At 44.8% G+C, this 57,671-nt stretch carries 54 protein-coding genes (1 of these 54 running past the window's edge); 29 read left to right on the forward strand and 25 right to left on the reverse strand.

Annotated features, from left to right (window positions below; translation table 11 throughout):
* Positions 1–378: 378 nt before the first annotated feature.
* Entirely contained in the window at positions 379–1,806 is a 1,428-nt protein-coding gene (gene glgA, locus QUA97_RS14200; RefSeq protein WP_333194968.1) for a glycogen synthase GlgA, read from the forward strand.
* A gap of 319 nt (positions 1,807–2,125) precedes the next feature.
* Here the strand turns inward: glgA and QUA97_RS14205 are convergent, their stop codons facing one another.
* A complete protein-coding gene (locus QUA97_RS14205; protein ID WP_333194969.1) occupies positions 2,126–2,554 on the reverse strand; it encodes a DUF1824 family protein in 429 nt (142 codons plus the stop codon).
* 269 nt (positions 2,555–2,823) lie between these two features.
* Between QUA97_RS14205 and QUA97_RS14210 the strand changes: the two genes are divergently transcribed.
* A complete protein-coding gene (locus QUA97_RS14210) occupies positions 2,824–3,753 on the forward strand; it encodes a polysaccharide deacetylase family protein (RefSeq protein ID WP_333194970.1) in 930 nt (309 codons plus the stop codon).
* Between the two features lie 124 nt (positions 3,754–3,877).
* Here the strand turns inward: QUA97_RS14210 and rnc are convergent, their stop codons facing one another.
* The 3 genes from rnc to QUA97_RS14225 all read right to left on the reverse strand — a co-directional run bounded on the left by rnc (position 3,878) and on the right by QUA97_RS14225 (position 6,211).
* On the reverse strand, positions 3,878–4,648 hold the full coding sequence (gene rnc, locus QUA97_RS14215) for a ribonuclease III (protein ID WP_333194971.1): 771 nt from the start codon (positions 4,646–4,648) through the stop codon (positions 3,878–3,880).
* Positions 4,649–4,920: 272 nt separating this feature from the next.
* Positions 4,921–5,472 carry an NYN domain-containing protein gene (locus tag QUA97_RS14220; protein WP_333194972.1) on the reverse strand — a complete coding sequence of 184 codons (552 nt, stop codon included), beginning with the start codon at positions 5,470–5,472 and terminating at the stop codon, positions 4,921–4,923.
* A gap of 550 nt (positions 5,473–6,022) precedes the next feature.
* Positions 6,023–6,211 carry a hypothetical protein gene (locus QUA97_RS14225; protein ID WP_333194974.1) on the reverse strand — a complete coding sequence of 63 codons (189 nt, stop codon included), beginning with the start codon at positions 6,209–6,211 and terminating at the stop codon, positions 6,023–6,025.
* A 131-nt stretch (positions 6,212–6,342) separates the two neighbouring features.
* Between QUA97_RS14225 and QUA97_RS14230 the strand changes: the two genes are divergently transcribed.
* Complete coding sequence (locus QUA97_RS14230) at positions 6,343–6,486, forward strand: chlorophyll a/b-binding protein (RefSeq protein WP_194070669.1); 144 nt, start codon at positions 6,343–6,345, stop codon at positions 6,484–6,486.
* 174 nt (positions 6,487–6,660) lie between these two features.
* Here the strand turns inward: QUA97_RS14230 and QUA97_RS14235 are convergent, their stop codons facing one another.
* The 5 genes from QUA97_RS14235 to QUA97_RS14255 all read right to left on the reverse strand — a co-directional run bounded on the left by QUA97_RS14235 (position 6,661) and on the right by QUA97_RS14255 (position 13,405).
* Entirely contained in the window at positions 6,661–6,873 is a 213-nt protein-coding gene (locus QUA97_RS14235; protein ID WP_194070668.1) for a hypothetical protein, read from the reverse strand.
* 101 nt (positions 6,874–6,974) lie between these two features.
* Positions 6,975–7,193 carry a hypothetical protein gene (locus tag QUA97_RS14240; RefSeq protein ID WP_194070667.1) on the reverse strand — a complete coding sequence of 73 codons (219 nt, stop codon included), beginning with the start codon at positions 7,191–7,193 and terminating at the stop codon, positions 6,975–6,977.
* A 201-nt stretch (positions 7,194–7,394) separates the two neighbouring features.
* Positions 7,395–7,787: a response regulator gene (locus QUA97_RS14245; RefSeq protein ID WP_194070666.1), complete on the reverse strand. Its 393-nt coding sequence runs from the start codon at positions 7,785–7,787 to the stop codon at positions 7,395–7,397.
* A gap of 470 nt (positions 7,788–8,257) precedes the next feature.
* Positions 8,258–10,795, reverse strand: coding sequence for a PAS domain S-box protein (locus tag QUA97_RS14250; protein ID WP_194070665.1), 2,538 nt, complete (start codon positions 10,793–10,795; stop codon positions 8,258–8,260).
* Positions 10,796–11,158: 363 nt separating this feature from the next.
* Complete coding sequence (locus QUA97_RS14255; RefSeq protein ID WP_333194975.1) at positions 11,159–13,405, reverse strand: glycoside hydrolase; 2,247 nt, start codon at positions 13,403–13,405, stop codon at positions 11,159–11,161.
* Positions 13,406–14,121: 716 nt separating this feature from the next.
* On the opposite strand from QUA97_RS14255, the gene QUA97_RS14260 reads away from it, so the two are divergent.
* Positions 14,122–14,376, forward strand: a complete 255-nt coding sequence (locus tag QUA97_RS14260) for a hypothetical protein (protein ID WP_333194976.1) — start codon at positions 14,122–14,124, stop codon at positions 14,374–14,376.
* Positions 14,377–14,384: 8 nt separating this feature from the next.
* Positions 14,385–15,035 carry an RNA-guided endonuclease InsQ/TnpB family protein gene (locus tag QUA97_RS14265; protein ID WP_228050318.1) on the forward strand — a complete coding sequence of 217 codons (651 nt, stop codon included), beginning with the start codon at positions 14,385–14,387 and terminating at the stop codon, positions 15,033–15,035.
* A gap of 67 nt (positions 15,036–15,102) precedes the next feature.
* On the opposite strand, the gene QUA97_RS14270 is transcribed toward QUA97_RS14265, so the two are convergent.
* Together QUA97_RS14270 and QUA97_RS14275 are read right to left on the reverse strand one after the other, a co-directional pair.
* On the reverse strand, positions 15,103–15,342 hold the full coding sequence (locus QUA97_RS14270; RefSeq protein WP_194012902.1) for a NifU family protein: 240 nt from the start codon (positions 15,340–15,342) through the stop codon (positions 15,103–15,105).
* Between the two features lie 135 nt (positions 15,343–15,477).
* Complete coding sequence (locus QUA97_RS14275) at positions 15,478–16,128, reverse strand: DUF3386 domain-containing protein (protein WP_194012901.1); 651 nt, start codon at positions 16,126–16,128, stop codon at positions 15,478–15,480.
* Positions 16,129–16,444: 316 nt separating this feature from the next.
* Between QUA97_RS14275 and QUA97_RS14280 the strand changes: the two genes are divergently transcribed.
* Complete coding sequence (locus QUA97_RS14280) at positions 16,445–17,983, forward strand: PAS domain-containing protein (RefSeq protein WP_333194977.1); 1,539 nt, start codon at positions 16,445–16,447, stop codon at positions 17,981–17,983.
* A 376-nt stretch (positions 17,984–18,359) separates the two neighbouring features.
* On the opposite strand, the gene QUA97_RS14285 is transcribed toward QUA97_RS14280, so the two are convergent.
* Positions 18,360–19,172 (reverse strand): GAF domain-containing sensor histidine kinase, encoded by an 813-nt coding sequence (locus QUA97_RS14285; protein ID WP_333194978.1) that lies wholly within the window; start codon positions 19,170–19,172, stop codon positions 18,360–18,362.
* A 1,015-nt stretch (positions 19,173–20,187) separates the two neighbouring features.
* Positions 20,188–22,083, reverse strand: coding sequence for an ATP-binding protein (locus tag QUA97_RS14290; protein ID WP_333194979.1), 1,896 nt, complete (start codon positions 22,081–22,083; stop codon positions 20,188–20,190).
* A gap of 286 nt (positions 22,084–22,369) precedes the next feature.
* On the opposite strand from QUA97_RS14290, the gene QUA97_RS14295 reads away from it, so the two are divergent.
* Entirely contained in the window at positions 22,370–22,627 is a 258-nt protein-coding gene (locus tag QUA97_RS14295) for a hypothetical protein (protein ID WP_333194981.1), read from the forward strand.
* Positions 22,628–23,088: 461 nt separating this feature from the next.
* Here the strand turns inward: QUA97_RS14295 and QUA97_RS14300 are convergent, their stop codons facing one another.
* Together QUA97_RS14300 and QUA97_RS14305 are read right to left on the reverse strand one after the other, a co-directional pair.
* The gene (locus tag QUA97_RS14300) at positions 23,089–23,316 is read right to left on the reverse strand and encodes a hypothetical protein (protein WP_194011332.1); all 228 of its coding nucleotides are present in this window, start codon (positions 23,314–23,316) and stop codon (positions 23,089–23,091) included.
* A 25-nt stretch (positions 23,317–23,341) separates the two neighbouring features.
* A complete protein-coding gene (locus QUA97_RS14305) occupies positions 23,342–23,659 on the reverse strand; it encodes a hypothetical protein (RefSeq protein ID WP_333194983.1) in 318 nt (105 codons plus the stop codon).
* Between the two features lie 19 nt (positions 23,660–23,678).
* Here QUA97_RS14305 and lepA point away from each other — a divergent pair, with 19 nt between their 5' ends.
* The 3 genes from lepA (at position 23,679) to QUA97_RS14320 (ending at position 26,694) form a co-directional block, all read left to right on the forward strand.
* A complete protein-coding gene (gene lepA, locus QUA97_RS14310) occupies positions 23,679–25,493 on the forward strand; it encodes a translation elongation factor 4 (protein ID WP_333194984.1) in 1,815 nt (604 codons plus the stop codon).
* A 154-nt stretch (positions 25,494–25,647) separates the two neighbouring features.
* Positions 25,648–26,271, forward strand: coding sequence for a hypothetical protein (locus tag QUA97_RS14315; RefSeq protein WP_333194986.1), 624 nt, complete (start codon positions 25,648–25,650; stop codon positions 26,269–26,271).
* Positions 26,272–26,289: 18 nt separating this feature from the next.
* The gene (locus QUA97_RS14320; protein WP_333194987.1) at positions 26,290–26,694 is read left to right on the forward strand and encodes a helix-turn-helix domain-containing protein; all 405 of its coding nucleotides are present in this window, start codon (positions 26,290–26,292) and stop codon (positions 26,692–26,694) included.
* Positions 26,695–26,785: 91 nt separating this feature from the next.
* On the opposite strand, the gene QUA97_RS14325 is transcribed toward QUA97_RS14320, so the two are convergent.
* On the reverse strand, positions 26,786–29,278 hold the full coding sequence (locus tag QUA97_RS14325) for a tetratricopeptide repeat protein (protein ID WP_333194989.1): 2,493 nt from the start codon (positions 29,276–29,278) through the stop codon (positions 26,786–26,788).
* Positions 29,279–29,779: 501 nt separating this feature from the next.
* On the opposite strand from QUA97_RS14325, the gene QUA97_RS14330 reads away from it, so the two are divergent.
* The 5 genes from QUA97_RS14330 to QUA97_RS14350 all read left to right on the forward strand — a co-directional run bounded on the left by QUA97_RS14330 (position 29,780) and on the right by QUA97_RS14350 (position 33,647).
* A complete protein-coding gene (locus QUA97_RS14330; protein ID WP_333194990.1) occupies positions 29,780–30,268 on the forward strand; it encodes a helix-turn-helix domain-containing protein in 489 nt (162 codons plus the stop codon).
* A 30-nt stretch (positions 30,269–30,298) separates the two neighbouring features.
* Positions 30,299–30,487: a hypothetical protein gene (locus tag QUA97_RS14335; RefSeq protein ID WP_333194992.1), complete on the forward strand. Its 189-nt coding sequence runs from the start codon at positions 30,299–30,301 to the stop codon at positions 30,485–30,487.
* A gap of 75 nt (positions 30,488–30,562) precedes the next feature.
* Positions 30,563–30,739 (forward strand): hypothetical protein, encoded by a 177-nt coding sequence (locus QUA97_RS14340; RefSeq protein ID WP_333194993.1) that lies wholly within the window; start codon positions 30,563–30,565, stop codon positions 30,737–30,739.
* A gap of 403 nt (positions 30,740–31,142) precedes the next feature.
* Entirely contained in the window at positions 31,143–32,093 is a 951-nt protein-coding gene (locus QUA97_RS14345; RefSeq protein WP_333194994.1) for a UDP-glucuronic acid decarboxylase family protein, read from the forward strand.
* Positions 32,094–32,258: 165 nt separating this feature from the next.
* Positions 32,259–33,647 (forward strand): UDP-glucose dehydrogenase family protein, encoded by a 1,389-nt coding sequence (locus tag QUA97_RS14350; RefSeq protein ID WP_194070914.1) that lies wholly within the window; start codon positions 32,259–32,261, stop codon positions 33,645–33,647.
* 166 nt (positions 33,648–33,813) lie between these two features.
* Here QUA97_RS14350 and QUA97_RS14355 read toward each other — a convergent pair whose 3' ends face one another.
* Positions 33,814–34,284, reverse strand: a complete 471-nt coding sequence (locus QUA97_RS14355) for a hypothetical protein (RefSeq protein ID WP_194011320.1) — start codon at positions 34,282–34,284, stop codon at positions 33,814–33,816.
* Between the two features lie 281 nt (positions 34,285–34,565).
* On the opposite strand from QUA97_RS14355, the gene QUA97_RS14360 reads away from it, so the two are divergent.
* Together QUA97_RS14360 and QUA97_RS14365 are read left to right on the forward strand one after the other, a co-directional pair.
* Complete coding sequence (locus QUA97_RS14360) at positions 34,566–34,784, forward strand: helix-turn-helix domain-containing protein (protein ID WP_194070913.1); 219 nt, start codon at positions 34,566–34,568, stop codon at positions 34,782–34,784.
* A 479-nt stretch (positions 34,785–35,263) separates the two neighbouring features.
* Positions 35,264–39,619 (forward strand): HEAT repeat domain-containing protein, encoded by a 4,356-nt coding sequence (locus QUA97_RS14365; RefSeq protein ID WP_333194996.1) that lies wholly within the window; start codon positions 35,264–35,266, stop codon positions 39,617–39,619.
* Positions 39,620–40,461: 842 nt separating this feature from the next.
* Here the strand turns inward: QUA97_RS14365 and QUA97_RS14370 are convergent.
* Entirely contained in the window at positions 40,462–43,233 is a 2,772-nt protein-coding gene (locus tag QUA97_RS14370; RefSeq protein ID WP_333194997.1) for a diguanylate cyclase domain-containing protein, read from the reverse strand.
* Positions 43,234–43,731: 498 nt separating this feature from the next.
* Between QUA97_RS14370 and QUA97_RS14375 the strand changes: the two genes are divergently transcribed.
* From QUA97_RS14375 to QUA97_RS14385, 3 genes are all read left to right on the forward strand, one after another.
* Entirely contained in the window at positions 43,732–44,415 is a 684-nt protein-coding gene (locus QUA97_RS14375; RefSeq protein WP_333194999.1) for a class I SAM-dependent methyltransferase, read from the forward strand.
* A 339-nt stretch (positions 44,416–44,754) separates the two neighbouring features.
* The gene (locus QUA97_RS14380) at positions 44,755–45,963 is read left to right on the forward strand and encodes an AAA family ATPase (RefSeq protein ID WP_333195000.1); all 1,209 of its coding nucleotides are present in this window, start codon (positions 44,755–44,757) and stop codon (positions 45,961–45,963) included.
* A gap of 396 nt (positions 45,964–46,359) precedes the next feature.
* Entirely contained in the window at positions 46,360–48,570 is a 2,211-nt protein-coding gene (locus tag QUA97_RS14385; protein WP_333195001.1) for a PAS domain-containing sensor histidine kinase, read from the forward strand.
* 186 nt (positions 48,571–48,756) lie between these two features.
* Here QUA97_RS14385 and QUA97_RS14390 read toward each other — a convergent pair whose 3' ends face one another.
* Positions 48,757–48,909, reverse strand: coding sequence for a hypothetical protein (locus tag QUA97_RS14390; RefSeq protein ID WP_194068740.1), 153 nt, complete (start codon positions 48,907–48,909; stop codon positions 48,757–48,759).
* A 48-nt stretch (positions 48,910–48,957) separates the two neighbouring features.
* Here QUA97_RS14390 and QUA97_RS14395 point away from each other — a divergent pair, with 48 nt between their 5' ends.
* The gene (locus QUA97_RS14395) at positions 48,958–49,251 is read left to right on the forward strand and encodes a TIGR03792 family protein (RefSeq protein WP_333195002.1); all 294 of its coding nucleotides are present in this window, start codon (positions 48,958–48,960) and stop codon (positions 49,249–49,251) included.
* A 349-nt stretch (positions 49,252–49,600) separates the two neighbouring features.
* Here QUA97_RS14395 and QUA97_RS14400 read toward each other — a convergent pair whose 3' ends face one another.
* Complete coding sequence (locus QUA97_RS14400) at positions 49,601–49,813, reverse strand: hypothetical protein (protein ID WP_106147613.1); 213 nt, start codon at positions 49,811–49,813, stop codon at positions 49,601–49,603.
* Positions 49,797–50,036, reverse strand: coding sequence for a BrnT family toxin (locus QUA97_RS14405; protein ID WP_228050134.1), 240 nt, complete (start codon positions 50,034–50,036; stop codon positions 49,797–49,799). The genes QUA97_RS14400 and QUA97_RS14405 overlap by 17 nt, the downstream gene beginning before the upstream one ends.
* Positions 50,037–50,831: 795 nt before the next feature.
* Between QUA97_RS14405 and QUA97_RS14410 the strand changes: the two genes are divergently transcribed.
* Complete coding sequence (locus QUA97_RS14410) at positions 50,832–51,095, forward strand: hypothetical protein (RefSeq protein ID WP_194068744.1); 264 nt, start codon at positions 50,832–50,834, stop codon at positions 51,093–51,095.
* A 139-nt stretch (positions 51,096–51,234) separates the two neighbouring features.
* Here QUA97_RS14410 and QUA97_RS14415 read toward each other — a convergent pair whose 3' ends face one another.
* Together QUA97_RS14415 and vapB are read right to left on the reverse strand one after the other, a co-directional pair.
* Complete coding sequence (locus tag QUA97_RS14415; protein WP_228050135.1) at positions 51,235–51,540, reverse strand: type II toxin-antitoxin system VapC family toxin; 306 nt, start codon at positions 51,538–51,540, stop codon at positions 51,235–51,237.
* Between the two features lies 1 nt (position 51,541).
* Positions 51,542–51,763, reverse strand: coding sequence for a type II toxin-antitoxin system VapB family antitoxin (vapB, locus tag QUA97_RS14420; protein WP_194060845.1), 222 nt, complete (start codon positions 51,761–51,763; stop codon positions 51,542–51,544).
* 214 nt (positions 51,764–51,977) lie between these two features.
* Here vapB and QUA97_RS14425 point away from each other — a divergent pair, with 214 nt between their 5' ends.
* From QUA97_RS14425 to QUA97_RS14440, 4 genes are read left to right on the forward strand one after another with little or no spacing between them, the layout of a single operon-like run.
* Positions 51,978–52,334 (forward strand): hypothetical protein, encoded by a 357-nt coding sequence (locus QUA97_RS14425; RefSeq protein WP_333195005.1) that lies wholly within the window; start codon positions 51,978–51,980, stop codon positions 52,332–52,334.
* A complete protein-coding gene (locus tag QUA97_RS14430; RefSeq protein WP_333195007.1) occupies positions 52,334–52,774 on the forward strand; it encodes a type II toxin-antitoxin system VapC family toxin in 441 nt (146 codons plus the stop codon). Before QUA97_RS14425 ends, QUA97_RS14430 begins: the two co-directional genes overlap by 1 nt.
* Complete coding sequence (locus tag QUA97_RS14435; protein ID WP_333195008.1) at positions 52,774–53,007, forward strand: hypothetical protein; 234 nt, start codon at positions 52,774–52,776, stop codon at positions 53,005–53,007. Before QUA97_RS14430 ends, QUA97_RS14435 begins: the two co-directional genes overlap by 1 nt.
* Entirely contained in the window at positions 53,004–53,141 is a 138-nt protein-coding gene (locus QUA97_RS14440) for a hypothetical protein (RefSeq protein WP_333195009.1), read from the forward strand. The genes QUA97_RS14435 and QUA97_RS14440 overlap by 4 nt, the downstream gene beginning before the upstream one ends.
* A gap of 136 nt (positions 53,142–53,277) precedes the next feature.
* Here the strand turns inward: QUA97_RS14440 and QUA97_RS14445 are convergent, their stop codons facing one another.
* Positions 53,278–53,826 carry a hypothetical protein gene (locus QUA97_RS14445; protein ID WP_333195010.1) on the reverse strand — a complete coding sequence of 183 codons (549 nt, stop codon included), beginning with the start codon at positions 53,824–53,826 and terminating at the stop codon, positions 53,278–53,280.
* Positions 53,827–54,022: 196 nt separating this feature from the next.
* Between QUA97_RS14445 and QUA97_RS14450 the strand changes: the two genes are divergently transcribed.
* Both QUA97_RS14450 and QUA97_RS14455 read left to right on the forward strand, forming a co-directional pair.
* On the forward strand, positions 54,023–55,399 hold the full coding sequence (locus tag QUA97_RS14450) for an NB-ARC domain-containing protein (RefSeq protein ID WP_333195012.1): 1,377 nt from the start codon (positions 54,023–54,025) through the stop codon (positions 55,397–55,399).
* Positions 55,400–55,651: 252 nt separating this feature from the next.
* Complete coding sequence (locus QUA97_RS14455; RefSeq protein ID WP_228050136.1) at positions 55,652–55,912, forward strand: Panacea domain-containing protein; 261 nt, start codon at positions 55,652–55,654, stop codon at positions 55,910–55,912.
* 541 nt (positions 55,913–56,453) lie between these two features.
* Here QUA97_RS14455 and QUA97_RS14460 read toward each other — a convergent pair.
* A complete protein-coding gene (locus QUA97_RS14460) occupies positions 56,454–56,588 on the reverse strand; it encodes a hypothetical protein (RefSeq protein ID WP_255512998.1) in 135 nt (44 codons plus the stop codon).
* Between the two features lie 376 nt (positions 56,589–56,964).
* Between QUA97_RS14460 and QUA97_RS14465 the strand changes: the two genes are divergently transcribed.
* Positions 56,965–57,671: the 5' portion of a hypothetical protein gene (locus tag QUA97_RS14465; protein WP_333195014.1), read on the forward strand. The gene runs 175 nt beyond the window's last position; only the first 707 of its 882 coding nucleotides appear in the window; the start codon lies at positions 56,965–56,967; its stop codon lies beyond the right edge, outside the window.

The raw sequence follows: 57,671 nt of genomic DNA on the forward strand, positions 1-57,671 counted from the left end.
AGAATGAAACAGGAAGTAAGGTTCAAAGTCCAGCTTTGTATAAAGCTGGGTAGCTTTGGGTAAGTCTTATGTAACGGAAAAAACAGACCGCTGGTTGGCAAGGTAACGCCCTACCGTAAAATATAAACCATGTTTGTTGTACGAAAACAGTTTTTGGTCTTGGGAAACAGGACTTCTGCGTGGGTTCCCTACGAAGGGATAAAGGCTGCAAAGCTAGAGATGCAGTGTCAGACTCGGATCGTCTTCAGTGACGAATCTCAGTAATGAGATACCCAACGCCGTGCAACGGCAGATGATACACGAAGCCTACACGCTCACCGAAGGTCAGTGCTAGGTATTTCACTCTAGACTAACTATTCCAAGGAACACACAAAAATAATGCGAATTTTATTTGTATCCGCCGAAGCAGCACCCCTCGCCAAAGTTGGCGGCATGGGCGATGTCGTCGGCGCTTTGCCTAAGTTTTTGCGGCGCATGGGACACGATGTCCGCATCTTCATGCCCTACTACGGCTTCGTTCCCGACAAAATGGACGTTCCCAAAAAACCTGTTTGGAATGGGGCGGCGATGTTCCAAAATTTCTCAGTCTTTGAAAGTGTTTTGGCGGGAACCGATGTACCTTTATACTTATTGCAACATCCATCTTTCTTGCCGCGCCGCGTTTACGGCGGCGTAGATGAAGATTGGAGGTTCACTTTTTTTGCTAATGCTGCCGCTGAATTTGCCTGGAATTACTGGAAACCCCAAATTATCCACTGTCACGACTGGCACACGGGGATGATACCTGTTTGGATGAAGCCTGACCCCGATATCAGCACGGTTTTTACTATTCACAATTTAGCTTATCAAGGGCCGTGGCGCTGGCGTTTGGAACAGATGACTTGGTGCCCCTGGTATATGCAAGGTCACAATACAATGGCTGCTGCAGTACAGTTTGCCGATCGCGTAAATACAGTTTCGCCAACCTACGCCGAGCAAATAAAAACCCCAGCTTACGGCGAAACTTTGGAAGGTTTGCTGTCTTACATTGGCGGTAAAGTATCGGGAATTTTGAACGGAATTGATACAGAATCTTACAACCCAGCAACTGACAAGTACCTCCATCAACAATTCAGTGTTGATACGCTAGAAAAGCGCCCAGCTAACAAAATTGCGCTGCAAGAAGAAGTCGGTTTGGAAGTGAATAAAGGTGCCTTTTTAATGGGCATGGTGACGCGGCTGGTAGAACAGAAGGGATTGGATTTGATCATTCAAATGCTCGATCGCTTCATGGCCTATACCGACGCTCAGTTTATTGTACTCGGAACGGGCGATCGCTACTACGAAACCCAACTCTGGCAAATGACAGCCCGCTATCCCGGTCGGATGTCCACCCAATTACTCTACAACGACGCGCTCTCCCGGCGCATTTACGCAGGCTGCGACACCTTCCTGATGCCCAGCCGTTTCGAGCCCTGCGGCATCAGTCAAATGCTCGCCCTCCGCTACGGCTGCGTCCCAATGGTGCGCCGCACCGGCGGTTTAGTCGATACCGTTTCCCACAACGACCCAATTAATGATACCGGTACAGGTTACTGCTTCGATCGCTACGAGCCCCTCGACTTGTTCACCTGCATGATCCGAACATGGGAAGGTTTCCGCTACAAAGATAAGTGGAAAGAACTTCAACAGCGCGGCATGAGAGAAGATTTTGGCTGGGATATTTCTGCCAAGAAATATGTCAATTTGTACAGCGATATTTTGGGGATATCGCCCGAAGAAAATGCACCGGAACCAGAACCCGAATTGAGCGGTGGTAAGGGTTAATCTTAGTAAGTCATATCAATTCCGGCTGCACCGGAATGACAAGCGAGGACACGGCAGTGCCGTTTCCCTACAATTGATCGCGGTAGGGAAACGGCACTGCCGTGTCCTCCATTTATATCATTCCGATGCTAACGGAATTGATATCAGTCGGTGTTTGATTCAACTGAATCGAAGGGCGATCGGCTGACGCACCCTACAGCTTAGTGCGTCAGTCGCTGTTTGATTCAATTTAGTCGATCGACTGACTACTGACTACTGACTGCTGACTAATGACTGCTGACTAATGACTGCTGACTGCTGACTACTGACTACTGACAAATTAATCAACAAATAAATCGAGAGGTAAATGACCGTAAGTCCCGCTAACTCCATCTTCCGAAGAAGATTGACACGACACTAAAACTCCTCGGTAAGTTCCCGGATAACCATCAACATAATAGGAACCCTTCAAAGTATTGAACTTAATATAAACCGAACCGGTAAAGGTCGAACCAGTATTTGGATCTAAAACAGCTTGATATCCGAAAGCTTTCAAATAAGTTTCTAAAGCTAAAAAACCCTCATCCGTCGAAGCAGCGCAAACTCCCAGCATTTGATAATCCGACAAACTTGCTACCAGCAAAATCGCTTGACGCAACGCCTGTTTTTCCAGCGGCGACGCTACAGATTGCATATCCAGACAAGTAAAATCTTTGAGGATTTGCTGTGCTGCTTCAACAGTCAGGGTAGTCGGGTTTTGAGTAGACATGAATTGCTCTGATATTTACCAAAAGTACGATCGACACTCGGGCACTCGTCAACGGATTTCTGCCATTGCAACCCTCGATCGACGGCGGTAACACTCGCGCCAGCCCCGATTATAGCCTAATTGTGGATCGGGAAATCATTTTGGGCGATCGACCTACTGCCTCGCACAATCTACCTAGATTCCCAAAAAATATCACAAAAATGTCAACTTAGCTGAATTTGCCTCTATTAAAAGTATAGACAAAAAGCACACAAATGAGTAAATAAATTATGAAGTTAGAGCAATTATCGAAAGACCTAAAACTTGTGAGGAAATTTATTGTTAGGTTGCTAAAGAAAGCCAAACCCCTCTACTTATTCCTAATATTTAGCATCTGTATAGGTATTTCTGGCTGGACAGTAGAATCTAATTTCATCAAAATTCCTTTAATCGGCTTTCACGACATTGTAGACACTCGCAATCCCGCCCAAGTGCCACCAAAGCGCCTTGCTTTTTCCATAGACTACACCAAACAAGATTTTTCAGTATTTTTAGAATATATAATGAAAGAAAACTATTGGTTATTATCATCTCAAGACCTGTACATATACTTTATCAAAAAGTCCCAGCCAATACCACCTCAAAGATTGGGTCAAAAACCGATTATGATCTCCTTTGATGACGGGTATAAAGGCGTTCATGTAAATGCACTTCCCGTCTTAGAAAAACTTTCAGCAGTCCACCAGAAAAAAGGCAAATTTGTGTTATTTGTCAATCCTCAGTTCTTAGGTGTGGATATGGGTAAGAAATTCATAGCCCACGCTAGTTGCAATGATTTAAGATACGGATATAAACAAGGTTTTTATGACGTTCAATCTCACGGTTTTTCTCACAAAAACTTCACTCAAATTAGCGCAAAAGAATTAGAATTTGAAATTGCCCAATCTAAGTCTGAATTGATAAAATGTATGGGAGATTTGGACAAAAATAAGATTATTGGCGCTCACATAGCTTATCCCTACGGCGCATCAAACAGACAAGTGGAAAAGATTTTGCCTAAATATCATTTAACTGGTTTTTTGTACAATGACAATTTCTTCAGAGCAAACAGACTCAAAAATAACTACCGCATTTCTCGCATCACTGTGGATAAATATATGTCGCAGCAAGGTTTAATTCAGATTGCTAAAAAAGCTTCTACTCTCAGAAAGAAAGAGTAGCTTTAAGTAGCATTTTATTGTGGTTTATTTCCTTAATTTTGCTCGTTTATCCGCAAGTTGGGGAGGCGCGCGCCATTGTGCGATCGTGCAAAAAAGCTAGTAGCTGTTACTGATATTTGCACGTTTAGATCAGTCCGCGTTTTTTGAGCTTTGCTAGCGCATCTTCTGCCGCATTTTTCTCAGCATCTTTCTTGCTTTTGCCTTTCCCTTCTCCATAGCATTTCTCTGCAACATAAACCTTAGCGAGAAATTTGGGCTGGTGGGGCGTACCTCCTTCTTGGACTGTGACGTATTTGGGCGGAGTCGCTTCACCGTTGGCTTGTACCCACTCCTGAAATCGGTTTTTCGAGTCTACAGTCGATCGCGTTTCCACAACATTTTCGGGAACAGAATCAAACATTTGCCACACAAACTCGCGAACTTTGTCCATATCTTCCGTGTCCAGATAGTAAGCGCCAATGAATGCTTCAAAGGTGCTGCTGAGCAAATTTGGATTAGTAATCCCACCTTCTCGATAAGCTCCTTTGCCGAGTCGCATTTTTAAGTCTAAACTGATTTCAGTAGCAAATCTGGCTAATTGTCTTTCATCTACTAATGCAGAACGCCGGCGAGTCATTTCGTCTTCTCCCATTTCAGGGTGGCGCTGATAGAGATATTCGCCACTGAGAAAAGTCAGCAAAGCATCGCCGAGAAATTCTAAGCGTTCGTTGTCTTCTTCGCGGAATGTGGGGTTTTCGTTGACGTAGGAACGGTGGGTTAGGGCTTGGCGCAGCAGTTTTTCATTGTTGAATTCGGGAATGGTTATTTCGAGTTCTTGTGTTTGATTAATCGGGCGCATGGGAGTTTGGTAATTGTTATTGCTTTTGGAGTTGGGTGTTGTTATGTTGGCAGACATGAAGGAGCCGCAAATAGCGGTTGCTTTGGAGCATCTAGTTTATCAAATAAACTGGATTTTTGCTATCTGCGGCCGGGTTGATTTTAACAGATATTGGGCAGTTTTAGTATTACCCGGTTAGTCCGTCAGTCCGCCAGGGGTTAAAACCCCTGGCTCATAGCTAAAGTCCTCTTAAGAGGACTGAAGATTGTGTTTTTTAACTGTCTGTCAGTCGGTTTTAACCGACTTTAGCTATTAGACAGGGAATTCATTCCCTGGCGGACTGTGCAACTTTATGCAGATAATTGATCTGCTTTTCTTGATAACTCTTTTTGATTTTTAAGTTGTGGCTTCAATCCTGCACACAAATGAGACAATTCGTCTACATAATGAAAGTTATCCTCACCAACGAGGTTAATCAGTTTTTGGCTGGCACTTTTACGCCGTGCAAAAACGATGACTGTTATACCCAAAGCCTTCAAAACGGTGATTAAACCTGCAAAGTCCCTATCTCCTAAGACTAGGATAATTATGTCCAGAGAAGGCTTCATTGCCACTCGTTTGATACAGTCAAACACCAATTGTTTATCTGCACTGTTTTTACCATCGGGGACATCAACGCCTTTAAAACCCTGCTTTTCTAGCCGAGTATTGTGGGTATCTTGATTTTCTTTCTGCGAATTGTAGTAACTTTTAGGCGGTTCTAAACGTCCTTGTGATTTGGCAAAAGCCAGCAGTAATTCAGCTTGATTTGGCTTTAAGTAGACGTTCTGAGAATCCAAAAACATGGCAACTCGCTGAGACTTGCTTTTTTGTTTGCCTGCGGTTCGATGATTGTCCGTCATTTGATTGTGTCCTACAAAGAGGTTGACTGGACAGCCTCGACGTATCGCGCATCTAGCATTAATGGAAAGTTGCTTGTGGATTTGCTCAAAAATGAGCATCTCAGCACAGGACAATCTGTTACCACAAAACACTGTAATTTTGTTGGGATTTGATTAGCGTCTTAGCTACAGGGCTTACAGAACTCAAAGGAGTTTAGTAGCACACCGTTGAAGGGAAATCTAACTCAATGATGTTTCGATTTTGTCAAGCTTGTATCAAACTTGTTAAAACGACATTAGACGTTCTTTCCGCTCAACGGGGTGCTAGAAACTCCTTTGAGTTCTATAAACCCTGTAGCTAAGACGACTCAATCAACATTCCTTAATTTTGAATGCGATATTTTGTTTTAGCTGTGCTTTGAGCATGGCATTTTAATTATGGGATGTCAAGTATTCGGTAAAAATTATTTTTCTGACATCTTTATATATATCTGAATGGGGTTTCCGCCCACCTGATATCGCCAGTTACGCACCCTCAGAAACCGGGTTTCTACCAGTTTTTGGCGACGAGTCACGATAAATATCCCAAGAAACCCGGTTTCTCGCCCCCCATGTGCGATCGCCCTTTGAGATTTTCACCCACCTGATACCGCCAGTTACGCACCCTCAGAAACCCGGTTTCTACCAGTTTTTGGCGGCGAGTCACGAGAAATATCCCAAGAAACCCGGTTTCTCGCCCCCCATCTGCGATTGCCCACAAGCCCCTCTCCCCGTGGGCCCGTCCCGCTTATCGCCAGCATTTGAAAACTAAATGTAAAAATATGTTGCAATGTTTCTACTGTTGTGTTAAGTTTAGTTACATAAGGTTGAAATTAAACGAGGTATCCGATCGTGCAAAACAAAGACGCAAAAGTAGGCTTCACTGAGTTCGCTGAAACCTGGAACGGTCGTTTGGCAATGCTAGGTTTTGCGATCGGCTTAGCTACCGAACTCCTCACCGGTCAAGGCATTCTCTCTCAAATCGGTTTGATGTAATCAGCTTAACTCCATAAAATAGCTGTAATTTGTGGGGATCGACCCCCTTGACAAGTGCGATCGCCCCGCCCGCTAATAAGTCCCCTTCATTGATAACGAAGGGGATTTTGCATTTTTTATCAAAAATTAAAACCGATGGTACTATCATTTTTTTCGTCTGAATATTTATCCTCACTAAGCAATTCCTACCGAACCCAACATCCTCGATTTAGGAGTAAAAGCCGGAAGCTTCACTAAACCCTCCCGTTGGCGAGACCGCAGACTGTTATTTAAAATCATCTCCGACAGATCCGGCATTTCTTGCCAGCAGTGGGAGCAGAACCAGTAAATGCGATTGTGGCGAGCGTGGCGGAGCAGTGTAGAAGAACAACAAGGGCAACTATTCATGATATTTTAAACCTTATTTAAGACGTGGAGCGATCGGCAATTCATTGCAGAGATTCACGAATGGAGGCGGATATTAATTTCAGACACAACAAATTTTTTTTTCACTCACAACTTTGAGTGTCTCGTAAGTACCACTTTTGAAGACTCAGCAGTAACATCACAATCAGAAGCTGAACCATCCAAGGCGCGACAGAAAAACCCCAAAGAAAACAACCTAGTCCGGCCACAGCCACAAGTACAAAAATATCTTGAGAGGTTTGCCAGTAAATCCAGACGGCTGCCAGAGAAACTATCAGTAGTAAAATGTAAGCTGAGGGCATAGTCGTCTTCTCCAAAGGTGTCTGCCAACTGTCAGGAGCGATCCCCGACCATGTACTAAAACTAAAACTAAAAACTGAAGAACTTATGAAGATGAGCAAATTGTTACAAAAAGCAAAATACTCCTGCTAATTATTATTTATCCGATCGCTCAGCAGGAGTAATTATTTTAAAGGCTAAAGAATTCAATAGGGGCGATCGACCTATGCTTCCTCCCAGCCCAAAGCTTGAGCCACCATAGCAGCCAAAACCATCGGTTCAAAAGGCTTAGCAATCACACTGACAACGCCTAAATCTGCGAACATTCGCCTGTCGCTAGCGAGAGCCTTAGCCGTCAATAAAATTACTGGAATGTGCCGCGTAGCATCATTAGCTTGTAACTGTTTAAAAGTAGTAGGCCCGTCTTGATCCGGCATCATCACGTCCAAGAGAATAGCATCAGGCTGTTCTGCAAGAGCCTTAGCCACGCCCTCGCGGCCAGAACTCGCCGTCAGGACTTCCCAGCCGCCTACTACCTCAAGACTCACTTGAGCCACTTCCCGAATATCTTCCGCATCGTCAATTACCAAGATGCGCTTGGCATTCAAAATTAACATTTTTTTTAACAATCAGAACTTATTCTCAGATTAAAGGCGAAATGTGAATGTTTGGTAAAGCAAAGTGTTTTGCCAGATCGAACTTTACACTAAATTTTTAAAACAGTAAAATCTTTCCACCCTAAAAATCGGCTTTTTGACCTCAAATCCCGATTTTAGGCCGTTCCGGCGCATCTATCCTAGCAAAAATAACAATCTTGGACCCACTGCAATTACCAAATAAACCTGGTTTTTTTAATATAACTTTGCCGGCCTTAGCTGTAATATCCTATCCGGTCAATTGACAGCACTAAGATTGGTTCGATCGTTCGGACTTTAGTCCGAAAAAGCTGCGGACTTTAGTTCACACTACGAACCTTGCTGCAAGTAAATCTAAAATCAAAAACTTGTACGCTCGCGACTTGTCCGCTGGCGTAGCCTAAGCAAGCCGAAGTATCTAAAATCTAAAATCGAATACCTTCTGCCTTCCCTTAACTTTGCCCTTCTCCGAGAATTGGCAGACTTAAGAAAAAAGTGCTGCCCTCATCCAAAACACTCTCTACCCAAATCCTGCCCCCGTGCTGCTGTACGATACTGCGACAAATAGCCAGCCCCAAACCAGTACCTCCTTTCTGGCGAGAATCAGAACCATCCACCTGTTGAAAGCGTTCAAAGATGATCTCTAGCTTGTCTGCCGGAATGCCCCGCCCTCGGTCTTTGACAGCAATCACGATAGACGAACTCACGGACGACAAGTGCGGATTGGTGGCGACAGCATGAGGAGAGGATAGCGACTTCAAGTCCGATCGGGCTGTCAAATCCCGATCGTGCATCAACTCCCCGCTCAGCCAAACCGTAGCCCCTGACGGAGAAAATTTAATAGCATTGCTGAGCAAATTTGTCAAGGCTTGAATTAGCCGATCGGGCACAGCCCGCAACAGAGCTTCCACAGGCCTGACGGACAAAATAACTCCCGCCTGTAGCGCCATGCCCTGCATCTCGTCAGTCGCCTGCAACATCAGCTCAGCAACATTGCAAGTTTGTTTGACGGCAGTGCTGTAACTCGACTCCATGCGCTCTAAATCGAGAATGTCGTTGATCAAGCGCACCAAGCGGTCAGTATTAGTGACAGCAATTTCCAGCATCCGCTTGGCTTTGTGAGGGTGAACGTCAAGCAAACCGCTGTTGAGGAGGCCTAGAGCGCCGTGAATCGAAGTCATCGGTGTCCGCAGTTCGTGGCTGACAACGGAGATGAATTCATCTTTCATGCGCTCGACGGCAAGCCGATCGGTGATATCTTTAAAAGTCACCACGGCTCCAATAATTTGGCCTTGTTCTCGCATCGGAGCGACAACGTACTCCACCGGAAAAGTGCTGCCGTCAACCCGCCAAAAAACTTCATCATTAACGCGCCGAACCTCTCCGTCTGCTAAGGTGTCTAAAATTTGAGAACTTACCCGCAAGGGCAGTTTTCCCGTTGGCGCGGCGGCGCAGTCGGCGACAAGTTCAGAAGTAGAATTGATGACAGTTGCAGGCGACAAAAGCTCGATCGCCCGCGAGCATTCTTCGTGAGAACGGTTTATGGTTTCATAGAGCGGTCGATCGATCCATTCCTTCGAGTCGCAGCCGGCCATTCTCACCGCCGCCGGATTGACAAAAGTTACTTTTCCCTGTTTGTTCAACCCGCAAATGCCTTCCCCGGCGGAGAACAAAATCATTTCTGTTTGGTGGCGGAGTTGTTCTAGGGCTTTTTCAACTCGCTTGCTGTCGCTGATGTCGCGAGCGATTGTCGAAACCCCCGTCACCATTCCTTTAGCGTCTTTAATCGGAGAAATCGTCAGGGACACATCTATCTGTTCGCCGTTTTTGTGTAAGTGTACGGTTTCGTAATGGTCGATAGTGGTTCCAGCCCGAATATTTTCCAGAATTTGGGGCATTTCCTTGGGGCGTTCGGGTATTGCTAAAATTTCGATCGACTTCCCCTTGACTTCCGCCGCACAGTAGCCGTAAATCTTCTGGGCTCCTGCATTCCAGCTCTGAATTGTCCCGGCGAGGGTTTTGCCGACGATCCCGTCGTCAGAGGACTCGACAATGGACGCTAAGCGGACGAGTTCATCTCTAGCTTGCTTGTATTCGGTGATGTCGCGACCCAAAATCACGATACTTTTGCGTCTGCCGTCAGGGTGAAATAGGGGTACTTTAATCACGTCGTAGATTTTCACAGTACCGTTCGATTGGGGAATCACTTCTTCACCCCTAGAAAGCATACCTTTTTCCCACGCGGCTCGATCGCTCACCTCGCACGCCTGTAGCGCCTCCAGATAAAAAGGGCTGAGTTTTCCTAGCTGAGAATCTGTCAGGCCACGGTATTCATCTGCTGATAGCTCGAACAATTCCAGTATTGCTTGATTTGCCTCCTGCCATCTGCTTTCGCCATCTTTGAAGCAGACAATATCTGGCATGGCATTCATCAGCAAGTCGAGATAGAGGTTTTCTCGCAGTGCAGCTTCTGCCTCGGCCCGCTTAGCGATTTCCTGTTGCAGGTTTTTGTTGGCCGTTTGCAGCGAATCAATTAACAAACTTTCGCTAACAGTGCGTTGTTTAATTATTTCTTGGAGTCTGTGGACTTCTAGCGACAGCTTCCTGCGGGCCAACAAATTCTCTACCCGCAAGTGCAGTTGGGCGGCCTCTACGGGAGTTACGATTAAATCGTCAATTCGGCGATCGAGTTTTTGTGTTTGCTGCCCAAAAGGCGGCTCGGTGAGGGCGGGGGTTTGGGATGTGCCCAGGAGCAAAAACGGTAAAAATATCGGCTCGGCGGCTGTTTTTAATGCTTCTATCAGCGGCCCGAGGCGATCGAAATTTGCCTCGTCGAGAATGCACAAGTCAAAAGCAATTTTAGGAATGTGAACTTCTGAGTTTGGTTCGCAAGTGCGATCGGGTACGATCACCTCATGTTGGGTGTTGAGGTGTGCGATCGGCAAATTAGGTTGTTGGTGGCGATCGACCAAGAGCAAAATGCGGTTCATTAATTTGATTTATTTCCTCATAAATAATGATTTAATTTCATGTGAATTCACTTACTATCTGGTTTGTGGTGAGGACTGAAGTCCTCGGAAAATGCAGGACTAAAGTCCGAACGATCGAACCTCTTTTCTAGCTGGTTTGTGGTGAGGACTGAAGTCCTCGGAAAATACAGGACTAAAGTCCGAACGATCGAACCTCTTTTTTAGCGATCGACCTACCGGACACAATCAAACATAATCTGACTACTGACTACTGACTACTGACTACTGGCTACTGACTACTGACTACTGGCTACTGACTACTGACTACTGACTACTGACTACTGACTACTGACTACTGACTACTGACTACTAACTAATGACTCTTTACGGCATTCCGATCGCAATCAAAGAATCGAACGGCATACAACTAGAATAACGCTCCCCTTCCGATAAAACCGCAATCAGCTTCATTTGCCAGTCTGGCATAATTTGCAAATCCGCCCAGGGCACTGCTATCTCCAAACATTTATCCAGTCCCACTTGGGTTCTGCTGATGCGGGGATGCCACTCATCGCCCTCTCCTGCTTCTTGAAACCAAATCGATTTCGTCAGCAAATTAATCTCTAACTGATGGTGGAACCGATAGTTGAGCGGTGCTTCGTCGGGCCAACCCGACAGTGGGATCGGACTGTTGTGCATCGTGCGATCGGGATAATACCAGAACAAGTTTAACTGCGGCGGGCAATCAATACCCGGCCGCACCCCAGCATTGAAGTCGGCGCGCAGGTAAAAATTCAAGTGATCGACTCCGTACCAAAGCCGCTGAATTGCCGAACTCCGATGCATTGTACCCCTTGCTCCCCCAATTTCAATGCGGCCGGCTTTGTCCCAATCCTGTTCGTTGCCGATACCGTCGATAATCGGGTGAATAAAGCTCAGCGGCTCGCGATCGCCAGCCGCGTGATGCGCCTCTACTTGCCGCCGCACTTCCGGGGGTACAGCCTCGCCGAGAGCTTCGTAAATTGCTGCTACGTGTTCGCGGAATAACTGATCGAACATAGCATCTTGATTTGACGTGTGGCCTTCGCCAAACCACCAAAACCAGTCGGAACCTTCGGCCGCATAAAGCGCTTCCCAAGCTTCGGGATTGCTTTCTTCCGTGGCTTCTGGATGGTTGGCCAGTATTTGTCTCGCGGCCCCTAACAAGTCCCAAGCGCGATTTTTCGCGGGATCGCCGATCCAAGTTGTCAGGGAACCGTCTACCCAGGAACCTGTGTGCAGTTGGGCTGCGGGTATTGTTTCGGTGGCTGGGAATTTGTCGAGAAATTCCGAAACTGTGACTAATTTGATATCTGGATTGTCGCTGAGAGTTTGATAAAGTGATTCTAAGAACGGTTTGCCGTCTTCGGGATAGAATTCCCAGCAATTTTCGCCGTCTAGGGCGATCGTCACCAACCACGGATTTTCTAAAGCTGTTTCGCCACTTGACTGTCGGTGTTTGAGAGTTCTGCCGATCGCCTCCAAGTGTCCCACCAAATCTGACGCTGCTTTTTCCGGTTCCATAGAACCGTAGGTAAACCCAATCAAATCAGACAATCTGTGGTCTCGAAATACGATCGCCAAATCACCATCAGGAGTTTCTAAACGATAAGGGCGATACAACAATTCTGGCTCGTAAACATTCCCCGCCCCATCCCGGTTAAAAAACTGTTTAATTGTCCACCCCAATACTGCCTCATCCGAGACAATCCATTTAAAACCTTGTTTAGCAATGTAGGGCAAAATTTCCGGGCTAACCGCCTGTTCCGACGGCCACAAACCGCGCGGTTGGCAATCAAACCTTTCTTGATACATTTCCCAGGATTTTCTCAAGTGTCTGGGAATATCTTCTGCCCACTGGAACCGATGTTTTGGCAGCGTCATGTTAGGAATAGCTACGCGGCCGCTGTTGGTGTCGGCAAGCAGCGGTAAAATCGGGTGCGTGTAGGGGGTTGTGGAGACTTCCAATTGTCCCTGGGCTTGCATTTTACGGTGCTGGGGAATGATTTTTGACAGTATTTCTTTTTGTTTTGCGTAGATGTTTTTTCTGTCTGCCAAGCGAAAACCTTGTCCTTGTTTCAGCCACCCGGCAATCTCGGGGTCATCCCAAAACAGCGGATCGATCCAAGCTAAATTGTGCCACGCCAGCAAGTCGCCAAAATCCTGGACAGTCCAGTTTTCCAAGCACCACTGAATGCCTTTTTCCTGTCGCTGAGTGTAGAGTTGAGCGTACCGGGGATGGGGCTGAATCAGGGTGTGGTAGTTGGCATCAAAGAAGTGTTCTAAAACAAACTCTTTTTCTTCGATGTTTAAATCATTGGCTCGCTTGAGAGTTACCGCCAAGTAAGGGTCTAATGCTTTGTCTGCGATGCAGTCTTCTATCTGCAAAATTAAGGACGGAACCAGGTTTACTGTTTGATGCAGTTTGGGATATTTTGCCAGAATTAGCACTAAATCCAAATAGTCTTTGACTCCGTGCAGGCGCACCCAAGGCAGTCGGTATTGAGCCTCTTTTGCTGTAGCGGATACTCGGGATTTATACAGCGGTTGGTGTTGGTGCCAAATGAAGGCTACGTAAAGGGGGTGAGACATCGAATTTGGTAATGGGTAGTTGGCGATCGATCATTAGTAATTAATAATTATAATTTGTAATTTTAATTTTGGTGTTGCAGATCCAAGGTTGAAGGCAAAAATAGCGATCGGCTTGTCGGTCAATAACGGATAGCAAATCCAGACAATTAGTAATTTGTCATTGGTCATTAGTTAGTAGGTCAATTTTACACCAATGGCACTCCATCGCAGACTAGATTAAAAGCATCTGCGTCCATCAGTGTTTATCCGCTGGCAATCTGCGGTTAACAGAGCGATCGAAGATTTATGCAAGAGATCTTTTCTAAGGACTAATGACTAAGGACTAAGGACTAATGACTAATGACCGGAAATTTGGGTACAAGCCCCTTCTTCAGTGGACGGCTTTAATTATATTTTTTGAAAAAGCATCTGGACGTTTGCTCATGGCTATGGTGTAATAATCAGGTAGGAGGACAGAGCAAATGTTTCATTTAACCTAGGAATTTAAACTTAAACCAACAACAGGACAGATAGCAATCTTTCAGGATTGGCTAGAGCAATGCCGTCGTGTGTATAACTACGCATTGGCAGAGCGCAAGCATTGGTTTGAGTCTCGTAGCTGTCGAATTCACGCTTGCTCTATCCGATCTGAGTTCATCATTCCAGCCGAAACGAAACGACCAACTTATGCAAGCCCGTGCAAAAGTTTAACTACGGTAAGAGCAAACATACCCGCTTTGGCTGCCGTTACCGTACAGGTTCTACAACAGACACTAAAAAGACTTGAAAAAGCTTTCGTAATTATGTGGGAACAAAAGCACGGTTTCCCTCATTTCAAGAAAAAAAGAAAAATGCGATCGTTTGTGTTCCCAAAATTGGGGATTAATCCCGTTCCAAATCAAGCGGTGAATCTGCCTAAAATTGGTTTAGTTAAGCTTGCATCAATCACGTCCTATCCCTTGATGGTACAACGATTAAGCAAGCAAGGATAATTCGTAGGCTGAGCGGTTGGTGCGCGCTCTTAACCCTACAATGGGACGTTTCAATGCCCGATATAATGCCTCACGGTGAAGGGGTCGGGATTGATGTTGGACTCACTAATTTTTTAGGAAATTCTAACGGTCTTCTAGTTAAGCGCCCAAGATTTTTTAAAGATGCAGAATGCCAGCTTAAATTGCTGCAACAACGTCTCATTAGGACAAAACTAGGCTCGAACAATTGGCGTAAAGCTATGAAAAAAGTGGGACAATTGCACGAGTATGTTGCTAACGTCAGAAAAGATTGGCATCGAAAATTATCGCATCAAATCTGCAAAGACCTGGGGATGATTTTCGTCAAGAATCTAAATCTGATTTGGCTGTCTAGGGCGATGCTAGGGAAACATTGCTTAGACGCAGGTTGGGGTCAGTTCTTCACTATCCCAGAGCAAACTTGCTTGAAATATGGCGTTTACTTTCAGAAGGTAAACGCCAATAAAACTAGCCAGATTTGTCCAGATTGCGGTGTTGAAACAGGCAAAAAAGAGCTTGATGAGCGTACTCATAATTGCTCAAATTGCGGTTATACAACCGACAGAAATGTCGCAGTCGCTCAAGTAGTTCTAGTCATAGGACTTGCAGCCCTAGGGTATACCGCCTGTGATGCTTGCTGAGGGTAAATTCATTGGAATCCCTGCGAATCAAGAATCCCCACGCCTGATAGCTGGGGAGTGTCAATAATTACATTACCTGTTCGACTTCGGCGATTTCTGGAATTGCTTCGCGCAGGCGGCGTTCAATACCCATTCTCAGAGTCATTGTGGAACTCGGACAAGAGCCGCAAGCTCCTTGCAGTCTCAAGTGTACTACCGGGCCGTCGATTTCTACGAGTTCGACGTTGCCGCCGTCGGAAATCAGGTAGGGACGCAGTTCATCGAGAACTGTTTCCACGTTATCTCTGGTTAGTGCTAGTGTCGTCATAGTTTGCCTCTGAAATAATTTCTTGATATTGGGTTTATTCGATCGTAGCCTGAGTTGCTGCCAAATCCAGCCGTCTTGGACGCGCAACTTCGATTTTTAGGGTGGGCGACGGGCCGCGCACCCCAGTCTGTAAGATTAAACTACTGCTGGTTGCAGCAGTTTGATGTTGGAATAGTTAAATTCGGTTGTTGTCAGTTGACCTTTTTCTTTCGATCGCACTACTTGCTTCGTCATGACATAATAGTCACCTATTTTGTCAAAGGTATCTTCAAATTCCAGTTCTTTGATGATTTCGTTGGTTTCGGGGTTGCGGAAAACCGCATCGTAGTGGCTAGCCAAAGAACCTTCGGGAGTTTCCAAGCTTTTGTGCGTGTCAATGACGAAAGCCATGCGGCCCATCACCCGGCTGACTTGACAAATTGACAGACCTCGGATTTTATAATTCGAGCCCATTGAGTCGCCTTTCACTAGAATATCCACAGCCTCGCTGCTGTCCTTCTCGCCGAGGGTGAAGCTATTTTTGCCGTGAGATTGTTCAAATGATGAGCGCTTGCGGTGGGTAACAATGTCCCGCATTTGGGTGTAAACGCTCTGCTTCACTTCCTCGTCTGCAATACCGCTGACTTCCACGCTCATGTCTGGTTTGATGGAAACATGACCCGTATATACTTCGTCGCCTTGTTTGAGTTCAATATCGGCACTGTAACCGGGAAAATTGGCATCCCAGGTGTAGCGGTGTTCGTAAGCAGCGCGAAACAAATCGCGAGCGTTGGCTTGCTCTGACATAAATTCCTCTTTGTGTTGACACCCATCTAGTTTAGCTTAACGGCTGGCTGGCCCCACCTTCAGCGCATAGGCGGTTTCCCGACTCTCGCACTAGCACTTCTTGAGGTTGCTGCTGCGATCTTAATTTGAGCGCAACAAAAATTTACTTTTTTTGTCGGTTGCTACGATCGAAAATAAACTTAAAACATAGCTGGTTGTTGAGATCGCGATCGATCGCGATACACTAATCTTAGTTATGGGTGATCTTGAAAAAAACTTTAGTCTGCTTGATAGAAGTTACACCTGTGGCAACTATTAGATTCTCCCCATTAATAAAATGCTAGAAACAGTTTACAAATACTTAAAAAAGTTGCAGGAACAAGCTAGCGAATTGCCGCCCCCACAACAGGCTATTTTCACAAAAACCGTAGAAAATCTATCCAATTGTTTGCAGGAAGTGGCAGCCAGCAGCCAGTTAGAAAACGCGAGCGATCACGAGAAAAAGTTGGTTGAACTAGAAAAAAACAATCGCCTATTGGAACGCACAGTCGCGCAGCAAGCAACGCAAATTAGACAGCTAAAGGAGCAGTTAGACAAAGAAATTAGCCAGCACCGCAGGGACAATCAAGCATTAACTAAAAGCGAAGCCAAAGTGCAAGCTATCCTGCGGAATTCTCCCGATATCATTAGTATTATCGGCTCCGACGGGGGAGTGCGATACCACAGCGGAGCTCTGCAGCGGGTTTTGGGTTACAACTCAGAAGAAAGAATTGGTAAGTTTCACGGCGAGTTAATCCATCCAGACGATTTGCTGGCTTGGCAGGCCTATTTTGGCAAATTGCTAGAAAAGCCGGGAATTGCTGGGCCGATCGAATATCGGAAACGCCACGCTGACGGTTCTTGGATCTGCATGGAGGCGACAGGTAATAGTTTGGTTCACGATTCTAGCGTGCAGGGAATTATAATTAACTCGCGGGAAATCGGAGAGCGCAAGCAAGCAGAAATCGCACTCCGAGAGTCGGAATCGCACTACATAGTTATGTCGAAAATCACTTCGGATTTTGCCTATTCTTTTAAGTCACTCCCAGACGGCAAGTTTGTGGGCGAGTGGGCTACAGAAGCTTTTGAGCGCTTCACGGGCGTGCTTCCTGAAGAATTAGAATCGTTTGGTTGGTGGAATTCCCAACTCGTTCATCCCGATGACAAGGAAAGGTTAATTAAACAGTTAGAAGGTTGTCGTTTCAGCCGCACGGGAGCAAACGAGTACCGAATTGTTAATAAAAAAGGCGAGGTGCACTGGGTGCGCGATTGCTGGCAAGCGGTTTGGGACAAAGCTGAAGGGCGGGTTGTCCGTTTGTGGGGTGCTTGTCAGGAAATTACCGATCGCAAGCAAGTAGAATTAAAACTACAACTCGCGAACGAATTAATAATAGCGCAGGTGGCATCGGCACCGCTAGCGATTAATTGTACCGGCAATGATGGCCGTACTATTATCTGGAACCGTGCCGCCGAAAAACTTTTTGGCTGGACTGCAGCGGAGGCTTTGGGGCAACCTTTACCGAATATTCTTCTAGGACAAAAGCAGAATTTTTCCGCGCTACTGACATCGGCGCGTAATGGCTTACTGCACAAAGGTTTGGAAGTGTGTTTGTTGAAAAAGGACGGTAGTTCGATCGATGTTTGGCTTTGGGCGGCACCGGTGCGAGGTGCGGTTGGCGAAACCATTGGCATTATCAACATATTTTCTGACCTTTCAGAACGCAACCACATAAAGGAGGAACGCCAAAAACTAGCAGCGATCAAAAATATGAAAGAACCTTTTTGGGCGCGCTATGTCAGCCCTCCCGAAACTACAAAGAAAAAGGGCGATTCTTAGTTCCATCAAGCAGAGTTTAAAAATATTAAAGGTGCGAAATTACAATCTTCGCATAGCAATATCATTGGAATAAAATAACGCTTACAAGTTTGTAGTGAGGACTTTAGTGCTCTGAGCTTTATGAGGACTAAAGTCCTCACTACAAACCTATTTTATGGATTAATTCGATCGCACATAATATGATAAATACATCCGGATGTTATGTTTGGTAGCTGCTGCTATCCTATTTTTTATAAAACCCTAATGACCTACAAATGATTGAGTCGCCAGCAACCGATTTTATTGAAGGAATCTATAGATGCAAGTGTCATTTTTTTGAGACAGAATACTTGTTGGCACGGTAAATAGTCTACTTTTTTAATGTGCGGTCGAATTTTTACTGGTGTTGAGATTCCTCCTTGTTTCTGAAAGCGGCTAACTCTGAGGGAGTCTGGCAAACTTCACTTAACTGAATGTAATCTAAGATATTTGAAATTACCTTAGAAAGGTGGAGCGCCGAACGGTGAGCTTCTTGGATAAAATCTCTCTCCTCTATCGGATCGTCAGCTTGATCGTCTAGGGTTAGTTGAAGATAGCCGATGATGTGATTTAGGGGAGTTCGCAGCTCGTGGGAGGCGCTAAACAAAAATTGCTTTTTGAGCTGGGATATTCCTTGTGCTCGCTGGTTGCTCTCTTGGTAGAGGGTGGCGAGGGCGATCGCGCTTCCGACTTGATCGGCAAGTTCTTGCACGAATTCGATCTGGCCACTCGTCCAAGGTCGATCGGCCTTACCACCCTTCTTCGACGATCCGCCCTCGCACCGGTGCAAGCTAATTATGCCATTAGGTTGCTCTTGATAAGCCGTAACTACCACTAGCAACGACTGTCTCTGAAAAATATCGTCGGCTTTAAAGGACTCTATTACCACCGGTTCGAGGGTAGCTAGAGCTTGAATGAAATGAGGTGCTGACGTCAGCGAGATTTCCATTCCCAGCATGGGTAGAAATGGTTCTTGACAGTATTCAGCAGCTACTTTGACTTGCAGGCTAGAATTTGGATAGGGACACATGATGCAACGGCTGACGCCTAGTGTTTGTCCCAGACTGTTAACTGTTTGCTGCCAAATAGTATCGAGATCCAAGCTTCGACGAATCTTTCTGCCAATTTGGAGTAAAAGTTTTTGCGATTGAGCTGATATTTGCTGATTCATAGCAACCCTTTTTGTACCAGACTAGCAACCAGTTTACCACTGCACCAATAGAGCAGGAATTTACTGAATTTGCCCGACTCCGGCTGTCCGACTTGGGACTTACGTAATTACACTCAAATTTTGACACAGGCAGTTAAAGATTACTACCTAGTCTCAGTTGCTTTACAGGGTCTTTATGATTCTCACATACAATTTGGAGTGCCAAGTTTTCTCGATGGTCGTTTGCATTAAAGGATTGGCAACCTTAATCAGTCCTATAGGTTGACATTAAGTTTTTGTAAGGTGGGCTATTTGAGGGGTATATTCGGGTGTGTAAGTCCTCATGGAGACTGACACAGAGGAGCTTTGAGCCGTACCCATCGGATTCGGGTGATGCGAATTCTGGGTGAGACCCATCATCGACGGGGGCGATCGATCTGAGTCCAAAATACCAAATGATATCAATTCCGGTTGCACTCGTTATGATGTTAACTGTTAACTGTTAACTGTTGACTGTGAATTTACTATTCCGATGAAAAGAGGATTTGATATGAGGGAGCTTGACTGCGGACAAAGTAAAAATTAATACTGCTATTGGTAATATAATTTGTGTGCAACAAAATCGCCCAATATCGATAAATTTTATTGACGAAACGGAAGTAATATCAATTCCGGTTGCACTCATACATGATGTTCACTGTTCAATGTTCAATGTTCACTGTTCACTGTTCACTGTTCACAGTGAATTTACTATTCCGATGAAGAGATGATTTGATATAAACCATGCACGAATAGCTATATTTTGGTTGTTGCCTATTCCTGATTCCTGATTCTTAATTCCCTCAAGATCCATCCTTGAAACTTGTTAAATATCCGTAAGTTTGCTAGGGCCTATCCTACAGATAAAGGTTCTGTATCCAAGACTATAAATTCTTCTTGCTTCTTCCTGATTTTTCCTATCGATGACCTCCGTTAAATCTTGTATACTTCGAGTACGCTGAACTTCTTTCTTCCTTCAATATGCCGATTGCCCTAGTTAATTTTTAAAGAGTGGTTCTTGATAAAGCGGCACAGTAAAAGTAACAGTCGAACCTAGTCCTTCCCCCATACTGTAAAAATTTACTGTACCCCCCATTGCTTCTATTAGTCTTTGAGAAATAGCCAATCCTAAACCAGTGCCGCCGTATTGCCTGGTGCGAGCGCCGTCCACTTGAAAAAACGACTGAAATAATTTATCTTGCTTGTCTAGAGAAACCCCAATCCCAGTATCAGCAACTCGAATTTTTACCATGCCGGGGAACTGCTGGTTGTGAAAAATCACCTTTTTTTTGATAACTTCGACACTGATGCGAATTCCCCCTTCTCGGGTAAATTTAATTGCGTTGCCGCTGAGGTTCAATATTACCTGAAGCAGGCGTTGGTAGTTGCCGTATACCACAATTTCGTCCTCGGCTGCGGGGATTTGAATTTGAAATTGCAATCGCTTTTGCTGCACTTGAACTTGTGTAAAATTCTCAACTTGCTGCAACAGTTCGCCGAGTTTGACGGGAGCGAAGTCTAACTCCATTTTGCCGGCTTCGATTTTAGCGATATCCAAAATATCGTTAATCACATTGAATAAGTGTAAGGCCGATCGATAAGCTTCTTCGATAAATTGGTGCGCTTCTTCGGGGTCATCGGCCATGCCGTCTAGAAGCAGTTTCAGGAAGCCGAGGATGCCGTTGAGGGGGGTGCGGAGTTCGTGGGAAGTATTGGCAAGAAATTGACTTTTAAGTTGAGAAAGAGCGACGGCTTCGGCGCGGGCTTGTTCTAATTCTTGGTAAAGTGTAGCGTGGGCGATCGCGCTGCCGACTTGAGCGACTAACTCGCGGGCGAATTCGAGCTCGATTGGACTCCAGGAAGGGGAACTGCCACAGCGGTGCAAACATATCAGGGCATTGGGTTGTTCTTCATAGGAAGTAGCTGCTACGAGCGCGGAATGGCGATCGAACGGATCGGCGACGGGGGAGGCGTAATCGACTGCTACGGGTTTTAAAGTGGCTAAAGTTTGAATCCACCCAGGCTGTTCGGCGGCGCGGAGTTCTAATCCGAGCATCGAAGAGTAAGGTTCTTGCCGGTACTCAGCTACTACTTTAAAAGTTTTCGATTGGAGACTGTCGATTTGATTTCTAGAAAGCGGGGGCAAGCAATCGCTGGCAATTAATTCTTGTAATTCGGGGGTAAATACTGGAAAATCCTGTTGACTTTCTGAGGCTATGTATGGTGAAAATTCGATTATTTCACTTCGTTTTTGGGAGGAACATATAATGCAGCGACTTGCATTTAAAATTTGACCAAAACTGTTAGCTATTTGCTGCAAAATTGTCTCTAAGTCGAGGGTTTTATGCAGATTTTTAGCGATTTCGGAGATGATTTTGCGGTCGATTTCCGAGTAGGAAGGGAGGGTGATACCGATGCGATTCGCTGAATACAGCATTTGTTCGCGATCGTCCGGGGTAGATGACAATGCTGGATCTGGGATGAATTCTGGGGCATCTGCCGACAATTCTGCGGGTTTGTCAGACAGCAGCCTTCCCATAACTAAGACTTTTGCAGCTTTACCGTTTGAGTCGATCGCCGGAGTGACTGTCAAATCGAACAGAAAATATTGTCCGGCGTGACAAAATGGATAGCTGAACCTTTGCGGTACGAGGGTTTCGATCGCCCGCTGCAGCAGATCGAGATAAGGTGCGGGGGTGATTGGTTGCAGGGTTTCGCTGAGGGGGCGATCGACAATTTGTTCTGCACTGAGGTTGTACTGTTCGGCTTTTTGCCAGTAAAAAGATAGATATCGACCCGTTGCGTCTTGGGTAAATACTAATTCTGCCCCTAACTCTTCAAAAAAGGCTGTAGAGGCGAGGCTCGATCGCCGGAAATCCGTGTTAGAGTCCATCAGATTAGGGATAAAAGTAATTCGGATTTTTGAGTATTGAGTTTTTATAGCAAGAAGCAGAAGGCAGAAGGCAGACTTCTGTTGCAATCGATCGCATGGGGAAAGTGCAATGCGAGAATGTCCTAACCGTCAGGGCGGTGGCGATCGTTTAAGACTCAAGACTCAAAATTGTTTTGGGCTTCGATCGTTAAGTTGTGAGTTATGGAAGAAGGAAGAAGGAAGTTAGGCAACGGATTGTGTAACGGATGTAAGGGATTTCAGTCCGATGGAAGTCGGAAGATGGAAGATGAATTCGTTTGTTTTGGATTTAACGGATGTAACGGATAGGAAGAATGAAAAAGCATCTTCCTATCGTGTTTTAGTAATAGCAGAACCTCATATTTTTCGGGCGCGTTTGCTATATCGAGCCAATACAAAAATGTTGGTTGTTAAATTAATGATTCATAGCTGGCAACTCACAATTTACAAATATTTTAGGCTGATTCCATTGCGTTTTGAGTTATATCGTGTCCTGTCGATTGACCGAGCTAAAATTGGTTCATAGTGCGGACGACCGTCGGTTTTCTGGTTACGGAGTCCCAGACGTACTACGAACCATTTTTGTTGCGATCGTAGACCTGACATGATATTATTAATGAGTTTACCAATAATATTTTTTTATTCATAACTCAACTCAAAACTCAAAATTATTTGCGATCGGCATTTTTGGGTAATTCAACTATAAAAATTAAGATTTAGGAATTAGTAGCGCGCACGGATTAACGATATAGTTGGAAAATTACGCCAAAATTTGAGGGTGCGAACAAATCAAGCCGGGGAATGGATCGCGCATTTTTTGCTTCATAAAAAAGAAAAGTTCCGAGGTTGTGAGTTGGCCGGCGCGAGTTCGGAAAAACTTCTAGCTTTCGTGGCAAAATCTGCCGGTTCTCGAAGCCTGATTTTGGGCGGGCGAGATCTAATTTCACAGCCAGCAGATTTGCGGGCGCTGTCTTGGGCGAGAGAAACTCAGTCGTTCCACTCACCGCGGGGCGGGATTGGGGGGTTGCGGCGCAAGCTCATAGCGCGATCGTCTTCGCGGCGTTCGCCTCTGAGCCACTGCTTGATTGCTGTTTCAATTACTTTGTTGGGGTCATTGGTCAAGTGCTTAATTTGGTCTAGCAGTTCAGGATCGATATGGATGGACAGTTCCACTTTTTCTGATGAACTGTGGGAGGATATACTTGACTCGCTCATAGTTAAAAAATCCTAGTTTTAATTCTTAAGTTTCAATTCCTTCTAGGAATTTACGCTTTTTTGTTGTGAAGGAAGTGTTGTGAAGGAAGTGATGCGTTACTCCTAGTAGAGATTCGCAGCGGATCAAAACCTGTATTTTGTACACCCTGACCGTCCCGCTTCCATAATTTGACCAAATTATCTGGTTGTTGTCAACCGCCAGCTTGTTCTCACCAATATTTTTGAGGTGGCGAAGGCCCGGGAGTAGAGCAACCTGACTGGATTGGAGGTTTGAGAGGGGATGTTGGCGATCGGCTTTTCCCCAACCGTTCAACAGCTTTCTGTACAATACAACAAAAGTCAATATTTTGCCGATAGGTTTTATGACTAACGTTCCTGTATCTCGCATTCGTAATTTTTCGATTATTGCTCACATCGACCACGGAAAATCCACTTTGGCCGATCGCCTGTTGCAGCAAACTGGGACTGTGCAAGCACGGCAGATGAAGGAGCAGTTTTTAGACAATATGGATCTCGAACGCGAACGCGGCATTACAATCAAGCTGCAAGCGGCTCGGATGAATTATACTGCCAAGGACGGTCAGGAGTACGTGCTCAATCTGATCGACACTCCCGGACACGTAGACTTCTCCTATGAGGTGTCGCGATCGCTGGCTGCTTGCGAAGGGGCGCTGCTGGTGGTAGACGCATCTCAAGGTGTGGAAGCACAAACCTTGGCAAATGTCTACCTTGCCTTGGGAAATAATTTGGAAATTATTCCGGTTTTAAATAAAATTGACCTGCCGGGGGCGGAACCGGAACGGGTGAAAGGGGAAATTGAAGAAATTATCGGTCTGGACTGTAGCGGGGCGATTGAGGCTTCTGCTAAGGAAGGAATTGGTATTGATGAGATTTTGGAGGCGATCGTCGAATTGGTGCCGCCGCCGCAGGATACTGTTGATAAACCGCTGAGGGCGTTAATTTTTGACAGTTATTACGATGCTTATCGCGGGGTAATTGTGTATTTCCGGGTGATGGACGGAAGTGTCAAAAAGGGCGATCGGGTTTTGTTGATGGTTTCGGGGAAGGAATATGTCATTGATGAATTGGGCGTGCTTTCACCGACTCAAGTTCAAGTAGACGAACTGCACGCGGGGGAAGTTGGTTATCTGGGTGCGGCAATTAAGGCAGTAGCTGATGCTCGCGTCGGCGATACGATTACTTTGGTCAAGAAGCCTGCACCGGAGCCTTGGCCCGGTTATACGGAGGCTAAGCCGATGGTTTTTTGCGGCTTGTTCCCGATCGATGCTGACCAATTTCCCGACTTGCGGGAAGCTTTAGAAAAATTGGAACTCAACGATGCGGCACTTTCCTACGAACCGGAAACTTCAAGCGCGATGGGATTTGGTTTTCGCTGCGGTTTCTTGGGTTTGCTGCACATGGAAATTGTGCAGGAAAGACTGGAGAGAGAATACAATTTGGATTTGATTGTTACGGCTCCTTCTGTGGTTTATCAAGTCACAACAATTAAGGGAGAAGTGTTAACAATTGACAATCCGAGTCACTTGCCAGATCCTCAGTATCGGGAGAAGATTGAGGAACCTTATGTGCGGGTAGAAATGCTGTCGCCGGAAAACTATGTGGGGACGCTGATGGAGTTGTCTCAAAATCGGCGGGGCATTTTTATGGATATGAAGTATCTGAGTCAGGGGCGGACTACGCTGGTTTATGAGTTGCCTTTGGCGGAGGTGGTGACGGACTTTTTCGATCAGATGAAATCGCGATCGCGCGGTTATGCGAGTATGGAGTATCACCTGATCGGTTATCGCGAAAATCCGTTGGTGAAATTGGACATTTTAATTAATGGCGATCCGGTTGATGCTTTGGCGATGATTGTGCACCGGGATAAGGCTTACAATGTGGGCCGCGGTTTGACGGAAAAACTCAAGGAGTTGATTCCTCGCCACCAGTTTAAGGTGCCCATTCAAGCAACTATTGGTGCTAAGGTGATTGCTTCGGAACATATTCCGGCTTTGCGGAAGGATGTGTTGGCGAAGTGTTACGGCGGTGATATTTCGCGGAAGAAGAAGTTGCTGCAAAAGCAGGCGAAGGGTAAGAAGCGGATGAAGTCTGTTGGTACTGTGGATGTGCCGCAGGAGGCTTTTATGGCTGTGCTGAAGCTCGATCGCGATTCGTAGTTTGTATGTAGGTATTTTGTTGGGGACAGGCCGTCGGGCCTGTTCCCAACAAAGAGTCTGTTTTCTTGTGGGACGGGCATCTTGCCCGTCCCTAAAAGGCTTAAATTAAAATGGTGTAAAATGTCGGGTATAATTATCGCAATGTTATATAATCATGTTAAATCTAAAGCTTCCCGAACAAAGGCGAAAACTTTACATTGAAATTGCACTGCGTAGATGTCGTCCCGGTAGCGGCAGCAGTCGAGAGTTTCTGAATAAAAGAACCTGGAATCATCCCGTGACAAACATTAAAACGATTATTCAAAACACCCTTTTTGTAGTAGTAGGAGGGATTGCTACTCGCCTTTATATGCCTGAACGAATGACCGATGATGTGGATATTTTAGTATTAACTGAGGATGCTGCTAATCTTTATCGAGAATTAGAACAAGCTGGTAGCAGGAGAACGGGAGAACTTAGCATTGGAGGCAGCACTTGGAAATTGCCTGATGGTACTTATTTGGATGTAATTGAATCCAGGGATTCTTGGGTACGAGAGGCAATTAGAAATCCAAATAATGCCCCGGATGGGTTGCCAATTATCGGATTGCCTTATTTGGTTTTGATGAAACTAAAAGCTAGTCGCGGTATAGATATAGGGGATTTAACGCGGATGTTGGGAGGGGCTGATGAAACTGATTTGCGGTTGGTAAGAATGGCTGTACAAGATTTCCTTCCTGATGCTGTGGAAGATTTAGAAAGTTTAATTGTTTTGGGAAAGTTAGAAATGGGTGAGTAATTAAGGAAAAATGGAAAAATGACCCTTACTTTTAATCCCGATAAATACAAAGAGTTATTGTCTCAGTATCAGCCAAAAATAATTAGAAACGAAGCGGATAATGAAAAGGCTCTGGCTGTGGTGGAAGAGTTGATGCACCAGTGCGATCGAACTCCTGAAGAAGACGAGTTATATGAATTGCTGATTGCATTAATTGAAAAATTTGAGCAAGAATACTATGCACCAGCAGCCACAGCAACGCCTCATTCAATACTGGTGTTTTTGATGGAACAAAGAGAGTTACAACCTGCGGATTTGGTGGAAGTTATGGGATCTGACACAAGAGTGTCTGAAGTCGTTAATGGCGAGGGAGATATTGGTAAGGAGTTGGCCTTGATTCTGGGGAGTTTTTTTCATGTAGAGCCGAGTTTGTTTTTTAATTGAGGGAAGTGACATTAAGGGCGATCGCACTTTTGGGGTTGATGGGCGATCGCACATTACCCAATATTAATGACTATTCAAATAGCCAGCCACTTTACAAAGCATCTAATGCCTGTAACCTGTCAAAACAGCGTTGCGACCAATCAGTTTCACTCAACTCATCATAAAGGTTCTTAGCCGATCGATAGTGGAAAATTGCCTCAGAGTTTTGACCCAATTTCAACAATGTTTGAGCCAGCATATATTGAGCATTGGCAGCGTTTATTTTCTGTTCTAGCTGTTCTGCTAAAGCCAGCGCAGCCAAAAAACAATCAACAGCTTGCCGATTTTGACTGAGGTCATAATGGAAGCTACCCAGAGCGTATAAAGCGCTTTGTTCTCCAACTCGATCGCCTAACTCCCTAATAACTAACAGTTGATCTGTGTAATAAATCACAGCTTGAGCATTCTGTCTGAGCTTTTTGGAAATACTACCAAGCCAGCCTAAAGTTTCTCGTTGAGCGCTGCGGTCATTAATGGTTTGAGCTAAGGCTATTCGTGTTTGTAAATAATTCAAGGCTAATTCCCATTGATTGACCTCGCGGTAATCACATCCCAACCAAGCTAAGGCTATACTTTCCATTGCCGTATCTGCTAGCTGACGGGCAATTCCTAACATTTGGGTGTGAGGTTCAATGGCTTTCTGGTACTCACCTTGATTGTAATAACTTTTACCTAAGTTTTGCAGCGCCCAACCTATCCCCGATTGGTCGTTGAGTTCTTGTAAAGATTGCAACTGTAATTTATACAATTCAATTGCTTCCGGGAATTCTTGGTTAGCAATGAGACTTTCACCTAGCTCTTTTAGCTGTGTTTGCACATAGGAAATCCAATGCTGTTGACCTGTTGCCAGAAATAGCTGGTAAGCTTGATTGAAAGCGTCAATCGCTTCTCGCCGTCGCTTTAGCTTGGCTAGAGCCATTCCTGAAAAGCCATAAGCTTGAGCCACCGTATCTCTGTCTCCAATTGCTTCAGCGATAGTTAAACTTTGCTGATTTAGTTCAAGAGATTTTTGATAGTTTTGTATGTAAAAATTGCAGTTGGCTAGGCACAATATAGCATGGGCTTCTCCAGAGCGATCTCCTAACTCTTGCAAAATGGCTAACTTTTGTTCGTGTAAGTCAATCGCTTTCTGGTACTGCTTGAGGGAACTGTAGCTAATGCCCATGTTGCCTAGAGCGTAGGCTTCTTGAGAGCGAGACCCGATTTGCCTTGCGATCGCTAAAGATTGCTCATGAAACTCGATCGCCTTCTGCTTATTATCTAGTGAATTGTAGCAATTTCCTAAACCACTCAGGGCAGACTGTTCCCCAGACAGATTGCCAATCTCTCGTGCGATGAGCAACTGTTGCTTCTTAAACTCGATCGCCTTTTGGTACTGTCCTAGCGAACTGTAGCAACCGCCCATATTCCCTAGAGCTGCTCCTTCGCCTCGGCGATCGCCAATCTCTCGCGCGATCGCCAACTGTTGCTCATAGAACTCGATCGCTTTCTGGTGCTGCCCCTGATAGGAACAGCTATTACCCAAACCAGCCAGGGCACTAGCTTCTGCCTGACGATTGCCTATTTCCCGGCTTCTCGCCAACCACTGTTCATAGCACTCAATTGCTTTCTGGTACTGACTTAAATTGGAATAGCAATTACCCAAACCGCCTAGAGCATTAGCCTCCCCAAATCGGTCATTAATTTCCCGGCTTCTCGCCAACCACTGCTCATAGCACTCAATTGCTTTCTGGTACTGACCTAGAGCGCTGTAGCTACCGCCCAAACTGCCTATAGCACGAGCTTCATTAATACACTCACCAATCTCTCGCGCGATCGCCAACCATTGCTCATAGAACTCAATTGCTTTCTGGTATTGCCCTAGATTATGGTAGCTCTGGCCCAAATCACCCAGAGCATTTGCTTCCCTAGAGCGAGCGCCGATTTCTCGTGCTATAACCAAGCATTCCTCACTGCACTCAATAGCCTTGTGGTACTGCGCGAGGGAGTTATAGTTACTGTTTAGGTTGCCTAGAGCAGCTAATTCGGTTTGACGAGCACCGAGTTCTCGTGCAATTGTCAAGCACTGCTCACAAAACTCAATGGCTTTCTGGTATTGTCCGAGATACCAGTAGCTATTGCCCAAGCCACACAACCCAGCAGCTTCTTGCCCGCGATTGTTTATCTCCCGTGCGATCGCCAGCGTTTGTTCGTAGAACTCAATAGCCTTCTGATACTGTCCAAAAGAAGAGTAGCAGCTACCCAAACCCCCCAGATCGGTGGCTTCCCCAGCCCGATCGCCAATCTCTCGATGAATAAATAGCGATCGTTCAAAGTATTCTATTGCTTGCCGAGACTGACTCAAGCAATTGTAAATAGCAGCTATCCCTAACAGGGACTCAGCTTCTCCTTTGCGGCTATTAATTCGTTGTGCAACTTCTAAAGCTTTTTCATACTGTTCCTTAGCTTGAGCATACTTGCTGCGATCCTTATAAATATTTCCTAGTGCGATATAGTTCCCCCAGTTAGTAGAATCACTCGGTTGTTGAGGCTGGGAATCAGACATTTTTTCCTCCAAATATATAAACCATCAGTTCATTCTGTTATAAATTTAAGCCCATACAAAGTTTGACCCATGAATTCAGCGAGCGATAATCGCAGCGATGCTTTCAAGGCACTTATATATCGGGGCAAAATCCACAAAATTATGCAAAAGCCCAGAAATGAGATCCTTCCCAAGAAGACCTGCTACAGCCTCCTGTTTATATATCAGGGGCAAATCCACAAAATTATGCAAAACCCAGAAAATAAATTAAAAAAATTACCGACAGTAGCCGAAACTAGAGTCTAAGCGAGAAATTTACCAAAATTCAGCCCCACTCCCTTGTCGGGTCGCTAACTGCCATCAGTAATAACTCAAAAGCCCTGCCACCAACTTCTTGACGTGTGAATTGCACCACTTAAAGTTGAGCTTTTAAGTATAATAAGCTAGCTGAGTCTGGTAATAACCTGACATACATCAGGAATTATGTTAGACTTCCATCAGGAAATTTACACACACATATTTATGGCATCCACAAACGATCGCTTCGTCGAAGCAGAAAGCCACTGGGACTTAAAAACTCTGTACTCTGACTTAGCCGCCGTTAAGGGAAAGCCTCTCACCCCCGTAGAAAAGCTGCACCTGCGGGGGTTGCTTTGTGGCAACAGTCCCGCTGAAATTGCCGAAAAGCTGCAAAAAAATCCCAAAGGTGTGGAAACTGACCTGTGTGCCACTATTTATAAATACGTTAAAGGCTTTGTGGGTAAAGGCATTGAAAAGATAGAAAATTGGAGAAATATTGCTGAATGGCTTGAGGATGCTGGATATAAAACTCAGTCGTCTGCTAAATTCCCGGTCAAAGATTTATTACCAGAAAATTGTATTGTTAATGTAACGAATATAAATATCGATAACAATCAAATAGTATTTTTTCTAAACCTGCGAATACCGACCTCACAAGATTCAGAATTGTCAATAGAAAATCTAGACATCAACGATAACAACTCTAACTAAATTTTTGCCACAACTCAACTAATTGGTAGGGTGAAGCGACTAAAATCAGGAAGCGCGATCGCCCTTACGGAATCAAGCAACAACCTCAGCAATAAAATTGATATTACTATTCTGCCAAATATTTATATTATTGGCGGCCCTAACGGTTCAGGTAAAACGACAGTTTCCCTGAGATTATTACCCGATCGCATTTGGAGCATCTCAGTTTTGAATTTATAGTGCGAGCTTAAGAGCTCGCGAGTTGTACAATACACAAGCGGGGACGCTCGCACGCTCAATAAAAAAAAATGCTTTTTGCCAAACACCAGATGCTCCCATCGCATTGACGCAGGTGTCAAAGCAGCCATCGCTCAAGCCATTGAAAAAAACCGCAGACTAGGACAATCAATTAGAATCTGGCGTGATGGTAAAATCGTGACTTTAACTGCTGCTGAGATTCCACCAAGAGCCGACAGCGACACTGCTTTTTAGCCTTGAGAAACCGGATTGTTTACGGAAACACTTCATTTGACCCTTGAACAGTCGTCAAAAACCCGGTTTTTTGGGTATTTATGCGTAACTCCTTAGATAACTACACACAGAAGCGATCGCATAACAAACAACCAATAATCAATAACTTAAAACTGAATTATTGTCAACAGTATTTTCCCGGAAATATTGAAGCTTTAATAAAAATTGCTAGCTGACATTTGCGAATTATAGCACTTTGTTCAATATATTTGAAAATGCTAAGTTAATTAAAGATTTGATGAAAGAGACGCATAAGTGTTTACATAGGCGATCGCAATTTTGTTATTCTATTATTTAAGTTTCATTCGATCGACTGAATTTTTGTACCACAGTCCTACCCCTAAACAGAACGGCAGTTTCCACAATGAGAATTTTAGTCACAGGCGGTGCGGGTTTCCTCGGTTCCCACCTAATCGATCGCTTAATGGCCCAAGGACACGAAGTAGTCTGCCTGGATAACTTTTACACCGGGACTAAACGCAATATCCTCAAATGGCTGGATAACCCCTACTTTGAGCTGATCCGCCACGACATCACCGAACCAATTCGGTTAGAGGTAGATCAGATTTACCATCTCGCCTGTCCAGCTTCCCCCATACACTATCAGTACAATCCTGTCAAGACAATTAAAACAAACGTCATCGGCACGATGAATATGTTGGGATTGGCCAAACGGGTAAAAGCAAGATTCTTTCTCGCTTCCACATCCGAAGTGTACGGAGATCCTGACGTACATCCCCAAACAGAAGAATATCGCGGCAACGTTAATTGTATCGGAATTCGCAGTTGTTACGACGAAGGGAAACGAGTAGCTGAAACCTTATCTTTTGATTACCACCGTCAAAATGGGGTAGACATTCGAGTTGTGCGAATCTTCAATACCTACGGCCCCCGGATGTTGGAAAATGACGGCAGAGTTGTCAGCAATTTTATTGCTCAAGCTTTACGAAATCAGCCGCTGACTGTTTATGGCGACGGTTCCCAAACCCGGAGTTTTTGCTACGTTTCTGATTTGGTAGAAGGATTCATTCGCTTGATGAATAGCGACAAAATTGGGCCGATGAATTTAGGGAATCCAGGCGAATACACTATCTTGGAGTTGGCACAAAAAATTCAAAATATGATTAACCCAGGGGCAGAAATTATCTTCAAACCTCTGCCGCAAGACGATCCAAAACAGCGACAACCGGATATTACTCGTGCTAAAACTTGGTTGGGGTGGGAGCCAACCGTGCCCCTGGATCGAGGTTTAGAATTGACTGTGAAAGATTTTCGCGATCGCATCGAGGGAAACCAACAGATAGGCAGAGGGTAGGCACGGGGGCACTACCCCTACAAGTTGTTCGCAATTAATAATTGAGGACTCTACCAATGACTAATGACTAATGACTAATGACTAATGACTAATGACTAATGACTAATGACTAATGACTAATGACTAATTTCATCTGATTAATTCACTAACTTTGAGGACATTTATATGCGTGTTTGCGTCATCGGTACAGGATACGTCGGCTTAGTTACCGGCACTTGCTTAGCACACATCGGACATCACGTTATTTGCGTAGACAACAACGAAGAAAAAGTTAAATTAATGAAGTCGGGACAGTCGCCAATTTTTGAGCCCGGACTGTCTGAATTAATGCACTCTGCCTCTCAATCGGGAAATCTAGAATTTACTTCAGATTTAGCAGCAGGAGTGGCTCACGGAGACATTTTATTCATTGCCGTGGGAACCCCTCCTTTGCCTACGGGGGAAAGCGATACTCGCTACGTAGAAGCTGTTGCGCGCGGCATTGGAGCTCACCTCGACGGCGATTACAAAGTGCTTGTCAACAAATCCACGGTGCCCATCGGTTCGGGGGATTGGGTGCGGAGGATTGTATTAGATGGTTTGGCTGAACGTCAAAAACCTCAAAGCGGTGATGGGGCTACTGGTGAGGAAGTAGCAGCAAAAACTGGCGTGCAATTTGATGTGGTTAGCAATCCAGAGTTTTTGCGGGAGGGCTGCGCTGTTTTCGATACGTTTAATCCCGATCGCATTGTTCTCGGCAGTAACTCTCAGCGAGCTATTGATATGATGCTAGAGTTGTACAAGCCGATTGTCGATCGCAAGTTTGCCGAAAATCAGTCATTGGCGGCAGTACCTGTCGTGACAACAGATATCAGTTCGGCAGAAATGATTAAGTACGCAGCTAATGCTTTTTTGGCGACGAAAATTAGCTTTATTAATGAAGTAGCTAATATTTGCGATCGCGTTGGTGCAGATGTTACCCAAGTAGCCAAAGGTATCGGTTTAGATTCGCGAATTGGCGGCAAGTTTCTGCAAGCCGGCATCGGTTGGGGCGGTTCTTGTTTCCCCAAAGATGTTTCAGCTTTAGTTCACACTGCTGAGGATTACGGCTACGAGGCACATTTGCTCAGGGCGGCGGTGGAAGTTAACGAACGCCAGCGGTTGATTGCTATTGAGAAATTGCAGCAAGTTTTGAAGATTCTTAAAGGTAAAACAGTCGGACTTTTGGGTTTGACTTTTAAGCCGGATACTGACGATTTGCGGGATGCTCCTTCGCTGAATTTAATCGACAATTTGAACCGATTGGGAGCGAAAGTTAAAGCTTACGATCCGATTGTTTCTCAGACTGGGATGCGTCACGGTTTGTCGGGAGTTTTGGTAGAAACAGATCCCGAAAGATTGGCTGATGGTTGCGATGCTTTGGTGTTGGTGACTGATTGGGAACAGTTTCGCAGTTTAGATTATGAAAAAATGGCGAAGTTGATGGATCATGCGGTGATGATTGATGGCCGCAATTTCTTAGATAAGAAGGTTTTAGAAGCGGCTGGTTTCCAATATGTGGGAATTGGAAGATAAGAAAGAGTTTTGAGGATAATCTCAATCCTGTAGGGTGTGCCGCAGCGCACCTTACATTTACTCGAAGATCGGAAAGAGAAGAATAGAAGAGGGCGGGCACTCTTGACACCGCCCCTACAGAAATCAAAGGTGTCGAACAATCGCGGGTTTACTCGACGCGCCTGCTTTAGAAACTTTCCATTAATGTTTTTTCTTGAGCGTAAACATCGCGTAGTTGTTGCAGTGCTGAGGCTGAAATTACCGATTTAACTGTAGCGACTAATTTACCCCATTCCAGCAAGCTGTCAACTGAAACAGCGGCTTTGAAGTTGTACGTATAAAATTTAGTCCAAAATTCTGGTGCTTGGGTGCGTTTCCAGCGTTTGTACCATCCGAGAAAATCTTGAGCGCAGGCTGGTTTTACTTCTAAGATTGGGGGGAAATCGGCGTAGCTGACGAATCTACTGAGGCCTTTGGCGTGTACGTACACCATGTTGTGACAGCATTCGATGCGGTAAATTTGGTCTGGTGTGATGTTGAATAAAAGCGCTACTGTTTCTTCGGTGACAAATCTCGATCGCGGATTGACGACTGACGATTTGTGAATAATTTTTGATGTGCCGATCGCTAACGATCTTAACTGATTGTCTGATATCATTGTAGCTACATATCCTAGTGGTAGGTAAATCTATCTGTTAGGTGCGAGTGACAGAAATTATCTGTCGGAATTAATTTTAACTGGCGATCGACTTTAGTTTCGCTGACTCAGCCACAAAACGGATACAAGCCCCCACTCCCGCAGCTAACAGCCCCAAATTTTAGATGCTTGTTCCCGATCGTAGATTCCTGTGTGAAATCAATCTAAAATCTAAAATCGACTGACTGACCGATCGCCTTTTGATACAATATACTAAATCCAAAATTTTGTAAATACTGAATATGAGCAAAGGCTTAGTCAGGTTGCGGGTTAGAGAGTTGGCCGCCGAGAAGGGATGGACGCTCAAGGAGGTTGCGGAGCGATCGGGCGTGGGCTACAGTACGATTAGCAATTATGCCCGATCTCAGGGCATGGCGATGGTTGATTTTGCGGCAGTCTACAAGTTGGCTCGCACCTTTGATGTGATGATTGAAGATTTTGTGGAAATCATGGAAAAATAGGTGCTGTTGGGCGATCGAGCATTTGGTAGAGATTGTAGCAGTTTTAAATCGGATAAACAACAGTCCCCAAATTAAGAATCTACAGTGCCGTTTCCCTATCATAAAAACATCCCAAAAACTTGTCGGGGCTGGCTCGGCGACATCTCACAAATCCACGTAAAATACCAAAAACTTGCCCCCACCACACGATCAATTCATATCAACATCTTACCCAATTAATTAATCGTACATTTTAATTACTTGTCGGTGGTGCGGGTTTTTGAGATGATCCATTTTTACCATAAATTGTTAGTTAGGGAAACTCCTAAAAACCGTGAATTTCTATGAATATTTAGTCCTAGGGTGCGTCGGCGAGCGAAAATCCCTAACCAAACATGGAAAATCTCAAATATCCGTACCTGTGCCATCAATCGATCGCAACCAAAGTCGCCTACAATCGAACTAACCCGCTCCAAACCGGAAATTAGGAGAACCGTCAAATGATAGATGCAGCGCTACTATTGGGAGGGCTTTTCACAGTTGTTTGGCAAGCCATCCTGGGGACTCAAGCCAACGATGCAGCAAAGCACCTCTGTGTGACGGGGATAAAAAAATTATCACGAAACGGTAAAATTGTCAATCACGATTTAGAAAAATCCCTAAAAACATCTTTCCTGAAAGCTCAACAACAAATCGCCTCAGAATGCAAACAGGAAATCGACCCCAAAAATAGGGCTAACCGAGAGAGTTTTAGTTATTCGCTGCAAGACAGGCGCAGGGATTTTGATTGGTTGAAACGAAAGCTAGAACAGCTAAAATTAGATTTAGCAAAGGTTGAGAAAGAAACAGTCCCGTCTGGGATTCCCATCGCAAGTTTAGATGAGATAGAATTGCTGCTGACTGCGACAGACGAGTTAAAGCAGAATCGGGTAGCAGAAGTCAAGCAAAAACTGCTGGAAGTTGCTCTAGAAAATTGCGATGTCGCACCATACAAAATTAAGTTAGAGCAAGATTTATTCGCCTTGGTTTCAGCATACTTTGCTCAGGAAATCAAGGAAAATGAAAAGGTTTTTCAGATTGTTACGGGGCAAACTTTGACGCGGATCGATCGCACAACCCAAGAGATGTATGCTTGGCTTGAGGAGATTGTGGAAAAAAGCCGGATTGTTTACCAGCCGATTGACTGGCGGGCTATTTGCCAGGAGATTTTAGACGAGAAAGAACAGCAGCGACTCAGCAGCAATCGGCTAACTTTTGGCAACTATCAAATAGATGATGTTTACGTGCCGTTGGGATTGGTGGAACGGCACAAAGTGACTGAGAAACGCGAGAATCTTGGGGCTGAGGAAGGTTCGGATTTGTATCGAGAAAAAGAAGTTACTCAGACATTTGAACATAGCGAGTTTCTCGAACAAGTGATCCAGCAAGGAAGTAGCCCGAAAAGCAAGGGAAAGCGGTTAGGAATTATTGGGGAACCGGGGGCGGGAAAAACAACGCTGTTGCGGCAGATAGCGAATTGGGTAGCGACGGGCATTTCGGAGGCTATTGTAATTTGGGTATCCTTGGCAGATTTGCAGGGGAAGGAATTAGAAACCTATTTATTTGACAATTGGCTGCTGGCGGCAATTAAGAGAATCGGGAAGGCTGAGGCGACGGCGGATATTAAGGATGATTTTTTAGCACAATTTAATGCCGATCGCGTGTGGTTGGTGTTGGATGGGGCGGATGAGATGGCGGTAGGAGATGGGAATCCTTTGGCGGAAATTGAGCGGCAAATTAGAACCGGCGGCTGTATTCAAAAGGCGCGAATTGTGCTAAGTTGTCGGCAGAATGTTTGGGATGCGATCGGTTCTGCGTTGGATACTTTTGATACTTATCGCACTCTGGAGTTTTCCTATCCCGAACAAGTGGGGATGTTTATTGATAAATGGTACGAGAATGTCGATTCGGAACGCGGGAAACAGCTACGGGAAGCATTAGCAGCATCAGGAAAAGAGCGAATTCGAGATTTAGTGAAAAATCCCCTCAGATGTTCGCTGCTGTGCGGCACTTGGCAATCCTTAGATGGGGATTTGCCGGATACTAAGGCTAAGCTTTATCAGCGGTTTGTGACTACTTTGTATCAGTGGAAAAAACCGCGCCTGAATTGGATTCAGCAGCAGGATTTGAATGCGGCTTTGGGTAAATTGGCACTTTCTGGGATGTTAAATGAAACGTCGCGGTTTCAGTTGCGAGAAAGTGTGGGATATCGGGTGATGGGTGCATCGCAGTTTGAGTTAGCTTGTCGTTTGGGTTGGCTGAATTTAGTGGCGAGGGATGCGGAGACGCTGGAAGGGATTTATGCTTTTTACCATCCAACTTTTCAGGAATATTTTGCGGCGTTGGCGGTTGAGGATTGGCACTTTTTCTTGAATCACATTCCTAAGAATCCGCAACATCCTGATGCTAGGTATCGCATTTTTGAGAAGCAGTGGAAGGAGGTTATTTTGCTGTGGTTGGGGCGTGAGGATGTAGGGAGGGAGGAGAAGGAAGCGTTTATTAAAGCGTTGGTTAAGTTTAAGGTTGGGTGGGATAAATTTTATGGATATCGGGCATATTTTCTAGCGGCTGCGGGGATTGCTGAGTTTAAGGAGTGTCGCCTGGGCGATGAGATTGTGCGACAAATTGTTACGTGGGGATTTGGTTATTTTAATAAGCAAAAACAGGAGTGGCGGACATTTCTCTATCCAATTGCCGAGATAGCAGGGGAAGTTCTGAAAGAAACAGATCGAAAAAGGGCTATCTCCTCTTTAATCGAGTTAATCCGCAATTCAGGTGATGAATATACCCGGAGGGAAGCGACAAGAAGTTTGGGGGAAATCGGCAAAAATTGCCCAGACACGATCGCCACTTTAGTCGAATTAATCAATACTTCTCAGGATGAAGTTACTCGGTGGCAAGCGGCAGAGATCTTGGGTAAAATTGATAAAGATAGCCCAGTAGCGATCTCCGCTTTAGCAGAGTTGATCCACACTTCGGTTGATAAAAACACCTGGAAGCGATCGGCATATAGCTTAGGGACAATAGGCAAAGATAGCCCAGAAGCGATCGCCACTTTAGTAGAACTAATCCCCAATTCAGTTGAGAACGGTATACACCGATATTTCTACTGGTCTAACGTACCTACCTATATAATAGTGGCAGATAGCTTAGGAAAAATAGGCAAAAATAATCCAGTTGCGATCGCCGCTTTAGTAGAGTTAATCCGCACTTCAGATAATAAAGTTACTCAATGCTTCGCGGCAGAAATTTTAGGTAAGATAGACAAAGATAACCCGGTAGCGATCGAAACTTTATTGGATTCAATCCGCAACTACCGTCCTAAAGATAATCGTTATCAAGCGGCAGCAATATTAGCAACAATCGCTAAAAATAACCCAGTTGCGATCTCCGCTTTAGTCGAGTTAATTCGCACTTCAGGTAATAAAGTTACCCGGTGGCGAGCGGCAGAATGCTTAGGAAAAATAGATAAAGATAACCCAGTTGCAATCAGCGCTTTAGTCGAGTTAAGCCGCAATTCCCATGAAAGAACCCGGTGGTCAGCGGCAGATAGCTTAGGTAAAACAGGTAAAAACAACCCAGTTGCGATCGCCGCTTTAGTTGAGTTAATCCGCAATTCCGGTGCTGAAAGTACCCGGTGTCAAGCGATAAGAAGCTTAGGGGCAATAGGCGAAAATAACCCAGAGGCAATTTTAGGTTTAGTCGAGTTGCTCGGTACTTCTCAAGGTGAATCTACCAGGATGATAGCGGCAGAATGCTTAGGAAATATAGACAACAATAACCCAGTTGCAATCTCCGCTTTGGTCGAGTCGATCGGCACTTTTCAGCATGGATACCATCTGTGGGAGTTGGGAAATAAATTAAAAAAAATAGGCAAAAATAACCCAGTTGCGATCGCCACTTTCGTCGAGTTAATCCGCACTTCAGGCGATGAAAATAACCGACTTCAAGCGGCAGGATTTTTGGAAGAAATAGACAACAATAACTCAGTTGCGATCGCCACTTTCGTCGAGTTAATCCGCAATTCACCTCATGCAGATACCCGGTGTCGAGCGGCATCTAGCTTAGGGAAAATAGAGAAATATCACCCAATTGCGATCGCGACTTTAATAGAGTTGATGCCTAATTATCATCCTGAATATTCTCTTTTTGACCCGGCAGATAGCTTACTAAAAATCATGAAAGGTAAACACTTCGCCACCGCAGTCTCAGGTTTGAAAAATCGCCTAACTTCGGAAATATACAAAAAATATTTTGGTCGGAATGAAAGATGTCACAGAGTCATCTGGCACTGCGCCGAAAATATGACTTACCCAGACTTTTATCAAGCATGGCACACTCAACCCACCAATTCCCCAATACCGGCGGACAACCACCCACACAATACAGATATCCCCACACTCCTCAAACAACTCCAGCCCACCGATAAAACCTTCCCGGTGTCCCTCAACATTCGCGCCTTAGAAGGCGAAACCGATACAAGCGCGATCGCCCAAGAACTCTGTACCCAACTATATCAAACAATCTTCCCCGCAGATACAGACATCCCCGCCCTTCGCAACGCCCCCGAATTCAAGCGATTAATCCCCCAACTCAAAAACTGGCTGCAAAAACAGCACATCGCCTTAATTTTGCACTCGTGCCCCTGCGAAGATGCGCTTTCATCTTTCACCCGCAAACTCGCCGACACTCACATGGGAATTCATATCGCCTGGATTACCGATACACCGCTGGAATTCCCGCTAAAAGGTTTTCGGGTGGATGGAGAGAATTTGTTGGAGGCGGTGCAGAATTGGATTGCGGGGATTGGTGCGTGATGTTGGGCCTTTCGGGTTAACTGTAGTTTAGACTCAAAAATGAGTGCAGCTAAAAGTAGTGGCCTTTGAAGAGTAGCCAAGCTGTTACTCAAAAATTCAAAATGTAGAAGATTAAATAGCTAATCTTGAAGACTTTTTGCGTCGAGAAACCCGTTTTTTTACAGTGGAATAGCACGGTGCTTTATTCCGTACCTTCCCCTTTTTCCAGCCGGGGGACTTTCCCCTATGTTTAGGCATTTTCGCGGCAGTACCAATATCAACTAAAAGCCACAAAACAGGTCAGTCGAGTTAAATTGATCAGCTTCAGATTGCTCTAGTGAGTCGATTCTCGATCGCTAAATCCCTAGCCAGCCAGAGTTGCCAACTCATCAATGGCATTAAATCGCTCCACCGCTCAGATTGTTCGGAAGTTCTCAAGTTAGGCAATTTTCAATGTAATCGTTGCTTGACCAATCGATACCAACGATCGACTCCAAAACGCCGTAAATACTTAAACCAAACAATTTCGCTTGGGTAGAGTTCGCTCTCCCACAAAAGCCAACCATAAGGGTAGAAACGGCTGACTGTTTGACATCGGCTTCATTCTTTCGGCGAGGATTCAATTGACTCTCTGTCGAGTGGCATGATTCCTATTGCTTCTTAACTCTGCTTTAAAGATAGAAGTCCTGACTGCGAACCAGGATTTAAGGACTTCTCTGATGGCTGCAAACCTTTTTTTATAATAAACTAGCAATTGCACTCAATCGCAGACAAAATTGAATTATCTGAGTCCATCGGTGTTAATCCGCTGGAAATCTGCGGTTAACAGAGCGAATATTTGTGCAGCCCAACTCTAATAACTATTATGCTTCAAATGCGGCAACCGAAACCCGATCGCGCCCTGCAGCTTTCGCCCGATAAAGCGCCTCATCGGCGATCGCAATTAACGCCCCCGGCTGCGACATCGGTGCTGGAATGCAGCAAGCCACACCCAAACTCAGCGTCACGTATTCGCTGACACTAGACTTGGCGTGAAGTATCTCTAAATCCCTCACCTGTCGGTTGATAATTTCAGCTACGCAAGTGGCACCATCAATATCAGTATTCGGCAAAACTATGGCAAATTCTTCTCCACCGTAACGCGCAACTAAATCAGCCGATCGCTTTACCGGACGCTGGAGAACCGCAGCCACCTGTCGCAAACATTCATCCCCCGCTTGGTGCCCGTAAGTATCGTTATAAAGTTTGAAATAATCGATATCGCACATAATCAAAGACAGCGGTGCTTCTTCCCTCGCCAAACGTCGCCATTCCGTATCGAGATAGTCATTAAAAAAGCGACGGTTTCTTACATCAGTCAAACTGTCGTAAGTTGCCAAATATTGCAAGGATCTATTCACCGTTTCTAACTGCCGTTTTTGCTGCAGCAACTGACGATTGAGCACCGTCAATTGCTGTTCGGCTGCGTGGGTTCTGAGCAAATTTCTTACCCTCGCCAGCAATTCCCTCTCGTCAAAAGGCTTTGCAATATAATCGTCAGCACCCGCATCCAAACTTTCGATCCGAGCTTCCATCCCCGATCGCGCTGTCAAAAAGATTACCGGAGTCGAATTCAATTCTGGCGTATTGCGAATCTCCTTGAGCAGATCGAGTCCATTTTGTCGGGGCATGATTTGGTCGCTCAAAATCAAATTTGGGCGCAATTGTTTGGCTTTTTCTAAACCTTCAATCCCGTCCACAGCCACGGCAACTCGATAGTACGGAATTAATAAATTTTGAAGGTAATCGAGTAAAAAATTGTTATCTTCTACTACCAGCAACAGGGGTAATTCTTGTCTATTATTTGTTAATTTATTTGGATCAATTGTGCGGTCAAAATTCTTAGAATCCGGCGGCGAGGACGGAGGCGCGATCGCCCGGACATTTCCCGCGCCGCAATCTTGGCAGCTAAATCCAGTCTGTCCAGCCAATTGGACGATCGCGCTCACCAACTGATGCGGGGACACAGGCTTCGACAAATACCTCTGAAACCCCGCAGAGAGCGCCGATCCATCGTCATCCCCCAGGTCTTCCGTGAGCGCCAACGCCGGCAGCAGTTCCCTGTCCTGGGACATTTCCATTGCTCTGACACGACGGATCAAATCGCAGCCGTCGGCTTCCGACACCGCCATATCGCTCACCAACACGTCTGGCCGCGACTGTTCCAACTCGGCGATCGCTTCGCCGGCGCTAGCCACCGCTGTTACCTTAGCTCCAAATGCTTCCAGACCAGTTTTCATACATTCGCGGATCTCGGCGCTGCTTTCAACCACCAACACTTGCTTTCCCGCTAGGGGTTTGGAAACCTGTCCTGATATACCTTCCATTGCGCCCAGCGCAGCATTGTGGGCGATCGGATTTTTGCTGTTCGCCACCGGTAGCTGCACCTCAAAGGTAGCCCCCTGTCCGATTCCGGGACTCTGGCCCCAAACATTTCCCCCGTGCAGTTCCACCAACTGCCGCACAATGGAGAGTCCCAAGCCGAGCCGGTTTTGTTCCTTGGTTTGGAAGCTATCTGTGGGGCGGAAGTAGTCAAAGATGTACGGCAGATATTTGGGGTCAATCCCGCAACCGCTGTCGCTGACGCGAATCAGCGCGCCCGACGCAGTAGGTTCGATCTGTATTTGGACTAGACCGGGGGCGGAATCCGGGGTAAATTTGATGGCGTTAGCAAGTAAATTCCAGACTACTTGCTGCAAGCGTTCTGCATCTCCCAAAATGTAGGTGACAGCGGGGTCAAAATCTGTTTCTATGCGGATGTTTTTGGCTTCGGCGGCGGGGCTGAGGGTGTCGATCGCCGATTCGACGACAGACGGGAGGTGAACCCTGCCGACGTTGAGGTGTATTTTTCCGCGCAGCAGCCGCGAAAGATCCAGGAGATTATCTATTTGCTGGTTCTGCAGTCTGGCGTTGCGCTCGATGATTTCCAAAGCGCGGCTGGTAGTGGCTTCGTTTAACTTGCGCGATCGCGCTAGCTGTACCCATCCCAAAATCGCGCTCAGGGGCGATCGGAGTTCGTGGGAGGCGACCGCCAAAAATTCGTCTTTTGCCTGGTGGGCTTGAGCTTGAGCTGCTTCAACGGCTTTGCGATCGGTGATGTCGAATCCGATCGCCAAATACTGACAGGGTTTTCCCTGAAAATCCAACAGCGGAACTACTGCTGCATAAACCCAATAATCGCTGCCATTCTTAGCTTGGTTCTTAATTTCTCCTTGCCAAACTTCACTTTTGGCAACAGTTGACCGCAAATTTTTGATCAATTCCGAAGACTTATATTCCGAGTAGAGAATTCCGAAATGGCGACCGATCAGTTCAGCGCGCGAATAGTTAGATATGCTACAAACTCGATCGCTGACGTAGTTGATAATTCCTCGGGCGTTTGTCCTCACCGCCAGTGCTGCTCGGTCGATCGCTCCTTTAAAATCTAAACATTCTTGTAGCGACAACTCTACTTCTTTTGTCATATAATTTTGGTTTGGGCGATCGGGCGCGTTTGGTTGCTGGCGATCGGTCTTATTCTTGCTCCGCTGTTGGATTTCCATTGCTTCTATTTTTCCCTGACGGCTGATAGCTAATCTACTCACATCCTGATTCATTATCACTGTTTTGTTCCCCGCAAATGGGTGCAATATTTTGTATCTGTTCATGATTAAAATTCGGCCGTCCGCACATCCAATAAGGAGTCACTTCAGATTTTATTGATTGTTGGGCAAAATTTTGTCAATCTGAGGGCAGATTTTCTCGAATTTTACCGAATTGGGCCATCTGTAACAATTCTCAACCTTTTTCTCACAATTTGCCTGTTGCATATACCTTAAAATTTCTTCTTCCCGAGGCTTGTGGGTTTCCCGCATTCTGCCTCACTTTTACTCAAGCATATCGATATCGGAGCTTAACATTTCTCAAATAACTGGCAGGGAAAAAGCCAACAAAGTCCGTGTCTGGCGATCGTCGGGAACTTCTGTTAAATTATTTTCTTCTACATCTTGACAGTCCTGTAAATATTATGTATTATCGAATGTAGTATATTTAACAAGAGACCAGACCAACTGCATTAACGCACTCAAGTATTAACAGGTAGAGAAAAATTGTCTGTGAATTTAAACTATGTACGCGAGGAATTTGAACAAAGAGCATTTGATTATGACAGTTTAATTCCCCGCCTCATTCCGCACTATCGCGAGCAACAGGATTTAATACTGCAGTTAATACCTTTTGAAACCAATGCTAACATACAAGTTCTGGATTTAGGCGCGGGGACTGGCATACTGTCGGCTCTGATTTTGCAAGCATTTCCTCAAGCCAAAGTCCTAGCCTTTGACATGGCGGAAAATATGCTGAAAATTTGTCAAACTAACTTGTCAGCTTTCGGAAAACGCCTGAGATTGCAGCAGGGAAATTTCGCAGAAGATGATTTCGGCAGCGGTTACGATTTGGTAGTTTCAGGGTTAGCAATCCACCACCTAGACAGCGCCGGGAAACAACAGCTATTTCACCAGCTTTTTCAGTCAATGAATCCAGAGGGAATCTTGCTAATTCGAGACATTGTGACAGGTGCTACTCCCAAGCTGACGGAGCAATACGAAAAGTTGTGGCGGCAGTACATGAAAGCCAGCGGAGAAGATGATGCAGCCTGGTTTCAAAACTATTTAAAAGAAGATATTCCTTCCTCTGTGGAAGAGCAAACAAAGTGGCTTGCAGAAGCAGGTTTTGCCGACGCAGCCTGTCACTGGCGCTATCTAAATTTTGCTGTTTTTGGCGGAGTTGTCCGAAAGTAGTTTTTGTAGGGCGCACCGGTTGACGAGTACGAGTAACTTTTGTTACTAATTTTGAGTATGGTAATTTTGAAACCAAGCTGCGCCAAAGAATTTTGCTTGCTTGAATTTTGAAAAATTGGAACGTTAAGCGAAAGCTTGGGTTCAGAATTCAAAGGCTCTTTGCTGTGGATGCCGCAGCAATGCAGCTTGATGGCTGTACATTTTACTGTTCGGATAACCAAGTTTGGTTAGTAGATTTTGTGCCTCCGAATTATCTCAAAGTCAATTGATAAATCTAGTGTTTTTGTGGAAGATGTGCGCGGAAGCTTTTAAAATAAAAGTAAGTAGGAGTTGCAATAAGTGAGTGCTGAAGATATGAGCGATCGCCAAAACAATTTTACTCAAAATAATCCTCAAAATCGAGGGTTGCTCGGCTCTGGCTGGCGACCTCTCTACCGTCAATTTGATTTGGAACACCTGCTGCATTTAGCATCGAGCGATCCGGTCGAATTAGCTCAAAAAACTTTAGATGCAGCTAGCGATATTGCCGACGCAATGGGGCGACATCAATATACCTGGTGGGCAAATATCTTAAATGTATTCTCGGAAAATACTCGCTACGAAATTGATGAATTTTGGGATTACATTACTCCGCAGCCAGTTTACCCGGATTACCGCTCCAAAGACGTTTTAGTTACTGAAACGCCGGTGGTGCAGTTTGTCAGCCGCGCTAGCATTCCCATTGACTATGTTCTCAACAAACTGCAAGAGATTACTGTTTTTAAAGTTCTGAATTTGTTGGGGAAACCGGATGCGATTACTCAGTCTTGTATGGAGCGGCATTTTTCTTATCCGCCGGAGCGGTTTGTGAGCTGGGAACGCTTGGAAGTTTTGGGTACTGTTTATGCTTATTGGGAGCGATGGGGCTGTTGGCTGCAAATTGACAGCTACGATAGGGGAAGACGCTGCTACACTCTGATTTGTAAAGATATTGCGCCGCTCGTTAGCAAGGCTACTTACAATTTGGCGGTGATTTTGAGCGGGTACAAAAGCCGCGTGGGACAGGTTCACAGTCAGTTTCCTATTCGGACGTTTTCTGCGGATGTTCAAAGTTTTACGGATACGGTTCAGCAGGCAATTCTCGACCAAAATCAGTTGGCTGTTTTGGTTAGCGGTGAACCGGGGACTGGCAAAACTGCTTGGACGCAAGCGGTAGCAAAGGAGATTTTGGTGCCGCTGGGTTATGTGATTTTTATTTTAGACCACGATGCTGTGGAAAATTTTGTGCCGCCGAGTTATTTGGAGCGGATTTGTATCATTATTAACGAGGCTGATAATTTGGCTCAAGATCGATCGACCGATGCGGCCCAACGCACTAACAAAACTGAACATATTTTGAGTTTGCTGGATGGAACTTTGTATCAAAGTGTTATGGATGAACACGGCATTCAATTTCAGCAAAAACTCGTAGTGTTGATGACTTGCAATACAACTGAAAGATTTGATCCTGCAATGTTGCGGAAGGGGAGAGTGGATTTTACCAGTGAATTTACGCAAAAATTTGTGTAATTTAATACAAAATACTGACAAAAAATTTAAATAATTGCACGAGCTGGACTTGTTACCAAACCTCACAATTCTGAAGATTTCTTCAGAATTGAAAAATTAAGGTAAAATTTTTTTGAGTACCTATAGACACATTTCGTGAAAAATGATATGAATGATGGGTGAGACCCTCTAAGGGTATCACCCGAGAGAGCAAATCAGGGAAACAGCATTTTTAATCAGAAACAGAATTTTTCTAACTTGACCGTCCTAAAAACGATACAGGCTGCGGCAGGGCTGTCGCGGCATCCCAAATTTTAGAAGCAAGTTCAAGCTCCAGTGATTCATCTGTGGAGTTTATCCAAAATCTCAAAATTCAAAACTCAAATTGACTGACAGTTATGGAGGAAATCCCAAACCGTGCAAACACTCGCCAGTTCAGCAACAAAGTCGGAGGCTGGGAAGGTCTGCCGACGGGAAAATTTCGATCGCCCACCAGCATCCCCAGAGGCAGACGTGTTGGAGAGTAAAGAGCGATTTCGGCGGTTGGTGGAGCGCTCCGCCGACTCCGTAGCAATGGTAGATTGTGAAATGCGCTACCTGTCGGTTTCTAGTCGCTGGGAAACAGATGGCGCGATCGGCTGCGGTGAGGCGATCGGCCGCTCTCATTGGGAACTGTTCCCGAATCTCCCGGAATATTGGCAACAAAATGCTCGCGCTTGTTTGACTGGAGTTTTGGAATACAGCGAGTTTGTGACAGGACGATCGCCCGTATGTGAAGCAGAACAAATCGAAGGCTGTGGCAGCGGGCGGGTAAAATGGGTATTTTTGCCCTGGAAAAATTGCTCTGGTGCGATCGGCGGTTTGATCCTGTTTGCCGAAAAGATAGCTGAGGAACTCGCCCCAAAAAATGGCTACCATAAATTAACCTCAAATGTCAAAACCCCGCAGTTAGAAATCAAACGAAAACTAACTCCCATTGCCCTCGACAATGCTGCGGATACAGTTTTTTTTACAAGTGCCGAAGGTCAAATTTGCTACGCGAACAAAGCCGCTTGTGATCTTTTCGGTTACTCGGAATCGGAACTGCTAAACCTGACAGTTAGCGACATCGATTCGCAGTTTTCAGTATCGGATTGGCCGGAACTCTGGGAGAAACTCAAACAGCAAAGCAACTTCACTTTTAAAGCCACTTACAAAACCCGAAACGGTGCCTGTTTTCCCGTCGAAGTTAAAGTCAATTATTTAGAATACGGCGGTTGTGAATACTGCTGCGCGATCGCCAGAGACATTTCGGCTCGTATCGCAGCCGAATCAGCGCTTTTAGAAGCAAAAGAGCAACTTCAAGCCGTCTTGGATGCCGTACCCGGATTAGTTTCTTGGGTAAGTTCCGATTTGCGTTACTTGGGAGTAAACCGACATTTAGCTACTGCTTACCAAATGCCGGCCGAAATATTTTCTGGTCAGAAAGTTGGTTTTTTAGATACAAGCCCTAAATTTAACGATTTAGTATACGATTTTTTTGCCAGCCCCCAAAAGAAGACATCTCAAGAAGTAATAACAAACATCAGAGGAGAAGATAAAACTTATTTAATAGTCGCTCAAAAATATCATAAAAATACGGCGGCGGTATTTGTGGGATTGGACATTACAGAAAGCAAACAATCTCTATTCGCTTTGCAAGAGTCGGAAGAACGTCTGCGGCAGCAAGCGGCGAAATTAGAGCAAACTTTGTTAGTTTTGCAACGAACTCAAACTCAACTGATCCAAACTGAAAAGATGTCTAGTCTGGGGCAGTTGGTAGCAGGAATAGCGCACGAAATAAACAATCCAGTGAGTTTTATTTCCGGGAATGTCAGCCACGCCACGGGCTACATTCAAGAACTCTTGAAGTCGATCGAGCTTTACCAAAAGCATTATCCCGATCCGGTGGCAGAAATTCAAGATTGGATGGAAGACTTAGACTTAGATTTCATCAAAAAAGACTTGCCAAAACTGCTAAATTCAATGAAAGTAGGTTCCCAAAGGATTCGGGATGTTGTGCGATCGCTCCGGTTGTTCTCGCGTACTGACGCAGCCCAAATGAAGCCTGTAGATATCCACGAAGGTTTGGACAGCACTGTACTAATTTTGCAAAATCGTCTGCAAGCTAAAGGCGGACGACCGGGAATTTCTCTAGTTAAGGAATACGCGGATTTGCCGCGAATCCGCTGCTATCCGGGACAGTTAAATCAAGTGTTCATGCACTTGTTGACAAATGCGATCGACGCTTTGGAAGAAGGAGGAAGAAATCCCCAAAGGTGTGGTACAATCCAAAGTCAGTCTTTATTGTCTGCGGGCGGCTCGGAAACTGAAATATTCAATCCAGAAATTCGGATTCGGACGTTTTTGGTAAGTTCAAGCGAAGTTGCGATCGCAATTAGCGACAACGGCCCGGGGATGACGGAAGAAGTTCTCGACTGCATCTTTGACCCTTTATTTACCACTAAATGTCCAGAGACGAGCACAGGTTTGGGTCTGGCAATATCGCAGCATTTAGTAGTAGAAAAGCATGGCGGCCAGTTGCAGTGTGTTTCTCGTCCGGGACAGGGAACTGAGTTGATCGTTAAAATTGCGATCGGTAACGATTAATTTGCCTCACCCAAAGCTGGACTTATTGTACCGGTTATAAATAGTGCGTCAAACCTTTTTTTGCGTAACTCATATTTAACCACCTGAAGAATCTGGGTTTTGCATTTAATAGTGCTGTCCCCCGATTTTTGGCAATAGACTAGCAATTGCATAAATCGGAAAATACCCTAAAATCATCTGCGTCAATCAGTGTTGCATCTGCCCGATATCTGCGGTTTCTGGATGGAGAGAAGACTTCTGCAACTCAAGACTATTGCACCGCTGGCTAACTCCATAAAAAATCCTTTTTTTCAAAGCCGGAGATGCTCCATAAGCGCCCTGTGCGACGGTAGAGTCCATGCTAAAATCTAAAATCTAAAATCGGTTGATTTATAAGGGAAAAATAATATGGTAATTGAGTGGCTGAAATTTAAAGTACCTCCCGAAAAGTGGGAGCAGTTTATCCTGCGAGATGAAGAAGTTTGGACAGCCGGACTAAAAAAATTCCCCGGTTTTTTGGGTAAGGAAATTTGGGTGGATGCGGTGGAAAATGAGGTGGTGATGTTGATCCGCTGGGAAACTAGGGAGAAGTGGAAGTCGGTGTCACAAAGCACAATCGAGGAGTTGGATACCCAAATGGGCGATTTGCAAATTGCGATCGCCGAAAGTCGCGAATATCAAGTTCCCCACTTCTTGGCTTAGTTAGTCATTAGTCATTAGTCATTAGTGATTAATCATTAGTCATTAGTGATTAGTATGGTTGGTGGGTGAGCGCTGTGACTTGCGGATGATTGTAGAGAATCAGTGAAATACAATCGGTATCCAGAATATATCGACACACAAAAATCTACCTCTACAGATAATAGGGATCGCCTTTTATTTTGGTGGGGCTCTCGCTCTTAATGCGTGAAGGGCGATCGCACTCCGTAAAACGATCGCAGTGTTTGGTATTTGGTGTCAGGGGCGATCGGGCTACCCCTTGCTTTCCACCTATGCAAGGACAGATAACCTGGAAACTTTCGGTTCTGATTTGTTGTGCTGTGTGCGCTACCTAGACAGTGACAGACTTGGCAATTTTTGCCAGCAATCGCAACGCTTCATTGACAGAAGCTGAGTCTCGAAATATTTCTGCTACGTCTGGATCGAGAATCACAACATTACTTGATTTCATATAGGCTTCATAGTATTTGCCACGGACACCACCTGAAAAATCGTATTCAGGTCTCATCTCGTCATTAATTGTTACTTCAGGTTCCTGACTCATAACTTTTTCTCTCTTGTCGGGTGGCTAAACGGGCACTGATTAAACGCACTTCACCTTCTCGTTCTGTATGGGACACAACAAAAAGGCGCTGTAAATTTGACTGACCGATCGTTAAAAGACGGAACTCACCTACAGAGTAGTTAGGGTCAGAAATTGTAATAGCCAGTGGATCTCCGAAGACAGTGACAGCTTCTTCAAAAGACACACCCATGCTTTTTGGCATTACTACTGGCTTTGTTTGAGTCCCACTGAAACTTCATATATCTATTCTACTCTCAAGCAGAAGAGGGAGGTTGGCAATTGCCTAGCTTACTGCTCTATTTTACTATTTAGGGCAAAATGGCGAAAATCAAAAATGTCAAGGTGACTGACTTCTAGGAACTCATAGACTCTGAGGAATATTGAACTGCTGCTGTAGCGCACTCATGGCTTTCTCGACTGGAATTCCTTCACCTCGATCGAAGCTTTCGAGTCCTTTGCGGATGCCGATAATGGCTTCGAGGTAGTCGATGCGCTCCTTCTGTTGTTCGTAGGTATTGACTTTGGGGTGTGGAGGCGATTTGAGCGCACTAAGCTAAGAAGATCCGCAAGTAGTTCGTCAGGGGTGCTATCGATTGCTTGGATGAGGAGTTCTTTGATGGTCATCGCGGCATTTGGTGGAGGATTGATACACTGATTGTAACGAGTGTCGATCGATCGTTGTACGAGTTGCGATCGCACCTCCGTACAAGCATCGCAGTGTTTGGTAAGTAGTAAGACACAATTAATTACACAAAACTCTGGGCTACAAGCCTTGTCTAGTAAAGAATCAGCAAAAAATCAGTGTGTAATTAATTCTGTCCAATTACTTATTTGGTGTCAGGGGCGATCGATCTTTCATTTTAGGCGATCGGTCATCGGAAACAACAAAGGGATCTCGCTATCTATGCAAGCATTTCACTATTTAGTATTTGCTTTGGTGAAGAGTTTTGAGGTAAACTAGAATCGCTCGAAGTTTCTGGAGTCTGACTAGGAAACAATGAAACTGCGCTCGCATATTGGATGTGATGGCATATTGCTTAAACAAATGCCCGCTGAGTTTAAAGATACTTCTGTTGAAGTGGTAGTAGTTGTACAGCATCTACCATCTGAGGAAGTTAAACCGAAGTATAACGCTTGGGGAAAGGTGACTACTAAAAAATCAATTCAAGCAGCAATTGCTAGAATGCTACAACTGCGGAAAGAAATTGCTTTGGCTCAAAGCTCAATCCGTTCCATGATTGAAGAAGGGCGCAGGTTTTAATGCAGTTTGTATTGGATTGTTGTGTTTGCCTTCTTCATCATCACCACACCCGCTGAATTGGATAAGCATCAAAAGCCTCATCACGACTAATCAAAACCAGCGAATGATTCATCGTCTGTGCTACCAAAATGCGATTGCGCTAAGCGCACGCTACGCTAACGAACGGAGCTCGATGATGCAGTGGAAGACTTGTGTAAATCTCAGTATCTTCAAATGTAATTGGTAAAATTTGAGCGTTAATGTATTCCAATTCTTTTGGCAGATATTCAAACCCTCGATTCAGTTGAAGCTTGCCAACATTAATTTTAATGGAGATTTCCCACAGGCTGGCAATACTAAAATACAAACCTGTTTTAGTATCGATCGCTTCTTTGGCTTTACTACCGAGATTGGAATCGCCAAGCAAGTACCACAGAAAGGCATGAGTATCTAAAAGAAATTCCATGTTATGTATATTCCTTTAAATCTTCCAGCGGTTCATCGAAATCATCAGACATAACGATTTGACCGGCCCAGCTACCATAACCATGAGGTTGTTCAAGTTGTTCTGGAGATGATTCAGTTTTTGCGTGTTTTTCAAGTAAATATTTTGCATAATGCAATATCTCTTGTTTTAGAGATTCTGGCATCTTGACGACAGTTTGAAAAATCTGTAGATCGATAGTCATGATTTTTCTGCAATTTTTACGCTTATCATGCTTACTCATTATACTGTAATTGCAGTCAGAAGGTATTTGGTGCCAGGGGCGATTCCCTACGGGATAGCTACGCTTCACGCACCTCCGTACAATCATCGCAGTGTTTGGTATTTGGCGTGAAGGGCGATCGCTTTTTCATTTTAGGCGATCGGTCATCAGAAACAAGAAAGGGATCTCGCTATCTATGCAAGCATTTCACTATTTAGTATTTGCTTTGGTGAAGAGTTTTGAGGTAAACTATAATTGCTCAAAGTTTCTGGAGTCTGACATGGAAACAATGAAACTGATCTCGCATATTGGAACCGACGGCATATTGCTTCTCCAAATGCCCGCTGAGTTTAAAGATACTTCTGTTGAAGTGGTAGTAGTTGTACAGCATCTACCATCTGAGGAAGTTAAACCGAAGTATAACGCTTGGGGAAAGGTGACTACTAAAAAATCAATTCAAGCAGCAATTGCTAGAATGATACAACTGCGGCAACAAATTGCCTTGGATAAAAGCTCAATCCGTTCCATGATTGAAGAAGGGCGCAGGTTTTAATGCAGTTTGTATTGGATTGTTCTGTAGCCATTAGTTGGTGCTTAGTCGATGAAGATAACGATTATGCCAATGCTATACTCGCGATGATGCCAGATTGCGAAGCATTTGTACCAGGCATTTGGTCGCTAGAAGTTGCGAATACTCTCCTGGTTGCCGAGAGACGCAACCGCATGACAACTGAGCAATCTGAAATAGCTATTGCTTTGTTACAATCACTTTTAATTCAGGTTGACGACGCCACGGATAGCAGCGCACTCTCGTCAACTCTGGTGCTAGGAAGACAAGAAGGTTTAGCTGCTTATGATTCAGCTTATTTGGAGTTAGCACTACGATTGAAATTGCCGATCGCAACACTTGATAATCGCTTGGCGGAAGTGGCAACTCGCTGTGATGTGGGGTTGGTAGTTGTTGGTGGAAAAATGCCAGAGACGGAGCCGTAATGCAATTGACAACAGATAATTGCTGCATTGGTTTCATGCGATCGCTCTTTCATTTTAGGCGATCGGTCATCAGAAACAAGAAAGGGCGATCGCAACTGGTACAACGATCGCAGTGTTGCGTATTTGGTGTGAAGGGCGATCGCTCTTTCATTTTAGGCGAACTCTCATCAGAAAAAAGAAAGGGCGATCGCACCTGTTTGAAGAAAATCATCAGGGCGATCGCTCTTATTTGAAAAGAATCAGAAAGGCGATCGCCCTTTCTTTCGCTGTGGCGATCGCCCTACAGGATAGCTACGCTTCACGCCCTCTGTGCAATCATCGCCCTTTGAAATGGTGGAAATGGATCGGATTGTCAGTGGAAACATAGGTTGAGTGACACGAGGGTTAAGGGAATATGTAGGAAAGGGCGATCGCCCTTTTATTTGCTGTGGCGATCTATCTGATTTGAAAAAAATAAGAAGGGCGATCGCGCTGTGAATCAGTTCGTAATAACAACCATCAGGTTATCTGAAATTACCATCATCATATATTCTGCACTTTCCTGGTTCAATTCTTCCCATATCAACAATGCCTCCCAGGTCAATTGTTCTACCTCTACTATGATTAACGTGAATCGAAAATTTGACGGGTGAGTCAACAATTGATTGAAGTGGGAAAAACAGTGAACTTGTGTCGTAGAATCTTTTATCACGCCGTCTACTATTAGACTCAATCCTCAGCCTTCGCCAGTTTTCACCACTAGTAAGACCAAATTGTTGTCCTAATGCATTTACACCGAGACTATATCTTGTGTACATTTGAAATTCGACGCTCTGAACTCTTGAATCTCTACTACCCGCTTCGGCAATAACTCTTGCCCTCAGATTACCAGATATATTACAGAATTCAGCAAATTTTATTTCGCCATAGATTCCGTCTCGTTCTTGATAGTTAGGAGAAGCTTGCCCAGGAATAGCTGAAAAAGGTAAAACCAGTGCCGCCAAAAGAAGGCTTTTATAAAAAAACGCCAAACTGTTAGCTCTATCGACTACTTTGACTAAATTGAAAAGCATTGTTAATTTTTGTTGATAGATATTTCTCCTATCATTATTTCAAAAATCCCAGCTTTGTCTAGGCCAAAAAGCTTAATTTTGTTGGCAATTTTGTCTGCTAATCTAACCCGCCCTGTGTAAAAAATCTTAGAATATGCCAGAAAATGTTGGAAAATGTTAGGTATAATACGAAAAATCACAACATCCACGATACTGCATGAATCTTAAGGAAGTGTTAAAAATGGCTGACGAGATGGTGTTTGCAAAAACCGGTCAGCACCTCGATAACTTACAAGAGGCAATTCTGCTGGGAACCATGCAAGGTGAGAAATACACCAAAATTGCCGAGGAGATTCACTGTAACGAGAGTTATGTTAGGCAAATCGGATCGCAATTATGGCAGATAATTTCAGAAGAGTTGGGAGAAGATATTAATAAAAAAAATTTTAGATCGGCAATTAAGAGGTTACAAGTCTCTAATTCTTCAAACTTTGCACAAGACGTTGTAGCCATCGGCAATTTTAATATCTGTGGAGAAGCTAGACACCCGCAAAATATCCCAAACTCACATCCACCAAATCAAGAAACATCTAACCCACAACAAACTAAAACTTCACATCAAGATTTAAGCGAAATGCCGGAGTTGGGCAATTTCTTCGATCGCACTTCCGAACTCCAAACCCTCACAACCTGGATTCTACAACAAAACTGCCGCCTCATCACCCTCACCGGCATCAGCGGCATCGGCAAAACATCCCTAGCAGTACAACTCGTACAACAAATCAAACACGAGTTTGAATACGCAGTTTGGTGCACGCTAGACGAATTCCCCACCATCGATAAATTTCAATATAACCTAACACAGCTTTTTTCCCAGTCAGAAAAACCAGATTCATCCCCAACCAACCACAAACGCTTACCGCTGATTAAATATTTACAAAACCATCGCTGTTTAGTAGTCTTAGATGACGTTCAAAACCTTTTCTGTAGCGGCGAATTGGCCGGAAAATATAAACCAAACTACGAAGAATATCGCACCCTATTCAAACAAATAGAAAAATTATCCCATTCAAGTTGCTTTCTGCTAGTCGGTTGGGAACCGCCCAAAGAAGTTCCTCAACTTACCAGCCAAAATACTCCCATTCGTACCTTACAACTCACAGGCTTAGATATCGCAGCAGCACGGGAAATCCTCAGAGATAAAGGATTAGCAGAAATCGATAACTGCGAAGCACTTATTCACCGCTACCAAGGCAATCCTCTATGGTTAAAAAGCGTGGCGACTTTGATTCAAGAGCTAGGAATTAGTGCGACTGAGTTATTAATAGATGATACCATATTGTTACCCGAAGATTTGAAAGAAGTTTTGCAAGAGCAGTACGATCGCACTTCCGAACTAGAAAAACAAGTTATGTCATTGTTTGCGACAGAAAACCAGCCAGTCAACTTCGCCAAATTGCAACAAAACCGACAAATACCACCATCAAATTTGCTCAACGCCTTGCAATCTCTATCGCGGCGATGCTTGATAGAGAAACAGGAAAATCTTTATACTTTTTCACCTGTAATGAAGCAGTATATCAAAGGATTGTAACGGAGATGTTGCACCATTGTTAATAAACCTTTTATTTCTTAGTCTGCGGAGGCAGACTTTGTTTGACAAGAAGCGGTTTCAACCGCCCCATCATTAAGAGTGGTGACTGTGCTATCATAGAATACAAAACATATTGATTCGAGTTATAGCGTTTCTCAGAAAGATGAGGTATGCTAATTTATGCTACAAACCTTACACCACCAAGCTTTTTAAGTGAAAATTCGTACCTCATCAATGTGAAAAAGGCTATATATGACCACAATAACTACAGTCACAACAGCCTCCCAACTCGCAGATTACTACATCAGGTTTGCGAATGACGTAGGTTCCTATCTCAGCAACCACAAGCTACAAAAACTATTGTACTATGCCCAAGCATGGTATCTAGCATTTGAGGATACGCCGCTGTTTGATGAAGATTTTGAAGCTTGGGTGCACGGGCCGACTATTCCGGCTTTATTTTACGAATACAAAGAACAATTTGACTGGAAGCCAATTCTCAAAGAAGTCTAAAAACCCGAGTTTTCAGAAGAAGTACAAGAGTTTTTAGACGAGTTATCCGATGATTATTTCTTTCGGGATGCTTATGAGTTAGAATTGATGGTGCGACGCGAAGATCCTTGGATTAATGCTAGAGGTGGGTTGCCAAGAGATGAGTCTTGTCGTGCTATTATTACGAAGGAATCAATGAGACAATTTTACAAAACCCGTGTCATAGAAGAAAATTAAAAAATCCGATATACGCCGCCAGCAATCTTTATCTAGTATCAATCGTCTAGATGTTAAAATACCGGAAAGAGTTAGTTTTTCTTTCATATATTACCAGGACGATAAAGATAAGTTTTCAAGTGGGATAATTAATGTTACCCAAATTCAGGAAACGGCAGTGCCTTGTCCTTACAATTAATCGGGTAGGGAAACGGCATTGCCGTGTCCTTCTCGGTGGCGGGGTTCCCTCAGACTAAAGAAACCGGGTTTTTTATCTAATCTGTGGTTGTAACGAAATATTTTCGCAAAAAAACCGGTTTATGGCACCCGTGGGTAAGTCCTAATTTTAAGCAAATTTTGCATAGAGAGCTAAAATAAAATTCACGCTTAAAAAGCCGACTGCGAGTACGAGAATGATAAAGATTGCGATACTGAAAATAGACTTTAGCCGATCGCCAATTTCTGGTTTTTCTGAGTTCATCGGTCAATTTTTGCTGTAAATTGGTTCCGGGAAATTGAGCAAGAATATATTGTACCAATGCAGGCACAAAAATGCAACTCCCGAACGGCTCAAAACTCCGATCGCCCTCATGAGGTGGCATTTTTCATCTAAAATCTAAAAATCGACTGGCTTTTGTAGCGATGGTCGATCGCCCAAACCAGATCGCACCCGCCTCCTGTAAAATAGAGGGCGCGCTGGGTTTTACCGTTTAACAGCCCCAATGGCGGGCGATCGCGCCTAGGTATCCCAAATACATAATAATATACCAGTTATCCTTAACCTACTCAATAAGGTAAAAATAGAAGAGTGTCACGAAATAATCTAAAACATATAACTGAAAAAAGGATATAAATCAATGCTTCACCCAGTCTCGCAACCTTACCAACAACGAGAAAATACTATGACTCAAAGAGCCGTGCGGAAGCCAAACCCCTCTGCTAGAAACCACTTAAGGCAAAGTTTTCCTCAAAGACACTGGCTGGAACTAGCAGAATACGCCTCTCTGGCGGCCTCTGGAGTCGGTTCCCTAGCGGTAGCACTGTCGGGTCAAGCTTTTTACGGAGTAGCGCCCCTCACTTTGGCTTTGTCGCTGAATGTTGCTAACCGATATCGATTCGAGCAACAAGTGCGGGTTCACCAAAATTCCGAACTAGCCAGCGTGCAAAAGTCGGTAAATAAAGTCGAAAAAACCGCGGTGACGGTAATTGTAAAATTGCGGAAGCAGTTGTCAGGAGATATTGCAACGCTGCGCCAGCAAATGGCTGCATTACCTAGAACAGAAGGCTTTGACGAATCTCTAGACATCGAGCGGCAGTTGCTGAGTTTGGGAGAATCGGTAGCTTCTTTGCAAGAAATCGTAGCATCTGCCGTGCTCAATGTCCGCGAGCAAGTGAGCCAACAACTGCAAGATTTATCCGTTGGCCAACCTGCAAATCTCGAAGCCGTGGAAGACGCGATAGAGAAACTGCAAACCGCGACAAAATGCTTGACAGAAACTGCTATCACCCAAGACGAATGGGAAGCAGTAAATACTCGATTCTTGGAAATCCAGAAAGTCATGGC

The sequence above is a fragment of the Microcoleus sp. CZ3-B2 genome, assembly GCF_036705055.1.
Lineage (GTDB): Bacteria > Cyanobacteriota > Cyanobacteriia > Cyanobacteriales > Microcoleaceae > Microcoleus.

Coding starts and splice junctions, on each gene's coding strand:
- QUA97_RS14360 (WP_194070913.1), top strand. CDS start 34,566: ATGAGCAAAGGCTTAGTCAGGTTGCGGGTTAGAGAGTTGGCCGCCGAG.
- QUA97_RS14395 (WP_333195002.1), top strand. CDS start 48,958: ATGGTAATTGAGTGGCTGAAATTTAAAGTACCTCCCGAAAAGTGGGAG.
- QUA97_RS14355 (WP_194011320.1), bottom strand. CDS start 34,284: ATGATATCAGACAATCAGTTAAGATCGTTAGCGATCGGCACATCAAAA.
- QUA97_RS14450 (WP_333195012.1), top strand. CDS start 54,023: ATGAATCTTAAGGAAGTGTTAAAAATGGCTGACGAGATGGTGTTTGCA.
- QUA97_RS14320 (WP_333194987.1), top strand. CDS start 26,290: ATGACCCTTACTTTTAATCCCGATAAATACAAAGAGTTATTGTCTCAG.
- QUA97_RS14445 (WP_333195010.1), bottom strand. CDS start 53,826: ATGCTTTTCAATTTAGTCAAAGTAGTCGATAGAGCTAACAGTTTGGCG.
- QUA97_RS14430 (WP_333195007.1), top strand. CDS start 52,334: ATGCAGTTTGTATTGGATTGTTCTGTAGCCATTAGTTGGTGCTTAGTC.
- QUA97_RS14330 (WP_333194990.1), top strand. CDS start 29,780: ATGGCATCCACAAACGATCGCTTCGTCGAAGCAGAAAGCCACTGGGAC.
- rnc (WP_333194971.1), bottom strand. CDS start 4,648: ATGTCTGCCAACATAACAACACCCAACTCCAAAAGCAATAACAATTAC.
- QUA97_RS14255 (WP_333194975.1), bottom strand. CDS start 13,405: ATGTCTCACCCCCTTTACGTAGCCTTCATTTGGCACCAACACCAACCG.
- QUA97_RS14210 (WP_333194970.1), top strand. CDS start 2,824: ATGAAGTTAGAGCAATTATCGAAAGACCTAAAACTTGTGAGGAAATTT.
- QUA97_RS14295 (WP_333194981.1), top strand. CDS start 22,370: ATGAATTCGTTTGTTTTGGATTTAACGGATGTAACGGATAGGAAGAAT.
- QUA97_RS14410 (WP_194068744.1), top strand. CDS start 50,832: ATGAAACTGCGCTCGCATATTGGATGTGATGGCATATTGCTTAAACAA.
- vapB (WP_194060845.1), bottom strand. CDS start 51,763: ATGACTATCGATCTACAGATTTTTCAAACTGTCGTCAAGATGCCAGAA.
- QUA97_RS14455 (WP_228050136.1), top strand. CDS start 55,652: ATGACCACAATAACTACAGTCACAACAGCCTCCCAACTCGCAGATTAC.
- QUA97_RS14205 (WP_333194969.1), bottom strand. CDS start 2,554: ATGTCTACTCAAAACCCGACTACCCTGACTGTTGAAGCAGCACAGCAA.
- QUA97_RS14425 (WP_333195005.1), top strand. CDS start 51,978: ATGCAAGCATTTCACTATTTAGTATTTGCTTTGGTGAAGAGTTTTGAG.
- QUA97_RS14350 (WP_194070914.1), top strand. CDS start 32,259: ATGCGTGTTTGCGTCATCGGTACAGGATACGTCGGCTTAGTTACCGGC.
- QUA97_RS14300 (WP_194011332.1), bottom strand. CDS start 23,316: ATGAGCGAGTCAAGTATATCCTCCCACAGTTCATCAGAAAAAGTGGAA.
- QUA97_RS14415 (WP_228050135.1), bottom strand. CDS start 51,540: ATGGAATTTCTTTTAGATACTCATGCCTTTCTGTGGTACTTGCTTGGC.
- QUA97_RS14235 (WP_194070668.1), bottom strand. CDS start 6,873: ATGAATAGTTGCCCTTGTTGTTCTTCTACACTGCTCCGCCACGCTCGC.
- QUA97_RS14285 (WP_333194978.1), bottom strand. CDS start 19,172: ATGAATCAGCAAATATCAGCTCAATCGCAAAAACTTTTACTCCAAATT.
- QUA97_RS14325 (WP_333194989.1), bottom strand. CDS start 29,278: ATGTCTGATTCCCAGCCTCAACAACCGAGTGATTCTACTAACTGGGGG.
- QUA97_RS14370 (WP_333194997.1), bottom strand. CDS start 43,233: ATGAATCAGGATGTGAGTAGATTAGCTATCAGCCGTCAGGGAAAAATA.
- lepA (WP_333194984.1), top strand. CDS start 23,679: ATGACTAACGTTCCTGTATCTCGCATTCGTAATTTTTCGATTATTGCT.
- QUA97_RS14270 (WP_194012902.1), bottom strand. CDS start 15,342: ATGACGACACTAGCACTAACCAGAGATAACGTGGAAACAGTTCTCGAT.
- QUA97_RS14290 (WP_333194979.1), bottom strand. CDS start 22,083: ATGGACTCTAACACGGATTTCCGGCGATCGAGCCTCGCCTCTACAGCC.
- QUA97_RS14245 (WP_194070666.1), bottom strand. CDS start 7,787: ATGTTAATTTTGAATGCCAAGCGCATCTTGGTAATTGACGATGCGGAA.
- QUA97_RS14390 (WP_194068740.1), bottom strand. CDS start 48,909: ATGGACTCTACCGTCGCACAGGGCGCTTATGGAGCATCTCCGGCTTTG.
- glgA (WP_333194968.1), top strand. CDS start 379: ATGCGAATTTTATTTGTATCCGCCGAAGCAGCACCCCTCGCCAAAGTT.
- QUA97_RS14400 (WP_106147613.1), bottom strand. CDS start 49,813: ATGAGTCAGGAACCTGAAGTAACAATTAATGACGAGATGAGACCTGAA.
- QUA97_RS14365 (WP_333194996.1), top strand. CDS start 35,264: ATGATAGATGCAGCGCTACTATTGGGAGGGCTTTTCACAGTTGTTTGG.
- QUA97_RS14435 (WP_333195008.1), top strand. CDS start 52,774: ATGCAATTGACAACAGATAATTGCTGCATTGGTTTCATGCGATCGCTC.
- QUA97_RS14405 (WP_228050134.1), bottom strand. CDS start 50,036: ATGCCAAAAAGCATGGGTGTGTCTTTTGAAGAAGCTGTCACTGTCTTC.
- QUA97_RS14240 (WP_194070667.1), bottom strand. CDS start 7,193: ATGCCCTCAGCTTACATTTTACTACTGATAGTTTCTCTGGCAGCCGTC.
- QUA97_RS14345 (WP_333194994.1), top strand. CDS start 31,143: ATGAGAATTTTAGTCACAGGCGGTGCGGGTTTCCTCGGTTCCCACCTA.
- QUA97_RS14275 (WP_194012901.1), bottom strand. CDS start 16,128: ATGTCAGAGCAAGCCAACGCTCGCGATTTGTTTCGCGCTGCTTACGAA.
- QUA97_RS14315 (WP_333194986.1), top strand. CDS start 25,648: ATGTTAAATCTAAAGCTTCCCGAACAAAGGCGAAAACTTTACATTGAA.
- QUA97_RS14460 (WP_255512998.1), bottom strand. CDS start 56,588: ATGAACTCAGAAAAACCAGAAATTGGCGATCGGCTAAAGTCTATTTTC.
- QUA97_RS14280 (WP_333194977.1), top strand. CDS start 16,445: ATGCTAGAAACAGTTTACAAATACTTAAAAAAGTTGCAGGAACAAGCT.
- QUA97_RS14220 (WP_333194972.1), bottom strand. CDS start 5,472: ATGACGGACAATCATCGAACCGCAGGCAAACAAAAAAGCAAGTCTCAG.
- QUA97_RS14250 (WP_194070665.1), bottom strand. CDS start 10,795: ATGAACCGCATTTTGCTCTTGGTCGATCGCCACCAACAACCTAATTTG.